57 protein-coding genes (1 of these 57 cut by a window edge) are annotated in these 55,897 nt (G+C 62.5%); 29 read left to right on the forward strand and 28 right to left on the reverse strand.

Annotation, left to right across the window (positions count from 1 at the left end; all coding sequences use genetic code 11):
- From HII33_RS02925 to HII33_RS02935, 3 genes are all read right to left on the reverse strand, one after another.
- Positions 1-617, reverse strand: the 5' portion of a protein-coding gene (locus HII33_RS02925; protein ID WP_179394299.1) for an SDR family oxidoreductase. The gene continues 1 nt to the left of window position 1, outside the view; only the first 617 of its 618 coding nucleotides appear in the window; the start codon lies at positions 615-617; only part of the stop codon is in view: it crosses the left edge, with 2 bases visible at positions 1-2.
- 19 nt (positions 618-636) lie between these two features.
- The gene (locus HII33_RS02930; RefSeq protein WP_179394300.1) at positions 637-1,488 is read right to left on the reverse strand and encodes an aldo/keto reductase; all 852 of its coding nucleotides are present in this window, start codon (positions 1,486-1,488) and stop codon (positions 637-639) included.
- Positions 1,489-1,563: 75 nt separating this feature from the next.
- On the reverse strand, positions 1,564-2,733 hold the full coding sequence (locus HII33_RS02935; protein WP_179394301.1) for an iron-containing alcohol dehydrogenase: 1,170 nt from the start codon (positions 2,731-2,733) through the stop codon (positions 1,564-1,566).
- A gap of 141 nt (positions 2,734-2,874) precedes the next feature.
- Between HII33_RS02935 and HII33_RS02940 the strand changes: the two genes are divergently transcribed.
- Together HII33_RS02940 and HII33_RS02945 are read left to right on the forward strand one after the other, a co-directional pair.
- Positions 2,875-3,579, forward strand: a complete 705-nt coding sequence (locus HII33_RS02940) for a TIGR00266 family protein (protein ID WP_179394302.1) — start codon at positions 2,875-2,877, stop codon at positions 3,577-3,579.
- Positions 3,580-3,721: 142 nt separating this feature from the next.
- Positions 3,722-4,621 (forward strand): nitronate monooxygenase, encoded by a 900-nt coding sequence (locus HII33_RS02945; protein WP_179394303.1) that lies wholly within the window; start codon positions 3,722-3,724, stop codon positions 4,619-4,621.
- 88 nt (positions 4,622-4,709) lie between these two features.
- Here the strand turns inward: HII33_RS02945 and HII33_RS02950 are convergent, their stop codons facing one another.
- From HII33_RS02950 to HII33_RS02990, 9 genes are all read right to left on the reverse strand, one after another.
- Positions 4,710-5,126, reverse strand: a complete 417-nt coding sequence (locus HII33_RS02950; RefSeq protein WP_179394304.1) for a hypothetical protein — start codon at positions 5,124-5,126, stop codon at positions 4,710-4,712.
- Between the two features lie 166 nt (positions 5,127-5,292).
- Positions 5,293-5,901, reverse strand: coding sequence for a DUF1648 domain-containing protein (locus HII33_RS02955; protein ID WP_179394305.1), 609 nt, complete (start codon positions 5,899-5,901; stop codon positions 5,293-5,295).
- Entirely contained in the window at positions 5,898-6,167 is a 270-nt protein-coding gene (locus HII33_RS02960) for an autorepressor SdpR family transcription factor (RefSeq protein ID WP_179394306.1), read from the reverse strand. Before HII33_RS02960 ends, HII33_RS02955 begins: the two co-directional genes overlap by 4 nt.
- Positions 6,168-6,180: 13 nt before the next feature.
- Positions 6,181-6,945, reverse strand: a complete 765-nt coding sequence (locus tag HII33_RS02965) for an ABC transporter permease (protein ID WP_179394307.1) — start codon at positions 6,943-6,945, stop codon at positions 6,181-6,183.
- Positions 6,942-7,841, reverse strand: a complete 900-nt coding sequence (locus HII33_RS02970; RefSeq protein WP_179394308.1) for an ABC transporter ATP-binding protein — start codon at positions 7,839-7,841, stop codon at positions 6,942-6,944. The genes HII33_RS02965 and HII33_RS02970 overlap by 4 nt, the downstream gene beginning before the upstream one ends.
- Positions 7,841-8,035 carry a PLD nuclease N-terminal domain-containing protein gene (locus HII33_RS02975; protein WP_179394309.1) on the reverse strand — a complete coding sequence of 65 codons (195 nt, stop codon included), beginning with the start codon at positions 8,033-8,035 and terminating at the stop codon, positions 7,841-7,843. Before HII33_RS02975 ends, HII33_RS02970 begins: the two co-directional genes overlap by 1 nt.
- 146 nt (positions 8,036-8,181) lie before the next feature.
- Positions 8,182-9,921: a 1-deoxy-D-xylulose-5-phosphate synthase gene (locus HII33_RS02980; protein WP_179394310.1), complete on the reverse strand. Its 1,740-nt coding sequence runs from the start codon at positions 9,919-9,921 to the stop codon at positions 8,182-8,184.
- A 1,165-nt stretch (positions 9,922-11,086) separates the two neighbouring features.
- Positions 11,087-12,076 (reverse strand): hypothetical protein, encoded by a 990-nt coding sequence (locus HII33_RS02985; RefSeq protein WP_179394311.1) that lies wholly within the window; start codon positions 12,074-12,076, stop codon positions 11,087-11,089.
- Position 12,077: 1 nt separating this feature from the next.
- Positions 12,078-12,407, reverse strand: coding sequence for a PadR family transcriptional regulator (locus HII33_RS02990; protein WP_179394312.1), 330 nt, complete (start codon positions 12,405-12,407; stop codon positions 12,078-12,080).
- A 149-nt stretch (positions 12,408-12,556) separates the two neighbouring features.
- On the opposite strand from HII33_RS02990, the gene HII33_RS02995 reads away from it, so the two are divergent.
- Positions 12,557-13,111 carry a GNAT family N-acetyltransferase gene (locus HII33_RS02995; protein ID WP_179394313.1) on the forward strand — a complete coding sequence of 185 codons (555 nt, stop codon included), beginning with the start codon at positions 12,557-12,559 and terminating at the stop codon, positions 13,109-13,111.
- Positions 13,112-13,199: 88 nt separating this feature from the next.
- On the opposite strand, the gene HII33_RS03000 is transcribed toward HII33_RS02995, so the two are convergent.
- Positions 13,200-13,589, reverse strand: a complete 390-nt coding sequence (locus HII33_RS03000) for a hypothetical protein (protein WP_179394314.1) — start codon at positions 13,587-13,589, stop codon at positions 13,200-13,202.
- 149 nt (positions 13,590-13,738) lie between these two features.
- Complete coding sequence (locus HII33_RS03005) at positions 13,739-14,281, reverse strand: NADPH-dependent FMN reductase (protein ID WP_179394315.1); 543 nt, start codon at positions 14,279-14,281, stop codon at positions 13,739-13,741.
- Positions 14,282-14,396: 115 nt separating this feature from the next.
- Here HII33_RS03005 and HII33_RS03010 point away from each other — a divergent pair, with 115 nt between their 5' ends.
- Positions 14,397-15,245: an alpha/beta hydrolase family protein gene (locus HII33_RS03010; protein WP_179394316.1), complete on the forward strand. Its 849-nt coding sequence runs from the start codon at positions 14,397-14,399 to the stop codon at positions 15,243-15,245.
- 17 nt (positions 15,246-15,262) lie between these two features.
- On the opposite strand, the gene HII33_RS03015 is transcribed toward HII33_RS03010, so the two are convergent.
- The 3 genes from HII33_RS03015 to rsgA form a co-directional block, all read right to left on the reverse strand.
- Positions 15,263-15,664 (reverse strand): hypothetical protein, encoded by a 402-nt coding sequence (locus HII33_RS03015; RefSeq protein WP_179394317.1) that lies wholly within the window; start codon positions 15,662-15,664, stop codon positions 15,263-15,265.
- Positions 15,665-15,900: 236 nt separating this feature from the next.
- Positions 15,901-17,520: an ABC transporter ATP-binding protein gene (locus HII33_RS03020; protein ID WP_179394318.1), complete on the reverse strand. Its 1,620-nt coding sequence runs from the start codon at positions 17,518-17,520 to the stop codon at positions 15,901-15,903.
- The gene (gene rsgA / locus HII33_RS03025) at positions 17,513-18,508 is read right to left on the reverse strand and encodes a ribosome small subunit-dependent GTPase A (RefSeq protein WP_179394319.1); all 996 of its coding nucleotides are present in this window, start codon (positions 18,506-18,508) and stop codon (positions 17,513-17,515) included. The genes HII33_RS03020 and rsgA overlap by 8 nt, the downstream gene beginning before the upstream one ends.
- A gap of 377 nt (positions 18,509-18,885) precedes the next feature.
- Between rsgA and HII33_RS03030 the strand changes: the two genes are divergently transcribed.
- From HII33_RS03030 to HII33_RS03040, 3 genes are all read left to right on the forward strand, one after another.
- A complete protein-coding gene (locus HII33_RS03030; RefSeq protein ID WP_179394320.1) occupies positions 18,886-19,152 on the forward strand; it encodes an ACT domain-containing protein in 267 nt (88 codons plus the stop codon).
- 9 nt (positions 19,153-19,161) lie between these two features.
- Entirely contained in the window at positions 19,162-20,505 is a 1,344-nt protein-coding gene (locus HII33_RS03035; protein WP_179394321.1) for a PFL family protein, read from the forward strand.
- 81 nt (positions 20,506-20,586) lie between these two features.
- A complete protein-coding gene (locus HII33_RS03040; protein WP_179394322.1) occupies positions 20,587-21,651 on the forward strand; it encodes a competence protein CoiA in 1,065 nt (354 codons plus the stop codon).
- Here the strand turns inward: HII33_RS03040 and ald are convergent.
- The 3 genes from ald to HII33_RS03055 all read right to left on the reverse strand — a co-directional run bounded on the left by ald (position 21,613) and on the right by HII33_RS03055 (position 24,130).
- Entirely contained in the window at positions 21,613-22,722 is a 1,110-nt protein-coding gene (gene ald, locus HII33_RS03045) for an alanine dehydrogenase (RefSeq protein WP_179394693.1), read from the reverse strand. The two genes, HII33_RS03040 and ald, sit on opposite strands and share 39 nt — an antisense overlap.
- A gap of 130 nt (positions 22,723-22,852) precedes the next feature.
- Complete coding sequence (locus HII33_RS03050; RefSeq protein ID WP_179394323.1) at positions 22,853-23,461, reverse strand: DsbA family protein; 609 nt, start codon at positions 23,459-23,461, stop codon at positions 22,853-22,855.
- Between the two features lie 93 nt (positions 23,462-23,554).
- The gene (locus tag HII33_RS03055; RefSeq protein WP_179394324.1) at positions 23,555-24,130 is read right to left on the reverse strand and encodes a CYTH domain-containing protein; all 576 of its coding nucleotides are present in this window, start codon (positions 24,128-24,130) and stop codon (positions 23,555-23,557) included.
- 167 nt (positions 24,131-24,297) lie between these two features.
- Here HII33_RS03055 and yjbM point away from each other — a divergent pair, with 167 nt between their 5' ends.
- The 4 genes from yjbM to HII33_RS03075 are packed head-to-tail and all read left to right on the forward strand — an operon-like array spanning position 24,298 to position 27,555.
- Positions 24,298-24,960: a GTP diphosphokinase gene (gene yjbM, locus HII33_RS03060; RefSeq protein WP_179394325.1), complete on the forward strand. Its 663-nt coding sequence runs from the start codon at positions 24,298-24,300 to the stop codon at positions 24,958-24,960.
- Position 24,961: 1 nt separating this feature from the next.
- Entirely contained in the window at positions 24,962-25,762 is an 801-nt protein-coding gene (locus HII33_RS03065) for an NAD kinase (protein ID WP_179394326.1), read from the forward strand.
- Positions 25,759-26,685 (forward strand): RluA family pseudouridine synthase, encoded by a 927-nt coding sequence (locus HII33_RS03070; RefSeq protein WP_179394327.1) that lies wholly within the window; start codon positions 25,759-25,761, stop codon positions 26,683-26,685. The genes HII33_RS03065 and HII33_RS03070 overlap by 4 nt, the downstream gene beginning before the upstream one ends.
- The gene (locus tag HII33_RS03075) at positions 26,686-27,555 is read left to right on the forward strand and encodes a DegV family protein (RefSeq protein ID WP_179394328.1); all 870 of its coding nucleotides are present in this window, start codon (positions 26,686-26,688) and stop codon (positions 27,553-27,555) included.
- 287 nt (positions 27,556-27,842) lie between these two features.
- Here HII33_RS03075 and HII33_RS03080 read toward each other — a convergent pair whose 3' ends face one another.
- Entirely contained in the window at positions 27,843-28,721 is an 879-nt protein-coding gene (locus tag HII33_RS03080; RefSeq protein ID WP_343036822.1) for an IS3 family transposase, read from the reverse strand.
- The gene (locus tag HII33_RS03085; protein WP_179393824.1) at positions 28,718-29,446 is read right to left on the reverse strand and encodes a helix-turn-helix domain-containing protein; all 729 of its coding nucleotides are present in this window, start codon (positions 29,444-29,446) and stop codon (positions 28,718-28,720) included. The genes HII33_RS03080 and HII33_RS03085 overlap by 4 nt, the downstream gene beginning before the upstream one ends.
- A 242-nt stretch (positions 29,447-29,688) precedes the next feature.
- Between HII33_RS03085 and HII33_RS03090 the strand changes: the two genes are divergently transcribed.
- Positions 29,689-30,558 (forward strand): DegV family protein, encoded by an 870-nt coding sequence (locus tag HII33_RS03090; protein WP_179394329.1) that lies wholly within the window; start codon positions 29,689-29,691, stop codon positions 30,556-30,558.
- A gap of 48 nt (positions 30,559-30,606) precedes the next feature.
- On the opposite strand, the gene HII33_RS03095 is transcribed toward HII33_RS03090, so the two are convergent.
- The 3 genes from HII33_RS03095 to HII33_RS03105 form a co-directional block, all read right to left on the reverse strand.
- The gene (locus HII33_RS03095) at positions 30,607-31,242 is read right to left on the reverse strand and encodes a copper homeostasis protein CutC (RefSeq protein WP_179394330.1); all 636 of its coding nucleotides are present in this window, start codon (positions 31,240-31,242) and stop codon (positions 30,607-30,609) included.
- Positions 31,243-31,251: 9 nt separating this feature from the next.
- A complete protein-coding gene (locus HII33_RS03100; protein ID WP_179394331.1) occupies positions 31,252-32,073 on the reverse strand; it encodes an undecaprenyl-diphosphate phosphatase in 822 nt (273 codons plus the stop codon).
- Positions 32,074-32,361: 288 nt separating this feature from the next.
- A complete protein-coding gene (locus HII33_RS03105) occupies positions 32,362-33,399 on the reverse strand; it encodes a beta-propeller fold lactonase family protein (protein WP_179394332.1) in 1,038 nt (345 codons plus the stop codon).
- Positions 33,400-33,528: 129 nt separating this feature from the next.
- Between HII33_RS03105 and HII33_RS03110 the strand changes: the two genes are divergently transcribed.
- Positions 33,529-33,900 carry a PTS glucitol/sorbitol transporter subunit IIA gene (locus HII33_RS03110; RefSeq protein WP_179394333.1) on the forward strand — a complete coding sequence of 124 codons (372 nt, stop codon included), beginning with the start codon at positions 33,529-33,531 and terminating at the stop codon, positions 33,898-33,900.
- Positions 33,901-33,980: 80 nt separating this feature from the next.
- On the opposite strand, the gene guaC is transcribed toward HII33_RS03110, so the two are convergent.
- Both guaC and HII33_RS03120 read right to left on the reverse strand, forming a co-directional pair.
- Entirely contained in the window at positions 33,981-34,958 is a 978-nt protein-coding gene (guaC, locus tag HII33_RS03115; RefSeq protein WP_179394334.1) for a GMP reductase, read from the reverse strand.
- A gap of 183 nt (positions 34,959-35,141) precedes the next feature.
- Positions 35,142-36,089 carry a magnesium transporter CorA family protein gene (locus tag HII33_RS03120; RefSeq protein WP_179394335.1) on the reverse strand — a complete coding sequence of 316 codons (948 nt, stop codon included), beginning with the start codon at positions 36,087-36,089 and terminating at the stop codon, positions 35,142-35,144.
- A 70-nt stretch (positions 36,090-36,159) separates the two neighbouring features.
- Here HII33_RS03120 and HII33_RS03125 point away from each other — a divergent pair, with 70 nt between their 5' ends.
- The 13 genes from HII33_RS03125 to HII33_RS03185 all read left to right on the forward strand — a co-directional run bounded on the left by HII33_RS03125 (position 36,160) and on the right by HII33_RS03185 (position 52,368).
- Positions 36,160-36,999: a methyltransferase domain-containing protein gene (locus tag HII33_RS03125; protein WP_179394336.1), complete on the forward strand. Its 840-nt coding sequence runs from the start codon at positions 36,160-36,162 to the stop codon at positions 36,997-36,999.
- Positions 37,000-37,348: 349 nt separating this feature from the next.
- On the forward strand, positions 37,349-37,858 hold the full coding sequence (gene trmL / locus HII33_RS03130) for a tRNA (uridine(34)/cytosine(34)/5-carboxymethylaminomethyluridine(34)-2'-O)-methyltransferase TrmL (protein WP_179394337.1): 510 nt from the start codon (positions 37,349-37,351) through the stop codon (positions 37,856-37,858).
- Between the two features lie 117 nt (positions 37,859-37,975).
- Complete coding sequence (locus tag HII33_RS03135; protein ID WP_179394338.1) at positions 37,976-38,371, forward strand: DUF1149 family protein; 396 nt, start codon at positions 37,976-37,978, stop codon at positions 38,369-38,371.
- Positions 38,372-38,517: 146 nt separating this feature from the next.
- Complete coding sequence (locus tag HII33_RS03140; protein WP_179394339.1) at positions 38,518-40,830, forward strand: DNA translocase FtsK; 2,313 nt, start codon at positions 38,518-38,520, stop codon at positions 40,828-40,830.
- Positions 40,831-40,862: 32 nt separating this feature from the next.
- Positions 40,863-42,125, forward strand: a complete 1,263-nt coding sequence (gene yfmF / locus HII33_RS03145; RefSeq protein WP_179394340.1) for an EF-P 5-aminopentanol modification-associated protein YfmF — start codon at positions 40,863-40,865, stop codon at positions 42,123-42,125.
- Positions 42,122-43,420: an EF-P 5-aminopentanol modification-associated protein YfmH gene (gene yfmH / locus HII33_RS03150; RefSeq protein ID WP_179394694.1), complete on the forward strand. Its 1,299-nt coding sequence runs from the start codon at positions 42,122-42,124 to the stop codon at positions 43,418-43,420. Before yfmF ends, yfmH begins: the two co-directional genes overlap by 4 nt.
- Positions 43,417-44,145 carry an elongation factor P 5-aminopentanone reductase gene (ymfI, locus tag HII33_RS03155; RefSeq protein WP_179394341.1) on the forward strand — a complete coding sequence of 243 codons (729 nt, stop codon included), beginning with the start codon at positions 43,417-43,419 and terminating at the stop codon, positions 44,143-44,145. Before yfmH ends, ymfI begins: the two co-directional genes overlap by 4 nt.
- A gap of 117 nt (positions 44,146-44,262) precedes the next feature.
- Positions 44,263-45,162 (forward strand): helix-turn-helix domain-containing protein, encoded by a 900-nt coding sequence (locus HII33_RS03160; RefSeq protein WP_179394342.1) that lies wholly within the window; start codon positions 44,263-44,265, stop codon positions 45,160-45,162.
- Positions 45,159-45,734 (forward strand): CDP-diacylglycerol--glycerol-3-phosphate 3-phosphatidyltransferase, encoded by a 576-nt coding sequence (gene pgsA / locus HII33_RS03165; RefSeq protein WP_179394343.1) that lies wholly within the window; start codon positions 45,159-45,161, stop codon positions 45,732-45,734. Before HII33_RS03160 ends, pgsA begins: the two co-directional genes overlap by 4 nt.
- 160 nt (positions 45,735-45,894) lie before the next feature.
- Complete coding sequence (locus tag HII33_RS03170) at positions 45,895-47,148, forward strand: competence/damage-inducible protein A (protein WP_179394344.1); 1,254 nt, start codon at positions 45,895-45,897, stop codon at positions 47,146-47,148.
- Between the two features lie 83 nt (positions 47,149-47,231).
- Complete coding sequence (gene recA, locus HII33_RS03175) at positions 47,232-48,308, forward strand: recombinase RecA (protein ID WP_179394345.1); 1,077 nt, start codon at positions 47,232-47,234, stop codon at positions 48,306-48,308.
- A gap of 161 nt (positions 48,309-48,469) precedes the next feature.
- Positions 48,470-50,038 carry a ribonuclease Y gene (rny, locus tag HII33_RS03180; RefSeq protein WP_179394346.1) on the forward strand — a complete coding sequence of 523 codons (1,569 nt, stop codon included), beginning with the start codon at positions 48,470-48,472 and terminating at the stop codon, positions 50,036-50,038.
- Positions 50,039-50,355: 317 nt separating this feature from the next.
- Entirely contained in the window at positions 50,356-52,368 is a 2,013-nt protein-coding gene (locus HII33_RS03185; RefSeq protein ID WP_179394347.1) for a KUP/HAK/KT family potassium transporter, read from the forward strand.
- A 19-nt stretch (positions 52,369-52,387) separates the two neighbouring features.
- Here the strand turns inward: HII33_RS03185 and HII33_RS03190 are convergent, their stop codons facing one another.
- Positions 52,388-53,032, reverse strand: a complete 645-nt coding sequence (locus HII33_RS03190) for a YigZ family protein (protein WP_179394348.1) — start codon at positions 53,030-53,032, stop codon at positions 52,388-52,390.
- Positions 53,033-53,061: 29 nt separating this feature from the next.
- On the opposite strand from HII33_RS03190, the gene HII33_RS03195 reads away from it, so the two are divergent.
- The 3 genes from HII33_RS03195 (at position 53,062) to hpf (ending at position 55,707) form a co-directional block, all read left to right on the forward strand.
- Entirely contained in the window at positions 53,062-54,339 is a 1,278-nt protein-coding gene (locus HII33_RS03195) for a helicase-related protein (RefSeq protein WP_179394349.1), read from the forward strand.
- Positions 54,336-54,998 carry a ComF family protein gene (locus HII33_RS03200; protein ID WP_246287257.1) on the forward strand — a complete coding sequence of 221 codons (663 nt, stop codon included), beginning with the start codon at positions 54,336-54,338 and terminating at the stop codon, positions 54,996-54,998. The genes HII33_RS03195 and HII33_RS03200 overlap by 4 nt, the downstream gene beginning before the upstream one ends.
- A gap of 154 nt (positions 54,999-55,152) precedes the next feature.
- Entirely contained in the window at positions 55,153-55,707 is a 555-nt protein-coding gene (hpf, locus tag HII33_RS03205) for a ribosome hibernation-promoting factor, HPF/YfiA family (protein WP_179394350.1), read from the forward strand.
- Positions 55,708-55,897 lie beyond the last annotated feature (190 nt).

Raw genomic sequence — 55,897 nt, forward strand, 5'->3', positions numbered from 1 at the left:
CACAAGACCTGCGCGATCGGGATACTGCCGCCGGTGATCTTCAGCGTGGTCCGATGCAAGTCGGCATCCAGCGCCTCGACCAGGACCGTGGCGACGTCCGCCCGGCTGATCGCAGTCAGCCGAGCCGGGGCTAAGTTGATTGTACCTGCGGCCGGGGCGTTGGTCAACGCGGTCGGCTGGACGATCACGTAGTCCAAGTCGGTGCGGGTGCGCAGCCACTCGTCGGCGTAGAACTTGGCAATGTAGTAGTTAGTCAACTCGGCGGGCCACTTGGCGCGGTCGGCCGCATCGATGGTGCTGAGCATGATGAAGCGGGTGATGCCCAAGCGCTCAGCGGCCTGCATCACCTTGACCGCCCCGTCGAGGTCGACGGCCAAGAGGTCGCGCCCGGCAGACCCGGCGGCGAAGATCACTGCCTCACTACCGCGCATCGCGGCCTCGAGCGTTGCGATCGGCGCGGTCAGGTCGAAGGCGACCGGCAAGAACTCGGCCGTGGCCGGGCCGGCCTGGGCGATCGGGTCGCGGTAGCCGGCGATCACCGTGTGATCGTTGGCGCGCAGGGTGGTGACAACTTGTTGCCCGACTTGGCCGTGGGCACCGGCGACAAAAACCTTCATTGGGAGACCTCCTTGTGGGTCAGATCATCTGCAACGGGACTTTGTGTGACGGGCGCGGGAACGCGGCCTCGATCTGGGCCAGCTCCGGGGCCGTCCAGGTGACGGCCTGGGCCGCAAGGTCGGCCTGCATGTGTGCGGGGCTGGCCGCCTTGGGGATCGACAGGACCTGATCGCGCAGGGTCCAAGCGAGCATCAGCTGGTGGTCGCTCAGGCCCTTGGCGCGAGCGAGGGCGTGTACGGCACGGGGGAGGTGGATGCTCGTCCCGCGGCCGGAGTTGAAGGGCGAGTAGCCGATCGTGGTCAGCCCATGGGCGGCGTGGGTCGCGCACAGGTCGACCTCGATCCCGCGCGCCGTGAGGTTGTACAGCACCTCGTTGGCCGCAAGCTGCGCACCGCCGGGTAGGGCCAGCGCGTCTTGCAAGTCGGCGACGTCGAAGTTCGAGACGCCATAGGCGCGGATCAACCCAGCCTGCTGCAGGGCCTGCAACCCGGTCAGCGTTTCGCGCAGGGGAGTGTTACCGCGCCAGTGAAGCAGGTACAGGTCGAGGTAATCAGTCCCGAGGCGGCGCAGACTGGCTTCGAGGGCCACACGCATCTTACGCGCCGTTGCGTGCCACGGGTAGAACTTCGAGATCAGGACCAACTGGTCGCGCGCCCGCCCTTGAATGGCCTGGCCGACCAGCGTTTCGGCAGCGCCGTCACCGTACATCTCGGCGGTGTCGATCACCTGTAAGCCGTGGTCCAACCCCAAGCGCAGGCTGGCCAGCTCGGCTTCAGACTGCGCCGTGCTGCCTTCGCCGAGCCCCCAAGTCCCGATGCCAAGCGCCGGCACCGTGCGGCCGGCGAGTGTGATCGTTCGTGTCACGGCCATCCTTCCTTTCTTTCTGTAAGGCCAGTATAGCACAATACGCCAAAAAGGCCGCGATGCGGCCTTCGAGGGTGGTCATCAGTCGGCGTCGTAAGCGGCCTGGAACAGCGCGATCAGCTCAGCCTTGGTGCCTTTGCGTGGGTTAGAGAAGGCGTTGCCGTCCTTCAAGGCGTTCTCCGCCATCAGCGGGAAGTCCGCCGGCTTGGCCCCGATCGCCTTGATGCTGTGCGGGATGCCGACGTCTTCGGCCATCTGGCGCATGTGGCGGATCGCCAGTTCTGCCGCTTCGCGTGTGGACAGGCCAGCGGTGTTTTCCCCCATTGCGACGGCTAGCTCGGCGAAGCGCTCGGGGCAGGCGATCAGGTTGTAGGCTTCGACGATCGGCAGCAGCAAGGCGCAGCAGACGCCATGGGGGGCGTCGTACTGCCCGCCGAGCTGGTGGGCCATCGCGTGCACATAGCCGAGGTCAGCGTTATTGAACGCCATGCCGGCGAGCATCTCGGCTTCGACCATACCGGTGCGGGCCGCCAGGTCGTGGCCGTTTGCGACCGCTGGCCGCAGGTGGCGCTCGATCAAGCGGATCGCCTGCAGGCACTGGGCGTCGGTGATCGCGTTGCGGTTAGTCGAGACATACGGTTCGATCGCCTGGACATAGGCGTCCATACCAGTCGCGGCGGTCAGCTTAGCGGGGACATCCAGCTGCAAGGCGGGATCGTTGAAGGAGACCAGTGGGATGTTGCGCCACGAGACGACGACGAACTTCAGGTGTGTCGCCTCGTTCGTGATCACGCAGTGACGCGTCAGCTCGGAGCCGGTGCCGGCGGTCGTGTTCACCGCCATCAGCGGCGGCAAGGCGTGGGCGAGCGTCTCGATCCCAGCCAGCTGGGTGATGTCGTCGCCGTTGGTCAAAATGATCCCGGTCCCCTTGCCGGTATCGTGCGCGGACCCACCGCCGACGGTGATCAAGCTGTCACAGTGGCCGCTGAGGTACAGGGCCTTGGCCGCCTGAATGTTGCGGACCTTCGGGTTGGGTTCGACGTCGTTGTAGATGGTGTAAGTGATCCCTGCGGCGTCGAGCGATGCCAACGTCTGGGCGACTGGGCCGTTCGGGACCCCTTGCAAGAACTTATCGGTGACGATCAGCGGGTGCGTCATGTTCAGCATCTTAGCCCGGGCGCCGATCTTGTCGATCACGCCGGGGCCGAAGAAGTTGACGCTGGGCATGAGAAAATCAAAGTTTGTCTTCATCATTGCGACCTCCGAGTTGTGGGTTTACCCCATCATGATACGCACCGGCCGCTGGTGGCGGTACGGACAATTCACGCCATCTGTCCGTTGACTAGGCAAGCGTTGCCAACTCGGGTAAACTGGGGGCAGGAGGTGGTTCACATGAACTACGAACTGAAAGGGGAGAGTCCCTTCCCGATGGCCGTCTTGCACCTTGATCGCGGCGCCAGCGTGCAGATCGAATCCGGCGCGATGATCTACCACAACGGGCGCGTGGCGCTGGAAGGCAAGATGAACAGTAACGGTAAGCGGGGCCTCGGGGGGTTGATGAGCGCGATCGGGCGCAGCATGACCTCGGGTGAGTCCTTCTTCATCACCACGGCGACCGGCACCGCTGATGCGGGGGAGATCGCTATCGCGCCGGGCAACCCCGGGCCGATCTCGGCGCTCCCAGTTGACGCCGGCCACCAGTGGCGCCTGAACACCGGGGCGTTCTTGGCCGCCGACAGTACCGCCAGCTACAAGATGATCAGCCAAAGCGTCAGCCGCGCGCTGTTCGGCGGCACCGGCGGGTTCTTCATCATGGAGACACAGGGCGAAGGCACGATGCTGGTCAGCGCGTACGGTGACATGCTGGCGCTGGACCTGAGCGACGCCGACGACTATGTGATCGACAACAGTCACGTGGTCGCCTGGACCACCACGCTGGACTACAACATCGAGGCCGCCAGCGGGACCTTTGGCTTCACCACCGGCGAAGGGTTGGTCAACCACTTCAGCGGGACTGGGCGCGTCTACATCCAGACGCGCAACGTTGAGGCCCTGGCTGGGATGATCCAACCGTTCATTCCGACGAAGAGCGACTGAGCCGCGATCGCACGCTCCGGCCGGCGATTATGCCGGCTTTTTTGGGGTGGCCGGCGGGCCGCGCCCCGAGTCGTGAAGAAAATCACGATTGGTGGTGGCGCTTCCAGTCGAAATCCGGTACCCTTGAGGCAGACGAAAGGACGTGACTGGATTGACAACGATTCTTGGCACGCGCCTGCCCCTGATCCAAGGGGCCTTGGCGCAGATCTCGACGCCGGCGCTGGTGAGCGCCGTCAGCGAAGCGGGCGGGTTGGGGGTCTTGACGACTGTCGGGATGACCCCGACGGACTTGGCGGCCGCGATCGCGGCGGTGCGTGCGGCGACAGACGCCCCGTTTGGCGTGAACCTGATGTTGCAACAAGACAACATCGCGGACTTGGTGCCGGCGCTGATCGCCGCCCCGGTGCCGGTGGTAACGACCTCGGCGGGGACGCCGAAGCGCTTCTGTGCGGCGTTGCATGCGGTCGGGACGAAGGTGGTCGCCGTGATCCCGAGCGTCAAGGTGGCCCAGAAGATGGCCGCCTTGGGCGTTGATGCGCTGGTCGCCGAGGGCATGGAGTCAGGGGGCCACATTGGCACCGAGACCACCTTCAGCCTGGTGCAGCAAGTCGCCGCCGCCGTCGACTGTCCGGTGTTTGCCGCCGGCGGGATCGCGGATGCGGCCGGTGTAGCGGCCGCTACGGCGCTTGGTGCGTATGGCGTGCAGGTCGGGACGGCCTTCCTGCTGGCGACCGAGACGCCGATCGCCCCGGCGTACAAGCAGGCCGTGATCGCCGCGCCGGATACCGGCACGGTGGTCACCGGCCGGGCCCTGGGCGACGCCGTGCGCAGCCTGCGCAACCCGCTGACCACCGCTTACCTCGAGGCCGAGGCCGCCGGTGCGACACCGGCGGCGCTGCACGCGCTAGTCGACGGTAGCCTGGCACGTGCGATCCAAGGCGATGTCGATCACGGCACGCTGATGGCCGGTCAGATCGCCGGCAAGCTGACGGTCGAACTGCCGGCGGCCGCGATCGTGGCACGGCTCTACCCCAACGCTTAATGGGGGCTTAAAAACGCCTCACCCTGTTGCAAGCGGGTGAGGCGTTTTTAGCGTTAGGCGGCGGGATGCTGGCACCGCGGGCTGGGCATTAGTGGGTTGAAGCGGGGCGTGGGAAAAGCAACGACTGCGCGTAATGTTTGAGGTGGCGCGCATTGATGACCGTCCAGAGGCAGATGAACACGTATGGCGCCGTGAGCACGAGGCGCGGCAACAGGCGCTGATCGAACCCGAAAAACCAGATCAACGCCGCGATCATGAGCAGGTCGCCACACGCTGACCAGCGCATGCTGAAGGAGGTGAGGTAGCCGGCGGGGTCTTGGGTCAACTGGTCGAGGGGGCGGAGCCAGAAGCGGTCCGAGCAGCCGAGGAAGGCGAGCCCGTACATCAGCCAGTTGAGCCATGCGGTCGCGTCTGCGTGCATGGCCGGGAAGTAAGTGGTGACCGATAAAGCGACCATCTGGGCGACGAATAGGGCCTTTTGAAGTGTCTGGACTTGTTGGCGCATGGCGATTCCTCCGGTCGGGCCGAATTGGCAGATAACCACTAATTGTATTATAAATTATTTACAGCCAAAGTGCACGAATCGTTGGCTGCGGATGATCGATGGTGATTGCCCTGGCCCCCGGTCTGACGCGACCGCCCTAAAGTCCGGCCGAGGCGAGCCGATCCGTTCACTTCGCGATCAGCGGTGCGACCAACAGCCCAACACAGGCGATCACGAGGATCACGATCGAGACGGCTGGGGCCAGCGCCAGGCTGATCAAAAGCCCCAGCCCGGCGAGCACCATCCACCGCCCCAGCCGGCGGGCAACGCGTGGCCACTGGGCGCGGCGGCTCAGCCAGCGCATCGTGTTGAGCCCATAGCTGTAGCCGGCCGGGATGGTGGGGATGTAGTTGCCCATCGCGATGAACATTACCCCGATCAGCCCAGTCGCGAGGCGCCAGACGTCAATGTGGGCGCCGAGGGCGATCTGCGCGGTCGCCAGGTACAGGATCACGGTCATCAGCGGCATCAGCCAGATGACGATGCGCTCGAAGCGCGGCGCTGACTGCTTTCCGCGCGGCACCAGCAGAACGAGCAGCTGAAAGGCGCACATCATCAGCGGCAAACCGAAGACGAACATGGGCCGGCTCGCCCAGCCGTTGGGCGTGTTGTTCACTCCCCAGTGGATCGCGATGCGTGCAGGGAGCCGCCTGTAGATGGTCAGGCCGTACAGGATCGGCGCGAGGATCACAGGCAGGGTAAGGGCGAGTTGACGCCCGACATGACGCTCTTTCATGGGTTTTGGCCTCCTAAGTCGTAGATCCAGCCCAGCAACTCCTCGAACACGGAGAGGTTGAGTCGGTAGTAGATGAAGTTCTTCTCCTTGGTCACCTCGATCAGTCCCGCCTCGCGCAGCAGGCGCAGGTGATAGGAGACCGTGGCCTGTGATAGGTCGAACTGCTGGGCGATATCGCCCGCCGAGCGGTCCCCCGCCTTGAGCAGCTCGAGGATCTGGCGGCGGATCGGGTCGTTGATCGCCTTGAGTGTGTTGTTCAGTCCCATGTTGCCCTCCGTTTCAGAGTTTGGTCCGGTTCAGGCGCCAGATCGCGAGCCCCAAGCAGATCACGATCAGTGCGACGCTCAGCCCCATCGCGGGCACAAATGTGTGCAGTGCCTTGCTGCCGGTGACTAAGGCGAGGTTGTCTTGCGCCAAGCTGAGCGGATCGAAGCGGTGCGCCGCGGGGATCAGCCCGATCAACGATAGGGTGACGAAGCCTGCGGCGGCCGCCAAAAAGCCGGTGAAGCTACTGCGGGTGAGCGCCGAACCGAGCACGGTCAGCGCGAGCAGTAGCAAGCCGAACAGTGCAAGTGGCAGAAGCCCCCGCCAGACGTGCGGGGTCAGGTCGTCCGGGAAGTAGTAGCGCGTGTACGCCCAGGTCACGCCGAAGCTCATCAGCAGCGCACTCAGCCACAGCCCGGCGGCCACGAGGTACTTGGCGAGGATCACGGCGTAGCGCGGCAGCCCCTTGGTCACCAGGTTGACCAGCGTGCCGCGGCTGACCGCCTGGCTGACGGTGTTGCTGAAGACCAATGCGACGAGGAACAGGCCGAGTTGGGTCAGGTTCTTATAGAACTGCGTCCAGCTGTCGACACTAGTCGGCGTGGGCAGCTTGAGGGGGAGGTCACTGCCGAGCACGCTGCGCATCAGATCTGGCGTGAGTTTGGCGATCAGCGGGCTTTGAAGCCCGAAGAGGAGAAACAGTGCGCCGACCAGCAGCACCCGGTGACGCCGCCACGCCACGACCAGTTCCTTGCGGGCGAACAACCAAGTCGTCATCATTGCGTCACCTCCATGAAAATCTCCTCCAGTGTCGTCTCAGCGTGGGTGACTGCTTGCGGTGTCAGGTCCTGCGCGACCAGTGTCCGCAGCGTCTGGCGCATCACCGTCTGCGGTGCCTCGGTGGCGGTGAGCGTCACCGTTGTCCCTTGGACCGCGCCGTTCAACGCTCGGCCCGCGGCCTGTGCGCCTTCAGGGGTGGAGAACTGAAGCTCTAGGCGGTCGTGGGCGTACTGCTGGCGTAAGTCGGTGAGCGTTCCTTCGACGGCAAGGTGGCCGTCATGCAGGATCCCGACGCGGTCGCAGATGCGCTCGACGTCGCTCAAGATGTGGGTGGAAAAGAGCACGGTGGTCTGGCCGCGCAGGCTCGCGAGCAAGTCGAGTAGCTCACGCCGGCCCGCGGGGTCCAGCGCCGACGTCGGCTCGTCGCACAGTAGCAGGCGCGGCCGCGTCAGCAAGGCCTGCGCGATGCCCAACCGCTGGCGCATGCCGCGCGAGAACCCGTGGATGCGCCGGCGCGACGTCGGCAGGTCGACCTGCTTCAACATTGCAGTCACTCGGGGCATGAGGTCAGCGCGTGGGACGCCGGCGATCCGGCCACACAGCGTCAGGTACTCGCTGGGGGAGAGGTCCTCGTCGTACGCTGGGACGTCCGGCAGGTAAGCGATCCCTTGGTTGGCAGTGGTGCGGCCGTAGTGGACCGGCGTATCGGCGACCGTGATTGTCCCGGCGTCGCAGGTGTCTAGCCCCAAGATCAGCTTCATGGTGGTGGTCTTGCCCGCCCCGTTCGCCCCGACGAAGCCGTACAGGGCGCCTTCCGGGACATTGAGCGTCAGGTCGCGCAGCACCGACGTGGCCCCGAAGCGTTTGGACACATTGGTCAGACTCAAGATGGGCATCAGTCTGCCTCCCGTCCGAACAGGAAGTAGGCCAGCGCACCGAAAGGCTGGATCACGATGGCAACGATCAGCCACAGTGTGCGGTTGCCATGGGCGTAGTGCGTGTGCCGCAGGATACTGACGACGGCGGTGACGGTCAAGATCAGCTCGATGCCGATGATCGGCAGGAGCAGGGGCAGATAGGTTTGGACCATGACGGGACCTCCTATTTCGAATTTTGTCTAAATTATAGCGACACGGGCCGGCGAAAGGCAAGCACTATTTCGAAATATTTCTAAATGATCGAGGCTCGGCGTTGCGCGACCAAAAAAACCACCGCGCTCAGCGGTGGTTCGATGGATCACTGCAACGCCGCGAGGATATCCGCGGTGATCTGGGCCGGTGTCAAGTGGTCGCGCGCCATCAGCTCAGCGGTCGACTCGCGGTCGTTGAACTGGCGCTTGGCGCCCACGGTCAGCACCTTCGTCGCCGTTGGGCCGAAGTGGCCGGCGACTTTTTGGCCAAATCCACCGTCCAGGCTGCCTTCTTTCAGCGTGACGACGAGCTCGTGGTCAGCTTGCAAGGCGTCTAGCTCGGCGGGGTCAACGGCGTTGGCACTCCGCGGATCAATCAGGGTCGCGTCCACGCCATGCGAGGTTAACTGGGTCGCGACCGCCTGGGCGGTCGCCAACATCGAGCCCAGCCCGAGCAAGGCGACGCGGTGCCCTTGATGCAGAACGTGCAGGCCTAACGGGGTGAAGGTCGGCGTCAGCGGGGCGTGTTGCACCCCGTGGGCCGGTACGCGGATCGCGATCGGACCGGCCGTCTGAGTCAGCGCCCAATCGAGCTGGGCCGCCAGTTCCTCGGCGGTAGTCGGCGCAAGGTAGGTGAGGTTCGGGATGTTGGCGAGCATCGCGATATCGAAGGTCCCTTGGTGCGTCGGGTCACCGCCGGAGACAGCGCCGCCGGTGAGGATCAGGACTGCTGGCAGCCGGTTGATCCCGAGGTCGTGGCTCAGCTGGTCATAGGCACGCTGCAAGAAAGTCCCGGAGTGGAAAACGACCGGGCGCAGGCCTTGCTGCGCCATGCCAGCGGCCAGCGTGATCGAGACCTGTTCGGCGATTCCGACGTCGAGGTAGCGGTGCGGGTAGTCCGCCGCGAAGCGTTTGAGGCCGAACGATCCCGGGATCGCGGCGTTCAAGGCGTAGATCGGGGCCCCTTGGGCGATCTTCGCTTCCAGCTGGTCGAGGATCAGACTCGGGTAGCTTTCGCCAGTGCGCGGGCGTAGTGGGTCGCCGCTGGCCAGGTCGAACGGCACGTGCCAGTGCCAGCGTTCCTTATCGGTGACCGCCGGCGCGTAGCCCAGGCCCTTGGTCGTGTGGACGTGCAATACGACCGGGTGAGCGGTGTCTCGAACGGCTTCGAAGGCGCGGATCATTGCCGCCACGTCGTTGCCTTGCGGTTCGTAGCGGTAGTCGAGACCCATCGCTTTGAAAAAGTTCCGCTCGGCGTGGCCATTCGTCTCGCGCAACAGCGCCAGGTTCGCGTAAAGCCCGCCGTGATTCTCGGCGATACTCATCTCGTTGTCATTGACCACGATGATCAAGTTGCCCGCCAGGACCGCTGCGTTGTTCAGCGCCTCGAAGGCCAACCCGCCGGACAGGGAGCCATCGCCGATCACCGCCACGATATTGCCTGGGGCGTGAGCGTGGTCACGCGCAAGCGCCATTCCGGTCGCCAGACCGATCGACGTGGAGGTGTGGCCGATGGTGAAGAAGTCGTGCGGGCTTTCCTCCGGGGCGGTGAAGCCGCTGACATCGTCGTAGTGCGCTGGGTCGAGCCAGGCCTGCTTGCGCCCAGTCAGAATCTTGTGGGTGTAGCTCTGGTGTGAGACGTCCCAGACCACCTTGTCCGTGGGGGAGTCGAACACATAGTGAAAGGCGAGCGTCAGCTCCACGTCGCCAAGGTTCGGCCCGACGTGCCCGCCTGTCTGGCTGACCTTCGTCAGCAAAACGTGGCGGATCTCCGCGGCCAGCTGCGGTAGCTGATCAACGGTCAACCGCTTGAGGTCTTGAGGTGAATCGATATGATCGAGTAACATGTGAACTCCTTTGCATACTAGTATGCTTATATTTTGGAAGTGTCACATGGCGATGTCAATCCCAATTTGAGCGGGTGTCGGCAGGGTGAGACCCGAAGTGACGTTGGCGCGGTCGGGTGATCGCTTGCTGGTCGACGGTGAGCTCGTAAGGCGCATGCCTGAGGCTTCACCTGGGGATTTGTTTACTGCTTTCTGATCGTTGTCGAGCTCCGGACACGCCGTGCGCGTTACGGCCTGACATGCGGTAGAAAGGCAACCTGTCGCCCTAAGTTCGACTCCGCTGCGCTCTGGTTCGTCGAGCTGCGAAGCGCATGCGGGTTGGGCTAAGTCGGCCCAACGCAAGGCCACGCCTGGGGCCTTATCATTTTGGGGTGCTTGCTTACTGCTTCCCGATCGTCGTCGAGCTCTGCAAGGCCAACGCGGGCGCGTCTAGCTACGCCCACGAGTCCTCCGCTCTGGTTCGTCGAGCTGCGAAGCGCATGTGGGTGCGGTCCAAGACGTCCAAACGCAAGGCCACGCCCGGGGCCTTATCATTTTGGGGTGCTTGCTTACTGCTTCCCGACCGTCGTCGAGCTCTGCAAGGCCAACGCGGGCGCGTCTAGCTACGCCGGACACCTTGGACCCAGGAGCGGTCCAAGGCGCCCGGCTAGGCTAGCCGTCCCGCTAAGGGCGGCCTTGCGCCGCTCTGGTTCCAGACACACCAAAGCCGCCCTCAGGGCACCTGAGGACGCCTTTGGCTGACTTACCGCGGCGGTCCCGCGGGGCCTCACCGGGGCCTTGAGTCTCTCGGCTTACCGGTGGGGTGGTGGCACCGTGCAGTCTGTGCCACCGCCTGATTGTCCCGCCAAGTTCAGACGACTTGGCGTGGCCGCTTGCGACGCTGCGATCACCACCGTCTTGCCTTGTGCCCGGTGGTGTCATCCGACTTCGACCATCTAACGTGAGCATACTCATCACGCCTCACTGTATCGATACTCTGGGTCGAGCCTACTGAGGACGCGATGCCCCTGGATGATTTCGGCTACCCGTTGGTGAACGATCGCGTTGCGCTGACGCGATCACCAGGCGAGCTCCCCATGAAGTACCTGCAGTCTACTGCGGACCAACTTTTTTGGCAAACAAAACGACTCGCGCGTCCGATCGGCGGCGCGAGTCGTTGGGGTGGTCAGCGTTTGGTGCGGCCGAACAGTGGCTTTTCGAACAGCCCGCCGACGATCAGAAGGAACCAGGCGAAGGTCCACTCGCCGCCGAGGAAGCCGAAGAGCAAGAAGCCGGTGATCAAACAGGGCCAGTAGAAGGCGCGCCAACCGTCGTACCGCACTTTGTCGCGGCGCGGCTTGGCCGTCACCGTGGTGGGTTTGGTGTAGGGCGGGGCTGCCTGCGGACGTGGGGCCGGCGGGTCGAACAGGGTGTCGACGAATACCGATGGCTGCCGGGTCAGGCGCTGGAAACCGCCGGCGACGATGCTCGTGTAGACGATGTAGTAGACGCCGATCGCGACGAATAGGAATAGGCCACCGGCGCCGATTGCGCCCTCGAACGCGCCGGTGTTCGCCGCGATTGGCGGCACGACGCTGAGGATGCACATCATGATCCCGCCGACGAGCCCGATGGTGCGCGGTCGGCTGTAGGCGTCGGCTTGCCCGGCTGCGCGCGCCCGGATGGCCGGGGTGGACGCGAGGGCGCGCATGGCGCGGCTGACGGTGCGGTAGCCCATCGATGTGGCGATGATCAGACCGATCCCCAGTGCCACCGGCGCGATGAAGCCGAGTGCCGCCAGTGCCCCGCTGTCGATGGATAATGTGGCGGCCACACCAGGTGCAGCGATCACTAAGGCGATCCCGAGCCCGAGCAGGCGAGCAAAGCGCTCGGTGCCGGCCCAGTAGCCGTCAACGTCGTCGTCGGTCATCTCGGGGCGATCGTTCGGTTCGGTGTCTGGGATCGGATCGACGTCCAGCGCGGCGAGCAGCTCATCGATGTCGCCGAACTCGCCGATCACTAACCCCAGCGCGGTGGCCTCGCTGTGCCCCTTGGCCAGTTCTTCATGGTAGTGGTCGGTCATCAGGTCCAAGAGGTCCTGTTTGGCCTTGGCGGTGCTCGGCGTTTGCGGCACCGCCGCGAACAACCCGTTGAGATAGGTCTCCAAAGTTTCCATACTACGCTTCCTCCGTCAAAAAGCGGTCTACGACTTGCTGCACCTGGCGCCACTCCGCCGTTTTGGTGGCCAAAAAGGCGCGGCCTGCAGTCGTCAGGTGATAATAGGTGCGTGGGCGCCCGTACGTGATCTCACCGGGGTAGGCGGTGATGTAGCCGGCCTTGGTCAGCCGAGTGAAGGCCGAATACAGGGTCGTCTCGCGGATCACATACAGGTCATCCGTCCGCGCCCGGATCGCCCGGCCGATCTGGTAGCCGTAAGAGTCACCGTCTTGCAGCACCGCCAGGATGATCGCATCGTTGTAGCCGCGGATCCCGTCGCTTGAGATCATGTTATCACCTCCGGCTGTCTCGTTAAGGCTATCATAGCATGATTACTCCGACAGATGAAGTAGTCCCTGAGACCGATTTTTGAGCCGGTCACTGCTTGCACCAAGGCACGGACTAGCGTACACTAACGCCAATATCTGGAGGTGGTTGGATGTTCATGTATCCGGTGGATGACGAGATCGCGCTGGCCCTGCCGCGCCCAGCAGTCGATGGCCCGGCGCTGTTTGCCTTGGTGGCAGCGGACCGTGAGGGGATCGGGCGCTTCTTGCCGTGGGCGCGCGCGCTGACGGACGCCGCGGCGGAACAGGCCTTTTTGACGCTGATGCTCGAGCAGTTCGGGGCCGGACGCTCGGCGAACTTGTTGGTGTACGCGGCGGGGGCGCCGGTGGGCATGATCAGCTTCAACGGCTACGATGAAGACGGTTTGAGCGCGGACATCGGCTACTGGCTCGGGGCGGCCTACCGCGGGCGCGGGATCATGACGCGCGCGGTGGCAGCGATGTGCACGCTCGGCTTCACAGACTACGGGCGCAATAAGCTCGTGATCCGTGCGGCGGTGGATAATGCGGCCAGCAATGGCGTCGCGGCGCGCGCCGGCTTCCACCTCGACGGGACACTGCGTGACGGGGTCCGGCTGGCCGACGGGTTCCACGACGAGAATGAGTGGTCGCTGTTGCGACGTGAGTGGGCGGCAGCGCGAGGCTGAGCCCCCCAAGCGTGCGGTGTCTGCTTTGGGACAACTAAAAAACCGGGGGCCGCTGGCACCCGGTTTTTGGTGTCGATTCAGTGATGCGCTAGTCGCGCCCAAAGCAGCCGGCGATGCAAAGCTGTAGGTCGATCACTGCCGCACTTATCCACGGACTGACGGATTGTGCCAGGATCAGGACAAGGACACCGAGGGCCAAGGCGGCGAGGCGCGCGACGATAGTCGGTCGCCCCGCCTTGGGATCAAGTCGGCGCGTTGGCTCGGCGGGTGATCGCGGGCTGGCGCCGAATGCGAACAGTGTACTGACGAGACCGATCACGGCCGCGATCACCAATAGAACTGAGCCCCACATGAGGCCGGCACCACTGGTGAAGGTCCAATCACTGTTCAAGCACACCGTGACGAGAAGGGTCGCCGCGAGTAGGAATCTCCGGGCGCGATAGAACGAAGGGTTAAACACTGCTGTCAGTCGAACCATGCTGTCATCTCTTTGTTGCGATCAGGACCAGTCCTGTCCGCTCGAACGCGCTGCACCTGGCGGTAAGACTCGGTGTCAGTCTAACCCCGCGCTTGACGCGCGTCATCCGGCTTGAGCCCGATGCGCACGATTGGATCGGCCGGTGAGCGTCAGGCGCGCTCGAGGAACTCGAGGTAATTGGCGATGCAGGTGTCGAGGAAGGCGGCGGTGCCGAGGTCAACGAGCTGCCCGTGAACGTCGAACTTCTGGCCCGCCCGGCCCATCAAAAATTCGTTGCCGGGCAGGACCTGTGCACCGATCCCGGGGGCATCGAGGATCTGGCGCAGATGAGTTTGCGCCCGTACGGTCCCCATCGGCCCCAGCGAGGCCCCGATGACCATCACGCGCTTGTCTTCCAGGGGGTGCTCGATGCGTGAACACCAGTCCAGCGCGTTCTTGAGCACGGCTGGGACGCTGTGATTGTGCTCGGGCGTGGCGACGATCACGCCGTCCGCAGCCGTGATCGCGGTGCGAAAGGCGGTGACCACGGCGGGTGGGTGCGCCTCCGCGTCTTGTGAAAACAGCGGGAGCGTGCCGGTTTCCAGCAGCGTGAGCGCGAAGCGATCGCGGTAGCGCCGCTGGATGTACTGCAGCAGCTTGCGGTTCATGGAGCCGGAATAGTTGTTTCCGATAATACCGACCAGGTGTCGCATACTGGGGCCTCTTTTCCGGGTAAGATAGTCCCCATTGTGCCGGGCAAACGGCGTTTTGGCAAGCTGGACGCTCGAGCAGGTATACTAGGATCAGACCCGTTCAGGAGGCGAGCAGATGGACACCCGTTTATACTACGATACCACGCGCCGCGACCGACCATTGGCGACCGCACTGTGGTGGCCGGACCCGCGGGTCTGGCCGGCGCCACACCCGCTGATCTTGCTGTCGCACGGGACCGGTGGCGACCGCTTCGGTCAAGCGTGGCTGGCGACCGCGCTGTGCGCGGCGGGCTACGCCGTCGCGGCGCCAGATCACGATGGGAACAGCACGACCACGGCGCGGCCTGCGGGCTTCGTGCGCTACTGGGACCGACCGCTCGACCTGTCTGTTTTGCTGGATCACCTGCTGGCCGAGTTCGGCCCGCGCCTGGATGCCCAGCGGATCGGGGCCGCCGGGTTTTCATTCGGCGGTTACACGGTGCTTGCGCTGGCCGGGGCCGCCGCGGACTGGGGGCAACTGCTCGCGGCCGCGCGTACGCCGGTGGGGGCGCGGGAGTTCACGATCCCCGAGCTGGGCGACCTGCGCCCGTTGCTGACTGAGATCGACCCGGCGACGATCCCGGCTGACCTACAGGACCCCCGGATCAAGGCGGTCGCCGCGCTGGCCCCGGCGATGGGACTGGCCTTCACCGCCCCGCGGCAACTGGCGGCGGTGACAGTCCCGACGCTGATCATCGGTGCCACCCACGACGCGGTCGCGCCGGTGGCGACCAATGCGCGGCATTACCACGCACTGCTGCCGCGCGCGACTTATGTCGAGCTGGCGGCGGGGCATTACACTTTTTTGCCGGTGCGGTCGGGGCCGGTACCGTATTTCGTCGATCCCGCCGGCGTCTCGCGCGAGGCGGTGCACCAGGCGGTCGCGGTGCGAGTGGTGGCGTTTTTTGACCAGTCGTTGCGGTAGGAAGTCGTCACGGCGCGTTACTTGCGCCCCATGAATTTGCTCTGAGCGCTGGATAGGGTATCGCCCAGAATGTGATCGCTCGCGCCACGGGCACTGTAATCAGCGGGGGTCGCGCCGTGGGGGTGCTTGTAATAACCCGTTGTCAGCTCGGACAAGATCACCGTGACCCCCGCGAGCAAGACCAGCCCCAAGCCGATGAACATAAAAAGTATGTTCAGGATGGTGAGCGCAAAACAGACAATCGTGAAAACCAGCTCGACCCAGAGCATGACCAAGTCGACGCGCCGTCTTTTGAGCCACTTCCGATCAGATGCCGATAGGGCCGCCGGCGACGTGAGCGTGCGGGTGAGCAGACGGGTGGTCTCGTCAACAGACCGTCCGGGTGCGGGTTTTAGGGCGTTGGTCGACGTCCGTTTCATGGATGCTCACCTCGTTCTTTCAATATTGATCTGCGTTCCGCGCGTTAAGTTAGGGTCATTATCGCGCAGATGCGAGGACTTGTCATGCGTTGTGTGTCGTTGAGTCAAGTGAAGCGGTGGTTGGATAAAAAACAGCCTCCATTTGAAGTGGAGGCTACTTTTTGGCGTGAACCGGTTCAGTTAGCGGGTGTCCGGCAAGCCGACCGGAATGGCGGCCGCGAGTGCGACCCGGCCCCTCACGTCAGTTGCACCACGCCGTCGAGCTGCGCTTCGAGCGCCGGCGTCAGGTGGTGGGTGACCATGATCACGGTGGTGTCGGGTAACGCCAGCAGGACCGCGTTGATCGCGGCGGCGCTGGCGCGGTCGAGGTTGGCCGTCGCCTCATCCAGCAGCAAGACGCTCGGGTCGCGGAGCAGCGCCCGGGCCAACACGATGCGCTGTTTTTGCCCGCCGGAGAGGTTGGTCGCACCGAAGCTCAGTTGCGTCGCCAGCCCGTCCGGCCAAGTGGCGACCAGTGTGTCGAGGCCGACTTGGCGCAACACGGCGGCGAGTCGCGCCGGCGGCACGGAGCGGCCAAGGGTCAGGTTATCCTCGAGGCTCGTGTTGAACAGTAGCGGTGTCTGGTCGACGACGGCCAGCTGCGTGTGCAGAGACGTCGGCGCCAGCGCTGCCAGTGGCACCCCATCGTAAGTGAGCGTGCCGTGATCGGGCTGACGCATGCCGGCCAGGAAGCTGAGCAGCGTCGATTTGCCGCTGCCACTTGATCCGACGATCGCATAGTGGCCACCGGCCTTGAAGGTCGCGGCGAAGTGCTGCATCACGGGTTCCGTCGCGCCGGGGTAGGTGAAGCCGAGGTCGCTGACGGTTAGGGCGATGCGCAGCGGGGCGGCGGGCTGGCCCGTCTCAGGGGCACCCACCGGCACGGCCTGGAACTTGGCGAACAGAGGGGCCGTGGTCTTGATCTCCGCCACGTTGGCGGCGAGCCCCGTCAGGCTGGAGAACATCGTGCCGGCCAGCTGTTGGGCGGTGACAAAAACGCCCAGCGGCACCTGATGATGGAGGAACAGCCACCCGCTGAGGGCCAGCACGCTCAGCGAGCAGAGGAAGCTGGCCCCGTTGGTCACGGCGAACATGCGCCCGGTGGCCTGGGCGTACTCGACCCGCCGGTGGCGCAGGTGGGCCGAGGCGCTGGCCGCCGCGTCGTGCATTCGCGTGGTCCGGTTCAGGAGAAAGAGCTGGTCGAACCCGTTGAGCACGTCGGCGAGCAGGGTGGTCAGGGCTTCGCTCGCCCGTGATGCAGCGAGGTTAGTGGCGTTCATCGGCGGGGTCAGTGGTCGCGGCACCAGTAGCATCACCCCGGTCAGCGCCAAGCCGGCCAGCGCCAAGAGGTAGTGGTAATGCCACAGCGTCAAGGTCGCGAGCCCGACGTCAAGCACCTGCGACAAGGCCATCCAGAAGTTGCCGAAGCCCAGCTCGCCGATCGTGTTCAAGTCGTTGGTCAGCCACGAGAGGTAGGTCGGGACGGGTTGTTGGTGAAAATCCCGCGGGGTGGTCTGCCCTAACCGCTGGGTGATGGCGGTGCGCAGGTCCTGGGCCATCTGCTCATTAGCCCGGGTTTGGCTGACCTGGCGGCCGTAGATCATCATCGCAAACCCGACCAAGACGAGCAGGGTGATCCCGATCCAGGTCCAGAAGCCAGTGGCCTGCCGGCGACCGAGCGCCGTCAGCACATTGCCGGTGGTGACGGTGTACAAGACGTTCATGGCGCTGCCCAGCGTGACCCAAAAAGACGCGATGAGCGACAGACGCCAATGACGGCGCAGGAGTTGTGTCAGGGACCAAGGCTGCTCACCCATTGCGCCGCCTCCCTTCAGATCGCACTGCTCGTCGGCCAGCGGCCTGGCGGGCTTGTCGTTGGGCGCGCGCCTCACGCTGGCTGGCGGTCGCGAGCGTGGCGGCGAAGCGCTGATAGGCGGTCCAGGTCGAGGTATCCAGAGTCCCGGCCTCTAAGGCCGCTGCGACCGCACAGCCGGGTTCGCCGGCGTGCTGGCAGTTGCGGAACTTGCACTGTGCAGCCAGCGCGAGGATCGGCGCGAACTGGTCCGTCAAACCGGTTGCGGCGGTGTCGAGGCCGACCGCGCGCAGGCCCGGGGTATCGATCACCAGCGCCCCGTTCGGCAACGCGAACGCTTGGCGGCTGGCAGTCGCGTGGCGCCCATGGCTGTCGTCTTCGCGGATCGTAGCGGTTTGGAGCGAGCGGCCGACCAGTGCCGCCAGCAGGGTGGACTTGCCGACCCCGGACGAGCCGATGAAGGCCAGCACCGCCGTTGGGGTCAAAAGCGGGGCCAGGCGCGTCGCCGGCGCCTGCGATCGATCGGTGGTGACAATAGGCGCGTCGGCGAACACTGCGTGCACTTGGGCCTGCAGATCAGCACGCACGTCGGCGCTGACGAGGTCGGTCTTGCTGATCAAGAATACGGGTTGCGCCCCGCTGGCGACTGCCAGGGTGTGGAAGCGGCGCAGGCGGTTGAGGTTGAAGTCGTGATTGGCACTGGTGACGATCACGATGTGGGTGAGGTTGGCGGCGATTCCTTGCTGCTGGGTGGTGTAGCGGCCTGAATCGCGCGCCAGGAAGGTGGTGCGCGGCAGCAGGGTGTCGATGAGATAGGTCCCATCAGGCGTTAGTTGGCCGCCAACGCGGTCGCCGACGACCAGCGTGGCGTGGGTCTGGTGCAGGTGGTGGCGCAGTTTGCCCCGCAGAGTGGCGGGGTACAGCCGGTGGTCATGCTGCACTTGGTACTGATCTTGCCCTTGAAACATCAGGCGATCTTCGGATTCTGTCAAATTGGAGTCCTCCTCTGGCCGCAAAGCGACCTTTGCGCGTCGTGACAATAGCGAAGCGCCGTCCCTCATGCGGCGACGCCTCGGTTTTGGGCACAAAAAAACAAGCCAGGGGCGGCTTGTTAGTGTCGGATCACGAACGATCGCTTTGGGTCAGAGCACACCCAGAGGGGTCTGTGATGCACGCAGCAAGCCGCACAGATCAGTTGCCGTACGCCGTGGTTGCTTTAAGTATGCAAGCATAAGAACCCCTCCTTTCGATAGACCGAGTGGACGATCACGTTGGTTGAAGCATACAGGGGATCGGCACAAAAGGCAAGAACAATCCGGACATTTTTTGATATAATGACGCTAATCAAACGCGAAAGCAGGAAATCCACATGCAAGTGATCATTACCGTTATCGGCACCGACAAGGTCGGCATCATCGCGGCCGTTACCACGCGCCTCGCCGAGCTCGAGGTCAACATCCTCGACGTGTCTCAGACCATCATGCAAGGCGCCTTCACCATGATGCTCCTCGCCCAGCTGCCGGCAGGCGGAGATTTCACCGCAACTAAGGCCGACTTGACCCAGCTGGGGGAGACGATCGGCGTGGACATCAAGATCGCGCGTCAAGAGATCTTCGACGCCATGCACAAGCTGTAAGGAGGCCCCATGGAAACTCAACAGATCAAAGAGACCATCGAGATGATCAGCACCGAGAACCTCGACATCCGCACGATCACGATGGGGATCTCGCTGCTCGATTGCATCACCGGTGACATGAAGACGACCGCGGAGAAGGTCTACGCCAAGATCACAACGAAAGCGCGCGACCTCGTGCCGGTGGCAACGGCGATCAGCAACGAGTACGGCTTGCCGATCGTGAACAAGCGCATCTCAGTCACGCCGGTCGCGATGCTCGCAGGAGCCGACCCGCACCCCGATTTTCTCTTGCTGGCCCAAGCGCTGGATGATGCGGCCAAGGCCGTGGGCGTCGACCTGATCGGCGGCTACTCCGCCACGGTCCAAAACGGGAGCACCCCGGCGGACCTGGCGCTGATGACCAGTATCCCGGCGGCCTTGGCCCAGACGGACCGCGTCTGCGCCTCGGTCAACGTTGGGAGCACGCGCAGCGGCCTGAACATGGACGCGATCAAGCTGATGGGGCAGGTGGTCAAAGACGTCGCAGCGATCAAGGCGGCCAACGCGATGAAGCTGGTCGTGTTCGCCAACGCAGTGGAGGACAACCCGTTCATGGCCGGTGCGTTTTGGGGTGTGTCTGAAGGCGATGTCGCGATCAACACCGGCGTCTCGGGGCCTGGCGTGGTCCAACGCGCGATCGCCGCGCAGCCGCACGCATCCTTCGAGACGATCTGCGAGACAATCAAGCAGACGGCGTTCAAGGTCTCGCGCATGGGCCAGTTCGTCGGCAAGGTCGCCGCGGACCGCCTGAACGTGCCGTTCAATATTGTCGACCTCTCCCTGGCCCCGACCCCGGCACCCGGCGATTCCGTCGCTGAGATCCTCGAGACCCTTGGCTTGAGCCACGTCGGCACCCCGGGTACCACCGCCGCGTTGGCGCTGCTTAATGACGCGGTCAAAAAAGGGGGCATCATGGCGGTCGAGCGGGTCGGCGGCCTGTCCGGGGCCTTCATCCCGGTCTCCGAAGACGCGCAGATGATCGCGGCGGCGGCTGCCGGCCACATCACGCTGGAGAAGCTGGAGGCGATGACTGCGGTCTGCTCCGTCGGGCTGGACATGGTCGCCGTGCCTGGTGACACCTCTGCGAGCACGATCAGCGGTATGATCGCCGATGAGGCCGCGATCGGGATGATCAACAACAAGACCACCGCCGTTCGCGTGATCCCGGTGCCGGGCAAAGGCGTCGGCGACGAGATCGAGTTCGGTGGGCTGTTCGGCACCGCGCCGATCATGCCGGTCAACCAAGGCGATGCGTCGGTCTTCATCGACCGCGGTGGCCGCATCCCAGCGCCGATCCACAGTTTCAAGAACTGACGCTCGGCATGCCGAAGACCGCCATCCCGCGAAGGGGTCGGCGGTCTTTTTGGCGTAATCTCCGACAAAGGGGATGGTGAGATGTTTGTGGCGCAAACGGCAACAGGCCAGCTGGTGACCTTGCGCAACCACGCGCAGGCCCGGCAACTGACTGGTGCGTTCGTCTGTCCGGCGTGTGGTGCACCGGTCGGGGTGCGCAACGGCCCGGTGATGCCGGCGCATTTTTACCACCGCGGGCCGGCGTGTGCAGCCAGCGAACCGGAGAGTGCCGAGCACCTCAACGGCAAGCTGTGGCTGCTCGACTATGGGGTGCGCCGCGGGTGGGCCGGCACACTGGAGCAGGTCTACCCAACGATCAAGCAGCGCGCGGATGTCGTGTGGTGGCCCGCGGGGCGGCCGCTGGTGGTCGAGTTTCAGTGCAGCCCAATCAGCGTGACGCGGCTGGCCACGCGGACAGCGGGGTACCACCGCCTCGGGCTCCCGGTGGTCTGGGTGCTCGGTCGGCGCTACTTTGCGGCATTGCCTCAGGCCAAACAAGCGAAGTTCCTGCAGCACAGCCGCGCCCACGGCTGGCACCTGTGGTTCCTTGACGTCGCGGTGGGGCGGCTGGTGCTTTGGCAGCTCGATACGCTCGGTCTAGCGATCCACTGGTACTGGGCGAGCGGGTCGCGGGCGCTGCATCGCCCGTTCCCGGACGCCCCCCGCCGGCAGGCTCAGGCGGTCCAGCGGGCGCTCATGCACCGTGACCGCCGGGCGATGCTGCTACAGCAGGCGTGTGCGGCAGCCGGCCGGAACCTGGCCGGCTGTCCCTGGATCGTGCACACCCAATTAACGCACTTGCCGGGGGTGGCGGTTCCAGAGTGGCAGCTGCGCACGCGGTGGCTGCTCGCCTTTCAGGCGCACCCCACGCTAACGACCGCGGCCGAGTCCGCGTTTTGGCGTCAGTTCGAGGGGCAACTGACGCCGCTGGTGGACTCGGCCGCGGTGTTGGCGGTGGTGCAAGCGCGTTGGCTTGCGGTGCTGGCAGCGGCCGGGCTGCTCAGCCGGACGACCACGGGGTGGCGGTGGCGGCAGGCACCACAGTGGTACCCGACGCTTGACGCGAAACTAGAGGCGGGTGCTGAGGGCGTGGTACGGCAGCTCTAGGCTGTCGGCCACGGCCTGTTCCGTCAGGAGCCCAGCGTAGGTGTTGACCCCGGTGAACAGGGTGCGGTCGACTTTCACCGCTTCCGTGAACCCGAGCCGCCCGAGCGTGGCCGCATACGGAATGGTCACCGCTGTCAGCGCGTCTGTCGCGGTGCGCGGGACGGCGCCTGGGATGTTGGCGACCGCGTAGTGGATCACGCCATCGACGGTGTAGGTCGGATCGGCGAAGGTCGTCGCGTGGGTGGTGGTCTCGAAGATCCCGCCTTGGTCGATCGGGATGTCGACGACCACGGACCCCGGCGCCATGCTGGCGATCATCGTGCGGGTCACCAGCTTCGGCGCCACGGCGCCTGGGATCAGGACGGCGCCGATCACGAGGTCGGCTCGTGCGACCGAAAGCGTCAGGTTCTGGTGGTCGGAGAACAGCGTCTGCACCTTGCCTTCGAACTCATCATCGATCTTTGCCAGCGTCTTTGGGTCGATGTCCAGCACGGTCACCTGGGCGCCCATGCCAAGCGCGATCTTGGCCGCGTTGAGGCCGACCACGCCGCCACCGATGATGACGACCTGACACTTGGCGACGCCAGGGACGCTGCCGAGCAGGACGACTTTGCCCCCGAATTGGGTCTGGAGGAACTGGCTGCCCAGGGTGACCGCCATGCGCCCGGCGACCTGGCTCATCGGGGTCAGTGCCGGCAAGCTACCGTCTGCGCCGACCATCGTTTCGTAGCCGATCGCCGTCACCTGGTGGGCCAACAGGGCCTCGGTCAGCGGCTTGTTCGCCGCTAAGTGCAAGTAGGTGTAGAGGATCAGGCCGGGGCGGAAGTACTGGTATTCACTGGCCAGTGGTTCTTTGACCTTGATCACCATGTCTTTGGCCCAGGCCGTCGGGGCGTCGACCATCGTTGCCCCGGCATCGATGAAGTCTTGGTCCGGGTAGCCGGCGGCGATGCCGGCCCCGTGCTCGACGAACACGGCCTGACCGGCGTGCACTAAGTTGATCACGCCAGCTGGGGTGATCGCCACGCGGTTCTCATTGTTCTTGATCTCTTTGGGGATCCCAATTTCCATCATCAATCAACTCCTTTAAAGACATCATACGGGGAATGCAGGGGTCAGGACAACTGATACGCCTCGGACACTATCTGTGGGCAACCCAAAAAACGGGCCTAAGCTTGGCTTAGGCCCGTTTGCCTGCTCGTCACCGCACGCGTAGGCGCTGCTTATTCCCGTAGGCGGGGTTGGTCAGCAGGCGAACGCAGACGGTCTTGAACATCTGGTAGCTGGACAGGTGCTCGATGCGCACTGCCGGGTTCTCGGGGTGATCGACGTTGATCAAAACGGCGCTGGGCACCTCGGTGACCCCCATCTCGTAGGCGATCCCTTGATCGGAGGAGAGGCAGTGTGCCATCGCCTCGCGGGCGCGATCATCCTGGAAGGCTTCGCGGTCGAGTCCGGAGGCCGCCAGACACTGGGCGGCAAACGAGGCGTCGTAACGGTGGGGATCGGCGTCGAGCATGGCCTGCTCCGCCATCAGCAAGGCGCGCGCTTTTTTGTTGCCCTGAAACTGGGCGGCCTTGTAGTCAAGCGACAGCTGGTAGGCGGTCTCGAATAGGCGGTTACGCATCGCAAGGTCCTTGCAGTCCATGGCGGTTTCTTGCATGTATTGATCGATCACCTGAAAGTTCACGACCGGAATGAAGTGAAGGGTGATCTTCGCTTTGAGCTCACTGACGAGCCGGTATACCGCCGTTTCGGCTTGACGACATCGTCGACTGATCGGGTTGACGAATAAAAAGAGTTCTAGCATGGACGGCTCCTCCTGTGGGTTTTGACGCCATATACGGTTTCGATACCTTAACTTTACCAGAATTTTACAAAGCCGCAATCGAAACGCTTGTGATTATTTCACGTTTTGAGCGGCTCGCGCGACCTTATTGCGCGGCGGGGTAGGGTCTAGCTGGAATCGCGCGATCAACTGCGCAAAGAATGGTTTCGCCCGTGCCGCATCGGTGAACTCGAGTTCGAGCTCTCGGTCTCTGGTTCGATTAGCGTAGCATGTTTCGTCCAGCGTGAGCAAACCTTCTGCCTGCTGACACAGCCGGCGGGTGGTGGTCGCCTGAGCAAACGGGGCGAGCTGGGCCCAATCGACCCCGCGTGCGGTCAGGGCGCGCGCGACGAGCCCATCGGCTTGCAGGCGTCCGGCGGCCGTCAGTGCTCGGGCGGTGGCGACCGAGAGCGGGTCAGTGAGCTCGGTCAGCACGCGGTCACCGGCGGCCGGGACCTTGAGCGTCTGCTCGGCATGGGTGGCGAACTGACGGATACGCAGCCCGAGGCCCTGCTGGCGTAGCGCCTGGTCGGGCGTATCATAGTAGGTGTTCGTCTGGGTGAAAGGGGCCGAAAAGGGGTAGGCGGCCGCGATGGCATCGGCCTGGCTTTGCGTCAGCATTACTTTGACCTCTTGTTCTTGACTGATCATGAACGTTCCTCCTCAGCTTGAGTACGAGCGATGCGACCGCAACAAGGCGGGTCTGGTGCTTCCAGTATAACCCGAGGCCCTTGTTTTGGCTGAATATATGGTAAACTAATAGCGGAAACGAGTTTCGCGCCCGGCGATCACCGCGGGCGCCATTGGGAGGCCATCGCATGCAACGAGACTGGGACACTTTTTTAATGCCGTATCAGCAGGCGGTCAAGGAGCTGAAGATCAAGTTCCGCGGAATGCGGATGCAGTTCCTGCAAGCCAGCACACACTCGCCGATCGAGATCGTCACCGGCCGGGTCAAACCGGTGGATTCGATCATCGAAAAGCAGTCTCGTCGCTACATCACCGATGACCTGCTCGAACAAGATATGCAAGACATCGCGGGTCTGCGGGTCCAGTGCCAGTTCGTGGAGGATATCTACGAGGTCGTCCGCCTGATCCACCAGCGCAAGGACATGAAGGTGGTCGAGGAGCGCGACTATGTCACCAACGTCAAGCCCAGCGGCTACCGGAGCTACCACATGGTGATCGAGTACCCCGTGCAGATGGTGCACGGGGAGAAGCGGCTCTTGGCGGAGATCCAGGTGCGCACGATGTCGATGAACTTCTGGGCGACGATCGAGCACAGCCTGAACTACAAGTATCAAGGCGAATTCCCGACGGCGCTCAAGGAGCGGTTGAAGCGGGCGGCCGAGGCGTCGTTCATGCTCGACGAAGAGATGTCGGAGATCCGCGAAGAGATCCAAGAGGCGCAGCAGCTGTTTTCGTATGGCAAAGGCCAAAACGTCCCCAGCCTGAACGCCCCGGACAAGAAGGATGACTAGTATGCGTATCGCAATCGTGGCCAACAGCGGCGTCAAGTCGCGCGCGGCCGAAACCAAACTGAAGCAGGCACTGGTAGCGGCTAAGTTCCCGCTGGATGAAGCGCGCCCGGACGTCGTGATCACCATCGGTGGGGACGGGACGCTTCTATCGGCGTTTCACCGCTACGCCAGCCAGCTCAACCGGGTGCGCTTCATCGGGGTGCACACCGGCCACCTCGGGTTCTACACCGACTGGCGCGACTACGAGATCGACGCGCTGGTCGAAGCGTTGCGCAACGACTCGGGCGAGAGTGTCTCGTATCCGCTGCTGGACATCTTGGCGGACTACGAGGACGGGACCACGTCGCATTACCTGGCCCTGAACGAGGCGACGCTCAAGCGGACCAGCGGCACGATGCGCACGGATGTGTACATCAAGGAGAACTTCTTCGAGAGCTTCCGCGGCGACGGCCTGTGTGTCGCGACGCCGACGGGTTCGACCGCGTATTCCAAGAGTAACGGCGGGGCGGTGATCCATCCGCGGCTGGACGCGATGCAGGTGACCGAGATCGCGTCGATCAATAACCGCGTCTTCCGCACACTGGCCGCGCCGATGATCCTGGCGCCGGATGAGTGGGTCATTTTACGCCCGGAGCCGTTCCAAGACTACGTGATGTCGATCGATCAGTTCACGATCACGCCGCAACTGGTCACGGCGATCCGGTTTCGTATCGCCGATGAGCGGATCCACTTTGCCCGCTACCGGCACATGCACTTCTGGGACCGGGTGGAGGACGCCTTCATCGGCGCGAAGCAGGAATGAGATTCGAGTGGACATATGAAGGCCCGCCGCTGAAGTTGCAGAACTTCCTGCAGCGCCAGGGCCTGTCGCGGGCGCAACTCAAAAAGCTCAAGTTTCACGGCGGTTTTGTGTTTGTGAATCGACGCCAACGCAACACCGCCTTTCGTTTGCAGTCCGGGGATCAGGTGCTGTTGCAGCTGGCGCCGGAAGTGCCTGTGGATACCGTGGTGCCGTACCGCGCGCCGCTGGCGGTCGTCTACGAAGACGATTACCTGCTGGTGGTGAACAAGCCCGCTGGGGTCGCCTCGATCCCTGACGCGGCCAAAGGCAACGATAGCATGGCCAACATCGTCAAAGCCTACCTGCAGGACACGCACGCCGAAAGCGCGGCGATCCACGTGGTGACCCGGCTGGACCGCGACACCAGTGGGTTGATGCTCTTCGCCAAGCACGGCTTCGTGCACAGCCTGCTGGACCGCCAGCTCCACTCTGACGACCTGGCCAAGCAGTACCTGGCGATTTTGACCAACTCGCAGCCACTGCCGCCGCACGGTTGGGTGGTGCTGCGGATCGGCCGCACCGCCGAGTTTTACATGAAGCGCGGCGTCACGCCGACGGGTAAGCGCTCGGTGACCGAATACCAACTGGTGGCGCAATCACCGCAAGCGGCGCTGGCGCGCGTGACGCTACACACCGGGCGCACCCACCAGATCCGGGTGCACTTGGCTGCGCTGGGCCACCCGCTGTATGGGGATGACCTCTATGGTGGACCAATGGTCGGTATCGCGCGTCAGGCGCTACACTGCGCGAGCCTGCGCTTCTGGCACCCGCTGTTGCACCGTGACATTCACCTGCGCGCACCGCTCCCTGAAGATATGGTATCCTTAGGGCGCAAGGTCGGCCTCGACCGTGCCGTCAATGAAGAAGAGAAAGAAGTGGGATAGATGTATCAACTGTTAACCGATTCCGCCTGCGATCTGCCGCTCGCCACACTCACCGAAAAGGACGTCGGCATCGTGTCGTTCCACTTCGAAGTCGAAGGGCAGGCACTGATCGATGACCTCGGGGCCACCTACGACATCGAGACGTTCTACGCGCGGATCAAGGCCGGCGTGATGCCGAACACGGCACAGATCAATGTCGGGGAGTACGTCGAGTTTTTCCGCCCCTATGTGGCGGCCGGCACACCGATCGCCTACGTCGGCTTCTCCAGTGGTCTCAGCGGGTCCTTCTCCAGCGCGACGCAGGCCAAGGCGATGCTCTTGGAGGAGTATCCAGACGCCGAGATCCGCGTGATCGACACCCTGGCGGCCAGCGCTGGGGAAGGGCGCCTGGTGCTGGAGGCGATCCGCTTGCGCGACGCCGGGGCGAGCCTGGATGAGCTGGAGCAGTGGCTAGTCGCCAACCGCTTGCGCCTGCAGCAGTGGTTCACCGTCGACAGCCTAGACTACCTGTACCACGGCGGCCGGGTCTCCCGCACTGCCGCAACGCTGGGGACGCTGCTGAACATCAAGCCGCTGTTGGACGTCGACCCTGCCGGTAAGCTGCGCATGGTCGGCAAAGTCCGGGCGCGCAAGAAGGCGCTGCTGGCCCTGGCTGACAAGCTCTTGGCCGCGCTGGCCAGTGACCCGCAGCAGCCGCTGTTGATCGCGACCAGCGGCGACTGGGACGCCGCCAACATCGTCCGTGATCACATCCTGGCCCAAGCCCCGGACGCCCAGATCCAGGTCGGCCCGATCGGCTTGACCATCGCCAGTCACACCGGATTCGGCTGTGTCGCTGCCTTTGTGATGGGCGCCGCGGACCGACAATGAGCCATTCGGGGGTGTACCATCACCTCTCGTGGCACGACGATTCCGGACCGTGACGTGCGATCACGCAACGCCCGTGCTTCCGTCCGGCGATGCCGGACTCCGCAGTAAGTGCTGGTGCTTCCGTCCGGCGATGCCGAAGGCCGCAGTTCGACATTCTAATGCAGGTCTGCCCGTCACTCGCTACGTTCGAGCGGGCAGAGCAAGCGTATCAGTATGGCCCCGTGTCAACCCTAAGTTCGGGTTGGCGCTGGTCCGCGTCAAGTAGACAGGTCAAATAATTAAAGTGCCTATGCAGTTTTCCTTACGGCATGATTCCGATATTCCATCGGGGTCATGCCGTTTAGTGTTTCTTGGCGGCGTTCGTAGTTATACCAGTTGATTGCCGCTTCGATACTCTTCATCATCTCAAGCTCGGACAAGCAGTGCTCAAAGGCGAACCACTCAACCTTAAGATGGCTCCACAGGCTCTCCATTGGGCTATTATCGCCAGGAGTGCCCGGCCGCGACATGCTGTGGATAATTCCTTCACCTGCTAAGCACGTGTTGTAGGTGCGCCCGGTGTACGCGGATCCTTGGTCACTATGCGTAATTTCTGGCCTGATGCCATTGTTGCTCTTGATGGCCAGCTTAATCGTCTTGGTGGTAAGCGCCGCGGTTTCGCTCGGTGCCACACACCAGGCGATCACGCTGTGATCATAGAGATCCTTCACGGCACTAAGCCGCAGTTTCTGTCTACCATCTTGACCGTAAGTGAGCTCGGAACAGTCGGTCACCCAGACTTTGTTGGCCGCGCTAGGGTGGAAGGCATGCCCCGCATCGACGGTGTACAGCTTGTTGGCTAGGAGGAACTCCTTCCTCTCGGCTCTGCGATCGTGCTTCGCTACACGGATAGAGGCTCGAATCCGTCCCTGACGCATGAGCCTGCGGACACGACCGTGACTCACGTGATAGGGTGTTTCCTTATTGATATACGTCACGAGCCGTTTGACCCCGAAGACATAGTGATGCTTTTCCTCAAGGGTCACGATGTAGGCCAGAATAGCCTGGTTCTCCCGTTCATGGGCCGTCACCTTACGATGCGTCCACTTGTAGTACGCTGCACGCGAGATACCCAGAAACCGGCATGTCTCACTGATGCCATAAAGCTGACCGGAGTCGGGATTCACTTCTTGCGCGAGTTGCTGAATGGCCTGATATTGCCTGTCTGATCGACATTCCCTCTTTCCAGTTCTTGGAGTTTTTTTAACACTGCGACCTCCGTTGACACACGGGTTAATCGTGCCTGTAGTCGCTTGTTCTCGAGCTTCAAACGCTCTACTTCAGTGAGCTGACCATTATCTTCCTTCGCCTTACCGCGGCGGTCTGCGAGGGCGGACTCACCACCTTGCTTGAACTTTTTGACCCATGCATAGACCTGTCCATACGAAACGTTGAACTGCTGGGTTGCGGCGACGTAGTCGTGTTCGTTGGCGATGGTCCATTGTGCGATCTCGACACGTTCGAGCTGCGTAGTCTTGCGTCCATCTTTCATTGGCTTGGCCCTCCCAGTGGCTTGTAGTGATTTACCACTAGTATACAGGGATACCCATTGACCGATGACGGTTTTACCCGGAATGCCGTAGGCAACAGCCAGCTGCCGAAAAGATGTGTTACCGGCTAGGTACTTCTGCACGACTTCTAGCTTGAACTCCCGAGAATACTGTTGGTTAGTATGCCTGGACTTAAGACCATCCATCCCATCAGCTGCGTAACGGTTTAACCACTGGTTGACCTGGTGGTGATCGATACCGTGTATCCTTTCCACTGCCTGTGAACTCCAGCCGCCCTCATTAACCAGACCAATGTAGAACAGTTTCTCTGCGGGCGTGTATCTTGAACCTATCCGGCCCATAAAAAAACTCCTTCCCAGGAAGGCAAGCTTTAATTATTTGCTTGTCTACCTAAGTAGGAGTATAGCCGTTTTCACGGGGCCATACTGATACGCTGGGCTAAAGTCGCGTTGGTGGGTAAAGGTTAAAAATGGTTAATGGCACAAAATGATAATGCCATTGACAGTGTTTTCTGGTATGCTGGACTCACGCCGAATTGGCGAATTCACCGCACCCGCTTGATGGGTGCAGGAGGGATGACCACATGTACCAGATCCTGACCGATACCGGCTGCGACTTGCCGCAGCAACTCCTGAACGACTATTCACTGCAGACCGTGCCGTTTCACTACACCGTCAACGGCGCGCTACACACGGACCAACTCGGCGATCGTCACAGCAACGACGCGGTGTATGCCGATCTTCACGCCGCTGCGCAAGTCTCGACCACGCAGATCAACGTCGGGGAGTATGTCGACTTCTTCGGCCCATTCGTCGAGGCGGGCACCCCGATCCTTTATATTGGCTTTTGCGGGGCGCTGAGCGGGTCGCTCGACAGCGCGCGCCAGGCGCGCACGCTCCTCAAAGACGCACACCCCGACGCCCAGATCGCGATCGTCGATTCCGTCGCGGCCAGCGGCGGGGAGGGGCTACTAGTGCTTGCAGCGGCAGCGCAGCAGCAAGCTGGGGCTAGTCTCGAGCAGGTCGTGAACTGGCTGGAGGCCAACAAGCTGCGCATGAATCATTGGGTGACTGTCTCGGATCTCGATCACCTCGTGCGTGGCGGTCGACTGCCGCGCGCCGTTGCCGCTTTGGGGGCGGTGCTCAACATCAAGCCGATGCTGGCGATCGACGCGCAAGGTAAGGTCGCCTTGGCCGGCAAGGTCCGCTCGCGCAAAAAGGCGCTGGCAACGCTGGCCGCCAAGGTGAATGCGGCCCTGGATGCGGTGCCGGACCAGCAAGTGATGGTCGCCAGCGCGGGGGATTGGCCCGCCGCCGATGAGGTCGTCGCCTTGATCCAAGCGGCGCACCCGGCCACTCAGGTGCTGGTGCGCCCAGTCAGCCTGACGATCGCCTGCCACACAGGCTACGGGTGCGTGGCCGTCTTCGCGATGACCCCAGCTGCCCGTGACTGAGACGCACAAGGCCCACACCCCTCAACAGGGGCGTGGGCCTTGTGCGTCTCAGTACTGGATCACCTTGGTGCCGTGGAACTCCTGCACGCCGAGTTGCGTCGCGAGCGCCTCAACGTTGGCGGCGGTGATACCGCCGCCGGGGAGGATCGCAAGTTTGCCGGCGGCCTGCTGGATCAAGGTCTGCAAGTGCGGCACGGTCGCATCGATCGGCGCCGTGAGTGGTCCGCCGTGCGTCAGGATGCGGGCGACGCCGTGGTCGGCGAGCCAGTCGATCGCAGCGGCTTGCTGCGCGGCGGGAATCGCGTCGAAGGCCATGTGCATGACCACGGTCATCCCGCCAGCTGCGGCGATCAGGTTTTCCATCGCCTCTTCATCCAGCCAGCCGGCGGGGGTCAAGGCGCCGAAGGTCACGGCGTCCACGCCGAGCGCTTGGGCTTCGAACAGGTCGGCCTCCATGATCTTGAGTTCGGTGTCGGTGTAGACAAAATCCCCGCCGCGCGGGCGGATCATGGCGACGACACTCGCGTCATGCTCGTGCGCGTACTGGGTGGTCTCTGCGAGGACACCGCGCGAGACGGTGGTGCCGCCGACGGCTAGGTTGTCGTTCAGTTCGATGCGGTGCGCACCGGCCGCGATGGCGGCGGGCACGTTGGTGAAGTTTTCAACACAGACTTCTTTGAGCATAAGCCCCTCCTAGATGAACAAGACGGCTAAGACGATCAGTCCCAACGCGATGCGATACCAGCCGAACGGCTTGAAGTCGTGCGTCTGGACGAACTTCAGCAGCCACTTGATCGCGATCACGGCGACGATGAAAGACACCAGCGTCCCGGTCAGCAGGATCGCCCACTGCTGACCGGTGAAGGTGTTCCCGTTCAGTAGGAACTTGCCGATCTTCAGGATCGAGACGCCGACCATGGTCGGGATCGCGAGGAAAAAGGAAAACTCGGTGGCCACGAACCGGCTGGTTCCCAGTAAGATCGCGCCGAGGATGGTCGCGCCGGAGCGGCTGGTGCCGGGGATGATCGACAAGGCTTGGAACAGGCCGATGAACAGGGCGGTCGACCACCCGAGATCCGCGAGGGTGGTGATCTTCGCGTTTTTACCCTTGAAGTGGTTCTCGATCACGATGAACAAGACCCCGTACAGGATCAGCGTGGTCGCGACGACGACGGGCGTGTGCAGGTGTTCATCCATCCAGTCATTGAGCGGCAGGCCGATGACGACCGATGGCAGCACCGCCAGGATCACCTTGGCCCACAGCAGCCAGATCGAGTCGCGTTCGGCGCGGGTCTTGCGCCAGTCCAGTGGGTTGAGTTTGTTGAAATACAGCAGGATCACGGCGAGGATCGCCCCGAACTGGATGACGTATTCGAACATCGCCATGAAGTCTTTCCCCTGGTCGATCGTGACGATCTGGCTGACCAAGTCGATGTGGCCAGTCGAGCTGATCGGAAGGAACTCGGTCAGCCCCTCGACGATCCCGATGACGATGGCTTTCAGTATGTCTAGCATGTTGTCCTCCTCAAAAAATCTCCAATGCTTTTAGTATACAAGGAAAGTCGGCGCGCGCCACCGGTCTCAAGTAAAATTTAGTGCTTCGTGGTCAAAGGCGCGACCAAAAAGTGGCCGAGAGATCATCAACGGCTCACGATAGATGCCCGACGATTCCAGAACAGGACGCGCCATCAAGCGACGCCCAGCGTATAAGTATGACCCCAGCAAAACCTAAGTTCAGGTTTTACTGGGGTCATGGTTATACGCTGGGCTAAAACCGCGTATGGCTGGCTCAGCCTCGTCGGGTCAGTCAGCCGGTAAGAAGACGACGTTGACCGCCTCTGGCGTGACGATGTCCTTTTGGCTCTCGGTCAAAAGACCGGTCTGCGGGTCGCGCCGGTACAGCGTGCCGTTGTCCGTGTTCTGGTTGACGGCTAGCAGATAGGTTTCGGTGAGATCGAGGTTGAAGTCGCGGGGGAATTCGCCTTCCGTCGACAGCTGCTGGATCTGGGTCAGACTCAAACCGTCTTCGGCGATCGCGTAGGCAGTCAGACTGTTGTGCCCGCGGTTAGACAGGTAGAGGAAGCGCCCGTCTTGGGTGATGCGCACGGCGGCCGCGCCGTTGTGCGCCGTCCAGTCTGCCGGGATCGTTTTTTGCGTCTGGCCTTGGGTGAAGGTGCCCGTGGCCTGGTCGTAGGTCAAGACCGCCACTTGGCTGGAAAGCTCGCCCAGCAGGTAAGCGATCGGGCGGGTCGGGTGGAAGACGAGGTGACGGGGACCGAAGCCCGGTGCCAGGGTCAGGACCGTCGGCGTGCCCAGGTGGCCGTCTTCGGCGACCGGGTAGGTGTAGACCTCATCGGTGCCTAGGTCGATGACCGCCAAACGTCCGTCTGGGGTCAGATCGGCGAAGTGCACATGGCTGGCGTCTTGTTCCGGCAGCGGGCCGTGGCCGTGGTGCTGCGCGACATCGACGTCTTTCAGGGTGTGGTCCGCGTTGATCTTGTAGACGTTGACGCGCCCTTCGTGGTAGTTGCTGGCAAACACGAGCTGACGGGATTCGTCGATCGAGATGTGGGCCGGACTGGACCCAGGGGCCAGCACTGTGTTTAGTACGGTCGGTTGGGCCCCGTTGAGGTCGACGGCGGCCACGCCACCCACGCCGTCACCTGCGTCAACGACGTATGCGACGTTGGCCTTGGAGACGGCCATGTAGGTGGGCGAGCCCAGGGTCTCGAGGTAAGGGGTCGGGGTGGTCAAGGTGCCGGTCGCGTCATCGAATGCCGCCCGGTACAGGCCTTTGCCAGTTTTGCGGGTGTACCCGCCAAGTAAGACGATTTGATTCACAATATTGCCTCCTAATCAAAGAGTGGACTGATCGTGTCCGCCCCCACAGTATACCATGGTTGGAAAGCGGATACGCGTGCAACTCAAAGCGTGGTAGAATGAAGTTAAACCACAGAAAGTAGGCACACTATGGATATTACTGCAACGATTAAGGCGATCGGCGAGTCGGCGCTGTCGCCGACCGACCCGCTCGTGATCCTGTTCGATGACTCCGCTACGCCGGCGCTGCGGGCAGTGACGTTGATCCAGCAGTTCGATGACCCCCAGGCGCAGCGCGACCTTGAGATGCAGGCCGGCGACACGCTGACGATCGATGGCGAAGACTTCGCGGTGACGGCCGTGGGCAAGCTCGCCAACGCGAACCTGCGAAGCATCGGCCACGTCGCGCTAGTCTTTGCGCCGCAGCCGGCCGTCGACCGACTCGAAAGCGCCCTGTACCTGAAGCCGACCAGCCGCCCGCACTTCACGGTCGGCACCACGCTGGTGTACCACACGCGCTGATCGCTGGACATCAAAAAGGCGAGACGCGGTGACCCAACTCTTGGGTGCGCTGCGTCTCGCCTTTTTTGGTCCGGTCACACTCAGTACTGATCGCCGTTGAAGATCGAATTCTTGACGATCACGTAGTCCACTTTGGTCAGTGCGCCGAGGTCGCGCCCGCCGGCGTAAGAGACGGCGGATTGCAGGTCTTCTTGCATCTCGATCAGTGTGTCTTTGATCGAGCCTTTGACCGGCAGGAGGATCTTCTTGCCTTCGACGTTGTGGTGCGCCCCTTTCTGGTATTCGGAGGCGGAGCCGAAGTATTCTTGGTACAGCGCGCCGTCGCGCTCGACTTGCTTGCCCGGCGTCTCTTCGTGGCCGGCAAACAGGGAGCCGATCATGCACAGGGTCGCGCCGAAGCGCAGGGACTTGGCGATGTCGCCGTTCGTGCGGATCCCGCCGTCAGTGATGATCGGCTTGCGCGCGGCCTTGGCGCACCAGCGCAAGGCCGCCAGCTGCCAGCCACCGGTACCGAAGCCCGTTTTGATCTTGGTGATGCAGACCTTCCCGGGGCCGATGCCGACTTTGGTCGCGTCGGCCCCGGCGTTTTCGAGCTCGCGCACGCCTTCGGGGGTCCCGACGTTGCCGGCGATCACGAAACTATCGGGCAGGTACTTCTTGATGTGCTGGATCATGTCGATCACCACTTGCGAGTGGCCGTGCGCGATGTCGATGGTGATGTACTCCGGGATGAGCTGGCGGCCGGCCAGCGCCTTGATGAAGCCGAACTCCTCATCTTTGACCCCGACGGAGATCGACGCGAACAGCCCCTTCGCGTGCATCGTCTCGACGAACTGCTGGCGCCGCTCCGGGTTGAAGCGGTGCATCACGTAGAAGTAGCCGTTGGCCGCGAGCCATTCGGCCAGTGGCTCGTCGATGATGGTCTGCATGTTCGCCGGGACGACCGGCAGCTTGAAGGTGCGGCCGCCGAACACCACGGTGGTGTCGACCTCTTTGCGTGAGCGTACGACGCACTTATTGGGGATCAGTTGAATGTCTTCGTAGTCAAAAATTTCCATAAGGCAAGGCGTCCTTTCGTAAAAACCGAACGATTCACTCGCTTGAGTGGGTACTTTTCGCACCAAGTCGAACTATACGGGGATTGTCGCAAAAAGTCAACTTTCAGCGCTAATATAAAAAAATCGTTCGGTTTTTCGAGTCGCTTGGGGTCAAAAAAAGCCGCTTGCCGCGGCCAGAGCAGATCAGAAGTACTTCTTGCGCCAGAACTGGAAGCCGAGCAGGATCGCGATGATCAGCGAGATCACGATCGTCACGATCCACGACACGTGCATGTTCGCCAGTGGAAGCTCGACGTTCATCCCGTAGAAGGAGAAGACCAGCGTGGGGATCGTCAGGATGATCGAGTATGACGTCAGGAACTTCATCACCCCGTTCATGTTGTTGTTGATGATGGAACTATAGGTGTCGGCGGTCTCGTTGATGATAGAGTTGGAGATCTGTGCCATTTCGGTCCCTTGCTGGTTTTCGATCAAAATGTCATCCAGCAGGTCCGCGTCGTCTTCGTTCAGGTGCAGCGGGTCGGTGCGCTGGATCTGTTGGAGCACGTTGCGGTCAGTTTTGAGGCTCATCATGAAGTAGACCAAGCCGCGTTGGATCCCCATCAAGGCGTAGAGTTCCTCGTTCTTCAGGTTGCTCTGCAGCTTGGTCTCCAGGGCTTCACGGGCCTTGTTGATGTCGCGCAGGTAGGAGAGGTAGGCGACAGTCGCCTTGTACATCATCAAGAGCGCAGCTTTGTTCTTGAGTTTCGGGTTGAAGCCCGGCACCCGGTTGTCGGCGAACAGGGCGAGCAGCGGCTGCTGCTTCATGTCGAGCGTGATGATCGCGGTGGTGGTGATGATCAAGGCCAGCGGGACCGTCTTGTAGACGATGCGCTGCTTGGCGTCTTGCTCGACGATCGGCATATCGAAGATGATCAGATGGGCATCGACGTCTTCGTCGTATTCGTAGCGCGCCCCTTCGTCAGGATCCAGGCCATAGAGCAGGAAGGATTCAGGGACACGCGCCTTTTTTTGAAGGCGCTGAAGTTCCGCAGGGGTCGGGTCGATCGCGTTGATCCAGACCCCCGCCTCGATTTTGTCTTGTGCCTTCAGCTGACCCACGGTATCATCGAATTTATAAGTCGAGAGCATGTCTTCCTCCTTCAGGCGTTTCTTATAGTCTACTTGAAAACATGCGCAGAATACAGCGAGGAGTGTGGACATGCGCAAAATCATGCAAAAATCGGCGTGGCTGAAGGCCCAAGGCCCCCTGGTCGCTTGCCCGGTCTGCCAGGCCGTGATGACCGTCAGCGAGACCAGTCTCGTCTGTGTGGCGGGCCACCGCATTGACTTGGCCAAGAAGGGCACCGCAAACTTCCTGAACAAGCCCGTGGCCACCGAGTACACCACACCGATGCTAGCCGCGCGTCGGCGCATCCTTGAGGCCGGTTTTTTTCACCCGTTCCTGACTGCGATCGCTGCGCAACTGCGCCCGAGCGACCGGTTGCTCGATGTGGGGTGTGGCGAAGGGACCCCGACGGCCACGCTGGCGGCGGGTGTCGCAGCGGCGGTCGGATTCGACATCTCGGCCCCGGCGATCCAGCTGACCGGGGGGCTGGACACCGCCGCATTCTTCTGCGTGGCCGACTTGGCGCGCTTGCCGTTTGGTGACGACACCTTCGATGTGCTCGTGGACTTGTTCTCGCCGGGCAACTACGCGGAATTCGACCGGGTGCTGCGCCCGGGGGGCCGCCTGTTCAAGGTGATCCCGGCGGCGAGTTATCTGCGCGAGCTGCGTGAAGGGCTGTACGGCGGGACCGATAAGGCGACCTACTCGAACGCACAGGTGCGCGAGCGCTTCCTTGTTCACTATCCCCGGACAACTGTTCGAGAGATAAATAACGACTTCGCCCTCACAAAGGCACAGTTCGCGGACTTGATGGCGATGACGCCGCTGTCGTGGCAGGCCCCGGCCGAACGGCGCGCGGCGATGCTTGAACACCCGCCGGCTAGCATGCACGTAGGGGTCGAATTGTTACAGGTCGATTATTGTGAAAAATAGGGTTGAATTCCTGAAACATGGGTGTTAAATTACTCTTAAGCATTTTTATTTCTGGCTTTTATCAGGGCTTGCTTTTGGGAAATTGATAAAAGTTAGCGATGGAAAGCTTCACTAACGTATCGTCTCGCCGTGCTTGACACCGAGGTGATGCGTTTTTTTGTGCCCGCGCGACGGCTGAGACGGCTTGCATGGCAGGCGTGACGGGTAGACACGCGTCAGACTGGGCGCGTTAGTGGGGCAGGCACCCAGTCGGATAGTGATCGTTGGGGGCCGACACCACGTTCTGGGGGCCGGGACAAACGCCCGCGGCCGTGCTACACTGGACCTTGAGTTTTTAGAGGAGGCCAACATGTCAAACCACATCGTATTATTCGAGCCGCTGATCCCGGCGAATACCGGGAACATCGCGCGGACCGCGGCGGCGACTGACAGCTACTTGCACTTGATTGAGCCGCTGGGGTTTGAGCTCGACGACAAGCACCTACGCCGGGCGGGACTGGATTACTGGCAGAGTGTCAAGGTTGTGATGCACCGATCACTAGCGGCGTTTATGGCGACCGTCCCGGACCAGCGGTACTTGTACCTAGTCTCCAAGTTTGCGGCGCAGACCTATTCGGATGTGGACTACAGTGATCCGACGGTCGAGCACTACTTCATGTTCGGTAAGGAAACGACCGGGCTACCGGAGCCGTTCATGCGCGCGAACCCCGAGAAGGCCGTCCGGATCCCGATGACGGACAATGTGCGGGCGCTCAACTTATCGAATTGCGCGGCGCTCGTGGTCTACGAGGCCTTGCGGCAACAAGCCTTCGCCGGCTTGGAGCGGGTGCACGCGTACCCGCACGATAAACTGAAGTGACCCTGCTTGGATGAGGGCGGCGGGGACCTCTCTATAGAAGCCCGTGCATGCCCAGTCGGCGGTTGTTTTTGCCGGCCAAGATTGAGATACTGGACGCAGACCCACAGGAGGTGCGACATGGCATTCAAACAACTGAGCCTGACGGTCAAGTCGTTTCACTTCGACTTGACCCCGCAGGGCGGCGACGCGACGCAGGACATTCAAGTCGCGATGCGGCAGGTCGAACCCAACGACTCGACGCGCAAAGCGGCACTGGCACAAGGGCATATGTTCGAGGTCCTCGTGCCCTTCACGATCCGGCCTGCCGGCTACGGGTTCCAGGTCGCCGGCGAGATCTCGCTGTTCGTTCAGACGCTGGATTATTTCGGCGCGGCGCAAGACTTGCCGCAAGCGGAACTGGCGCAGATCTCACAGCCGGCGATCGCCAAGATCCAGTCGCTGACTTACGACGTGACCCGGTCGATCACCGGAGAGGGTGTGCAACTGAACTTCCAGCCGGCAACCAGCCGGTGACCACTGAGGGGCGGGGCTTGTGCCGACGGGGATGACCGACGGCCAGGCCCCGCTGTGCGTGATGCGTTGGCCCAGAGTTCGTGTATAATAGGAGCGTTGAGCCCGGAGAGCAAGGGCCCGCACGCTTGACGCAAGGAGGAGAAACGATGGCAGCGCGACGCAAGACCACGACAAAGAGGCGGCCGAGTCGGCCGGGAAACAAAAAAACTGACCACACCATCAACTGGATCGGGTGCGGTTTCTTAGTCGTGGCGCTTCTGGCCTTTTTCCGGCTGGGGCTGATCGGGACCCTGCTGGCCAACTGTCTGCGGCTTGTGGTCGGCAACGCCTACTTGGTCGCGGCAGTTGGGCTGGCCGGCTTAGGCCTGTGGCTTTTGGCCACCGGCAAACTGCCGGTGATCGGCAAGCGTTACTGGGGCGGTACGGCGTTGATCAGCGCCGGGGCCGTCGGGTTACTGACCGGCGCGACGATGAAGGTGCTCGCCGTTCACAGCCACTACCTGCTGACGACCTGGCGCCTACTCAAAAACGACTTTGCGCGCGGCACTTCGGCGTCTGACGTCGGCGGTGGCCTGCTGGGTGGCGGCCTGTTCAACCTGCTTGCGCCGCTTCTCAGTGAGATCGGCGCGAAGCTCCTCTTGGGCGTGGTGGTCTTGATCGGGCTCGCCATCGTGGTCGGGATCACCCCGGCGCAGTTCTTTGCGGCCTGTCAGTGGGGCGCCAAGAAGGTCGGCGCGCTCGGTACGTGGATCCAGGCCAAGGTGCACGACTGGCAAGCGCGACCGCGGACGGTGCGGCCTGCACCGACGCCGGCAGCGGGGACCCCAGCGCCGAGTGACGCGCAGCCTGCGCCATCTGCGGACCCGGCGGATAAGGGGCTACCTGACCCGTTGCCCCAAGATGACTTTCAGATCAACACACCACCGGTGGCCAGCAGTCAGGCGCCAGTGTCAAGTCAGTCTGAGCCACGAGCCGAGGCGCGCCCGGCCCCAGAACAGCAGGACCTTGAGTTGGACCTCGACCTCGACGACCCTGAGCCGGACGCGGCGGCGGATTACCAACTGCCCTCGATGGACCTGTTGAGTGCGGTGCCTCCAGCGGATCAGTCGGTAGAAGTTGAGCAGATCAAGCAAAACCGCGTCAAACTGAAGCAGACGCTAGAGAGTTTTGGGGTCAACGTGACGGTCAAGTCCGCCACGTTAGGGCCGAGCATCACGCAGTACGAGATCCAGCCGGCGGTCGGGGTCAAAGTCGCCAAGATCGTCAACCTCGCCGATGACCTCGCGTTAGCTTTAGCCGCCAAGGATATCCGCATCGAGGCCCCGATCCCGGGCAAGCCGCTGATCGGTATCGAGGTGCCGAACTCGACGATCGCCACGGTCGGCTACCGGGAGGTGTTGGCCAACACGCCGCCGCACCCGGGCAAGCCACTGGTGATCCCGCTGGGGAAGGACGTCTCGGGGCACGTGCTGACTTTCGATCTGACGAAGATGCCGCACTTGCTGATCGCCGGGGCGACCGGGAGCGGGAAGTCAGTGATGATCAACGTGATCATCACCAGTATCCTGATGACGACCAAGCCGACCGAGGTTCGGCTGATGCTGATCGATCCGAAGCGTGTGGAGCTGTCGGTGTACAACGGGGTCCCGCACTTGCTGACCCCGGTGGTGACGGAAGCCAAAAAGGCCCCGTCTGCGCTCAATAAGGTGCTGGCCGAGATGGACAAGCGCTACCAGGCGTTCTCCGACAACGGGGTGCGCAACATGACCGAGTTCAACCACAAGGCCGCCGAAACGGCGACACTGACGCGCATGCCGTATATCGTCGTGATCGTCGACGAGCTGTCTGACTTGATGATGGTCGCCGGCAATGAGGTCGAAACGGCGATCGTCCGCCTGGCCCAGATGGCCCGGGCGGCGGGGATCCACATCATCATCGCAACGCAACGGCCATCTGTGGATGTCATCACCGGGCTGATCAAGGCCAACGTCCCGAGCCGCATCGCCTTTGCGGTGTCCAGCGGGGTCGACTCCCGCACGATCCTCGACAGCAACGGTGCGGAGACCTTACTGGGTCGCGGCGACATGCTGTATGACCCGATCGACGCCAGCAAGCCGGTCCGGATCCAAGGCGCGTTCATCCCGTCTGAAGACGTGGAGGCGGTGGTCAGTGCGATCACGGCCCAGGTCGCGCCGGCTTACGACGAAGACATGGCCCCAAGCGAAGTTGAGGTGGATGGGGCGGCCGGCGAGTCGGAAGACGAGCTGTACGACGACGCCAAGCAGTTTGTGCTGCAACAAGGCAGCGCATCGACGTCGATGCTACAGCGGCGCTTCCGGATCGGCTACAACCGCGCTGCCCGGCTGATCGATGATCTGGAAGCCAATCAGATCGTCGGGCCGGCGGACGGTTCGCGGCCCCGCAAGGTTTATGGGGCCGAGTCTGACCCCACCCAATGACGCGGATGCGAGACAATAAAGGAGTAGATCGTTTGCGAATCGAACTGACCTCGGGTGTTCACCTGAATGTGCTGCCCACGACCAAGTTCAAGACGACCCGTCTGGCGGTGCACTTTATCGCCCCGGCAGACCCGACCACATACGCCGCGCGCACGCTGTTGACCAGCGTGTTGGAGACCAGCAGCGCTACTTACCCGACCCAAGCTGACTTGTCGGCGGCCTTGGAGACCCTGTACGGGGCCAACTTCGGCATCGGCGTCGCCAAAGACGGCGCCACGCACCGGGTGACGGCCACGCTTGACGTGGTCGATTCGGCGCTGGTCGAGCAACCGCTGTTGGCCGCTGCCTGCCAGTTTCTCGGTGAGGTGCTGATGCGGCCGCTGCTGGTGGCCGGCGGCTTCGATCCGGCAGTCGTCGCGCGCGAGCGGCACAACCTTGTCGAGTACCTGAACAGCTTGGATGAAGACCGCCAGTTGCAGGCCAGCCTGGCCGCCCAAGCGCTGTACTTCACCGGGGACGCCGCACAAGCGACGCCCAGCTTTGGGCTTGCCGCAGACGTTGCCGCGTTAGACGGGGCGGCGCTGATGGCCGCCTATCGCCAGTTGATGACAGTCGATCAAGTTGAGATCGTCGTCTTGGGCGACGTGCAACCGGCGGCCGTGACTGACCTGATCGCAGGGCTCGGCTTGACGCCGCGCAACCCCCAGCCACTGACGCTGACGGTCGATCGGCCGCAGACGGCGCGCGTGCAGACCCGCGTCGAGACCGCCGCCGTCAACCAGGCGAAGCTTGATCAGTGCTACCACGCGGCCGTTGACCTCTATGGCCCGCAGTACTATCCAGCGCTGGTCGCAGTGGAGCTGTTCGGTGGCTCGCCGCTGTCGTTCTTGTTCACCGACGTGCGCGAGAAGGCCAGCCTGGCGTATTATGCCAGCGCCACGCTCGATCCCTTCCGCCACCTGATGATGGTGCAGACCGGCATCGACGGCGCCGATGCGGACCGCGTGCGGGCACTGATCGCGGCGCAACTGACGAAGGTGCAGTCTGGGGACTTCAGCGATGACCGCTTGCAAGCGATCAAGGACGGGCTGCTCAATGGCCGCCAGATCGCGTACGATTCACCGCGGTTCCTGGCGCGACAGGGCCTGCTGCATGGCTTGATCGCCGCGCACCAGATGGCGTATGAAGACTATGCCGCCCGCGTGCAGGCGGTCACCAAGGCCGATGTGCAGGCGGCGGCCGCCAGCCTGGTGCTGCAGGCGGATTACCTGTTGACAGATAAGGAGGCGAACTGATGCGCCAAGCATACCCGGAAGTATCCGAGACGCTGATCACCCACACACTGGCGAACGGCCTGCGGGTGTTGATCGTGCCCAAGCCTGATTTTCACGAGACCTACGCGCAGTTCGCCGTCGATTACGGTGGGATCGACACCCGCTATGTGCCGCTGGGCGGCACTGAGATGGTGCAAGACCCTGAGGGCATCGCCCATTTTTTGGAGCACAAGTTGTTCGAAAAAGCCGACCACGATGCCTTCGACCTGTTCGGGGCCACTGGAGCATCCGCGAATGCTTTCACTGGGGCGACGACCACGGCCTACCTGTTTTCGACTAGTCAGGCCGTGGCGCAGAACCTGACGACCCTGCTTGATTTTGTCCAGGATCCGTACTTCACGGCCCAGACCGTGGCGAAGGAGAAGGGGATCATCGGTCAGGAGATCCAGATGTACCAGGACGCCCCTGGGTGGCGGCTCTACTACGGGATCCTGGGTAACCTGTACCCGGAGCACCCGGTCGCCCACGACGTCACCGGGACCTTGGCATCCATCGACCAGATCACCCCTGAGGCGCTGCACACCGCGTACCGGACCTTCTATCAGCCGAGCAACATGACCCTGACGCTGGTCGGGCCCGTCGAGCCCGACGCGATCATCGCCTTGATCGAGGCGAATCAGGCGGCCAAGACCTTCGCACCAGCGACGCCGATCACGCGCGGGGTCGCCTTCGACGGCGCCATCGACGCGATCTTGCCGTACCGCGCCTTGACCCTGCCTGTCGTGCGGCCGAAGAGCGCCGTGGGCCTGAAAGGGCAACGGGACCTCGCCGGCGATGTCGCGGGGACGCGCTACCAGGTGGCCGTGCGCTTGCTACTGGAGATGCTGTTCGGGGATTCGTCGCCGCTGTATCAGCAGTGGTACGATGCCGGTCTGATCGACGACTCGTTTGATTACGACTTTCAAGTCGCGCGCACGTTCAATTACGTCACCTTCGCCGGGGATACGGCGGACCCACAAGCACTGTCCGACGCGATCGTCACCGTGCTGGCGCGCGGGGGCGATCAGCCTAGCCTGACCGAGGACCGCTTTGCACGCCTGAAGCGCGCCGGGCTCGGCAAGTATTACCAGTCACTGAACTCGCTGGAGCGGATGGCTGGGCAGCTCAGCGCGCAGAGCTTCACAGCAGTCAACGCGTTCGAACTCGCCGACTTGATGCGGGCGGTGACCTTAGACGAGCTGCGGGCGATCGCCACTGAGTTGTTCGATCTGCAAGCAGTCTCAGTCTGCCACGTCCTGCCAGAGGTGACCGCATGAGGCGCTGGGCGCTGATCATCGGCGCCAGCGGTGACATCGGGCGCACGGTGGCCCAGCAGCTGGCGGCTTCGGGGTGGTCGCTCGTGTTGCACTACCACGCGCACGGCGAGCGGGTGGCTGCTTTGATCGAGACCTGTCAAGCCGAGTACCCCGCCCAGGACTTTATGTCACTACAGTACGACCTGACCGATCCGGATCACCTCGATCAGGTCGTCTCGCAGCTGTTCGCGCTAGATGCAGTGGTCTTCGCCGCCGGCCAGACCGTGTATCACCTGTTCAAGGAGACGACGGTCACCGAGCTGACCGCACTGATGCGCGTGCACCTGTTGACCCCGATGGCGCTTCTGACACGCCTGCAGGATAAGTTGGCCCGCAACGGCAGTGGGCGCGTCGTCTTCATCGGTTCGGTGTACGGCGGGAGTGGGAGCGCAATGGAGGTCGCCTACAGTACGGTCAAAGGTGGGCAGTCCGCCTTCGTGCACGCCTATGCCAAGGAGGTCGCGAGCCTCGGGATCACGGTCAACGTGATCGCCCCCGGGGCGGTGGCCACCAAGATGAACGCGATGTTCGATCCGGCGACACTGGCGGCGGTGCAGGCGGATATCCCCGCGGGTCGGTTTGCCGAACCGGCCGATATCGGGTATTATGTCCGCATGCTCCTCGACCCAGCGGCCGCTTATCTGACCGGTCAGACGTTATATGTCACCGGCGGATGGTTGCAGTGACTAGCTTGCGGTGTGCGACACGTGTTTTTTCGGCCTAACAATTTCTTAATTCATCAGTACTAGGATTCATGCTATACTGAAAATGAACACAAAAAGACTAGCGGGTGAAGAAAACAAATGGACGAAATTGGGCAAAAATTGCGGGCGGCCCGGCTTGAAAAAGGGTACACCCTAGACGACCTTCAGCAGATCACTAAGATCCAGAAGCGTTATTTGATCGCGATCGAAGAAGGCCGCTTCGATGCGCTTCCTGGCGATTTTTACGTGCGCGCTTTCATCAAGCAGTACGCAGAGACCGTGGGGCTCGATAGCGACTCGTTATTGATGCAATTCCAACAAGACATTCCGGACACTCAACCGCAAGAGTACGTCGAACAGTCGGTGGAGAACAAGACCCGCGCGACTCGGGCCGTGACCAACAGCCCGGCTAACAAATTGCGCAAGCACGGGTTCCAGATCGCCATCGTCGGGCTAGCCATCGTTCTGCTCGCTGGGGCCTACTTCCTGACGTGGAAGTACAACCAATCCCCGAAGCAGACCGTGCCGACAGACAACGCGACGGTCTCGATCTCCTCGACGAAGGATGACAGTCGTAGCAGTTCGAAAAAGAGCGAATCCAGCAAACAGTCCAGTAAGCAGTCGTCGAGCTCGAGCAAAAAGGCGACGCTGAGCGTTGACGTCGCTGCGTCGAGCACCAGTGTGCAGACCGCAACGCTGAAGGATCTGCCGGCCACCGGCAACAAGGTCACGCTGACGGCGACCGATAGCGCGGCGTGGGTCGCGGTGCTCGTCAACGACGCGACGGTCTGGCAAGGGACACTGCAGCCCGGCGGGTCCCACACTTACGACCTGCCAGATGGCACGACGGCCTTCTCGGTCCGCTCCGGGAACATGCCGGTGACGACGATCAAGATCAATGATACGTTGGTGGACGCGACGAATGGAACGCGCATCGTGCGCACGATCCAGTTCACCGCAGACGCGACGCAGACAGAAAGTACAGGTGACAACGAGTGAATTTGCCCAACAAGCTGACGATGGTGCGGATGATCCTGATCCCCGTCTTCACGCTTTTGCTTGTGTTGGATTGGCCAACCGGTGCCGTGACTCTCGGGAGCACGGCGATCCCATGGAGCTGGGTGGTCGGCACGATCATCTTCGTCGGGGCCTCTTTGACAGACTTTGCGGACGGTCAGATCGCACGGCGCAACCACTTGGTGACCAACTTCGGCAAATTCGCGGACCCGCTGGCGGATAAACTGCTGGTGATGACGGCCTTCATCTTCCTGACCGCGCGCGGGACCGTACCGGCGTGGGGCACAGCCATCATCCTGTGGCGGGAGCTCGCTGTGACTGGCCTGCGCCTGTTGCTCGCCAACGGGGGTGAGGTGATGGCCGCCGCGTGGCCGGGCAAGATCAAGACGGCGACGCAGATGTTTGCCATCATCTTTTTGATGATGAGTGACTTTGGCCTCACGGTGCCGATCGGCCTGACCCTGTTTTATATCGCGGTGTTCTTCACCCTGTATTCGGGGATCGAGTATTTCTACAAGAACCGCGGCGTTTTCGCCGATTCGTTCGGCAACTGAATCAAGACAATCGGGGTGCACGACTGGGCACCCTTTTTTGATGCGCCGGGGCTCATCGCGCCCGTCCGGGGGCTGCTCGGCGGAGGGGGCCACCGTTTTCACCGGTGCGGGCAGGTGGTAAACTGGGGCGGTAACGTAATCTAATGATGGGGTGACCAAAATGCAAGCAGAACTGATCGCGGTAGGCACAGAGCTCCTGTTAGGCCAGATCGTCAACACGAACGCCAGCTTCCTTGCGCGCCAGCTGGCCGACCTGGGCATCGACAGCTTGAATCAGCAGGTCGTTGGCGATAACGCGGCGCGATTGGACGCTGCGATCGCACAAGCGGCATCGCGTGCGGACCTGATCGTCTTGATCGGCGGGCTCGGCCCGACGGCAGACGATCTGTCCAAGCAAGTGCTCGCCGCCCACCTTGGGGTACCGTTGGCGACGGATGATGCTGCTTTGGCGAAGTTGGCTGCTTACGCCGACCAGTGGCAGCGGCCGTTGACGCCGAACAACCGGGTCCAGGCGATGTATCCGGCCGGCGCAACGGTGCTGCCGAACGCGGTCGGTCTGGCGGTCGGCGCGGTGAGTCGCGTCGGCGCACGCCGTTACGTGTTGCTCCCGGGGCCGCCGAAGGAGTTCGAGCCGATGGTGCTGACCCAGTTGGTCCCGCTGCTGATGCAGGCGTTGGGTCAACATGACGTGTTGCAGAGCCGGGTCTTGCGCTTCTTCGGGATCGGTGAGTCGCAGCTGGTCACCGAGCTTGCGGATCTGATCGCGGCGCAGACCAACCCGACGCTGGCGACGTACATCAAAGACCAGGAAGTCACGCTGCGCCTGACTGCGCGGGCGGCGAGCGCCGCGGCCGCAGACGCGTTGATCGATCCGGTCGAGGCGCGCGTTCAAGCACGGGTCGGTCAATACTTCTACGGCTACGGGGACGAGAATAGCCTGGCCCAGGAAGTGGTCGCCGCGCTGGCGGCGCAAGGCTTGCAGCTGACGGCGGCGGAAAGCTTGACTGCCGGCGCCTTACAGGCCAGTCTGGGCACCGTCCCGGGCGTTTCGGCGTGGTTTCAAGGCGGGTTCGTCACCTACGCGAATGCGACCAAGGCGAGCATGCTGGGGTTGGATCAGGCGGTGATCGATGCCGATGGGGCGGTCAGCGAAGCGACGGCTAAGGCGATGGCAGCCGGCGCGTTGCGCCAAGTCGACGCCGATATCGCCGTTAGTTTGACCGGCGTGGCCGGACCGGGTCCCAACGAGGGCCAGCCGGCCGGGACGACTTGGGTGGGGCTGGCACAGCGCGGTCAGGCCCCGACGGCGACGCTGTACCACTTCCCCGGGGACCGGCAGGCCGTCCGCAACCGGGCGGTGAAGACCGGTTTGTTCACGGTGTTGCGGGCCTTGCAGGCAGCTGCTGTCCAATGAGAACGTTTGTTCGATTTTTGCTTGCACTTCCCGCCGCGCTCTTGTACACTAGTCGTTAGACAAACCTGATTGGAGGGTTCTTTGTGGCAAAAGATGAACGACAAGCAGCGCTCGACGCTGCCTTAAAGAAGATCGAAAAGAACTTTGGGAAAGGGTCCATCATGCGCATGGGCGACAAGGTCGACACGCGCATCTCGACGATCTCCAGCGGTTCCCTGGCGCTTGATAACGCCTTAGGGGTCGGCGGCTTCCCGCGGGGGCGGATCGTCGAGATCTACGGCCCAGAAAGTTCTGGTAAGACGACGATCGCCCTGCATGCCGTTGCCGAAGTGCAAAAGGCCGGCGGGACTGCGGCCTACATCGATGCCGAAAACGCGATGGACCCGAAGTATGCGTCATCTCTGGGGGTCAACATCGATGAGCTCTTGTTGTCTCAACCGGACACCGGTGAGCAAGGCCTGGAGATCGCCGATGCACTGGTCACCTCTGGGGCTGTGGATATCGTCGTGGTCGACTCCGTGGCCGCCCTGGTCCCACGCGCCGAGATCGAAGGCGAGATGGGGGACGCGCACGTTGGCTTGCAAGCCCGCTTGATGAGTCAGGCGCTGCGTAAGCTGAGCGGTTCGATCAACAAGACGAAGACGATCGCGCTGTTCATCAACCAGATCCGTGAAAAAGTCGGCATCATGTTCGGAAACCCGGAGACGACGCCTGGTGGGCGCGCGCTGAAGTTCTACGCGACGATCCGCCTGGAGGTGCGGCGCGCCGAGCAGATCAAAGACGGCACCAACGTGATCGGGAACCGCACCAAGATCAAAGTGGTCAAGAACAAGGTCGCCCCGCCGTTCAAGGTCGCCGAAGTCGACATCATGTACGGTAAGGGGATCTCGCAGACCGGTGAGATCATCGACATGGGGGTCGAACAAGACATCGTCGACAAGTCCGGCTCCTGGTACGGCTACGGTGAAGAGCGGATCGGGCAGGGGCGTGAGAACGCGAAGACCTACCTGGATGAGCACCCAGACATGAAGGCGGAGATCCGCCAGAAGGTCCGCGTTGCGTACGGGATGGATGAGGCGAACGAAGAAGCGGCAGAAGGCCCAGACGGGGCCGCGAAGGCCGCGGACGAGACAGATATTTTTGGTGGCGACGACAAATAACGCCACACGAAGAGGCGCTGCCCTAGGGCAGCGCCTCTTTGCGTCTGGTTGACACGTGTTCAGTCAACCGCTACAATCAATTAGTGTACGTTTAACCAAAAAAATACGGCATCAATGCATGTGATTGATTAACATCGCTTAGATGATGCGGAGGTGATAAGATGAGCGCAGAAATGCTGGTCTCGATAATCCTCGCAGTCATCGCTTTAGCCGTCGGATTGTTGTTCGGGCGCGCGATCCAAAAACGGATCCACCGCAACGCACTGGATCAGGCACGCAACAGTGCCGAGGGGATCATTGAGACCGCGAAAAAAGAAGCCGCTGCCCTGAAAAAGGAAAAGCTGGTCGAAGCACGCGATGAGGCACATCGCTATCGCAGTCAGATCGAACAAGAGCTGAAAGACAGCCGCGCTTCGGTCACCCAATCGGAGCATCGCCTGCTTCAGCGGGAAGAGACCCTGGATCGTCGGGACGACACGCTTGACCGTAAGGAACAGAGCTTGTCGGATCGAGAAGAGCACCTGAACCAACGGCAGCAAGGCCTCGAACGGCGTGAACAGTCGGTCGAGACCATGATCACGGACCAACGTGCGACCTTAGAGCGCATCGCGGAACTGACCAAAGCCCAAGCCCGCGAACAGATCATAACTGAAACCAAGACTGAACTTGCGCATGAACGCGCAATGCTGATCAAAGAAAGCGAAGACGAAGCCAAGGAGACGGCCGACCGGGAAGCCAAGAAGCTGATCGCCGACGCCATCCAGCGCAGCGCCTCCGATATCGTGGCCGAAACGACGGTCACGGTGGTGAACTTACCGAACGACGACATGAAAGGCCGGATCATCGGCCGCGAAGGGCGCAACATCCGTACGTTGGAAACGCTCACAGGGATCGACCTGATCATCGACGACACGCCAGAGGCGGTCGTCCTGTCCGGTTTCGACCCGATTCGGCGTGAGATCGCGCGCATGGCACTGGAGAAACTGATCCAAGATGGCCGCATCCACCCGGCGCGCATCGAAGAGATGGTCGATAAGGCCCGCAAAGAGATGGACGAGCGCATCCGGGAGATCGGTGAGCAGGCCATTTTCGATGTCGGCATCCACAATATGCATCCGGATTTGATCAAGAAGTTAGGTCGGCTCCACTTTAGGACCAGTTACGGGCAAAATGTATTGGATCATTCGATCCAAGTGGCGAAGCTGGCAGGCGTTATGGCTGCCGAGCTGGGCGAAGACGTGACCTTAGCGAGACGCGCAGGCTTATTACACGATATCGGCAAGGCGATCGACCGTGAAGTCGATGGCTCTCACGTCGAAATCGGGGTCGAACTCGCGACCAAGTACAAGGAACCCAAAGTGGTGATCAACACGATCGCCTCACACCACGGCGACGTGGCGCCGACCAGTGTGATCGCCGTGTTGGTGGCTGCCGCCGACGCGATCTCCGCCGCCCGTCCAGGCGCGCGGTCGGAGTCGCTGGAGAACTACCTGCACCGACTGGAGAAGCTGGAATCGATCGCAAACAGCTACAAAGGCGTCGATCACAGCTTTGCCATCCAGGCCGGCCGCGAGGTGCGCGTGATCGTCAAGCCGGAGGCCCTCACAGACGAGGCGTCCGTGGTCTTGGCGCGCGATATCCGCAACCGGATCGAAAAAGAACTGGAGTACCCGGGTCACATCAAGGTGACCGTGATCCGCGAGAAGCGGACTGTCGAGTACGCGAAGTGAGCGGTTGAGCCAGACTGAGGTTTGGCCAGCGCCCACACGGCCCCCAGCCACCCCGCACTTAGGGTGGCTGGGGGCCGTTTTGATGCGGTGGACGGTGTCTGGCCGAACGTCGTGTGGATGGGTAGGCAGGCGCTGCACAGGCGGCGCTTGGTGGCGCCTTGTTCCGGGCTCGTGGGGTCACCCCGATGAGCCGTTGAGGGGGTCTGGACGCTTGGGGGCCCGGCGGACGCGCGACCATGAACGGGTTGACGCGCCAGTCTGAAGCGGCTATCATGACGTCACGTGAGGCGCATGAGCGCTCGGAGAGGGGAATTGAGATGACGCCGAAGAAAAAGGTGACCTTGGCGGGCTTATTGATCACGCTGGGGATCGTTTATGGTGATATCGGGACCTCACCGCTGTACGTGATGAACGCGGTGATCGCTGATGCAGGATCGGTCCACGCATTATCACCGGAATACATTATCGGGTCGATCTCACTGATCTTTTGGACCCTGATGCTCCTGACCACGATCAAGTACGTGATCCTAGCGATGCGCGCCGATAACAACGGCGAGGGCGGGATTTTCGCGCTGTACGCCTTGGTGCGCAAGCGCGGGGCGTGGCTGGCCACGCCGGCCTTGATCGGCGGCGCGGCGCTTTTGGCCGACGGGACGCTGACGCCAGCCGTCACGGTCACGAGCGCCGTTGAAGGGCTGAAGAACCAGACTTTTGGCCCGTTTCAGTTCAGCGGCTCGCAGATGGTGGTACTGGTGATCACCACCGTGGTGCTGTTAGCGCTGTTTTTGATCCAGCGCTTCGGGACGGCGAAGATCGGCAATGCGTTTGGCCCGATCATGCTGGTCTGGTTTGGCTTCCTCGGGGTCGTCGGCCTGATGCACCTGGGGAGCCACCTCGAGATCCTCAAAGCGCTGTCGCCGGCCTACGCGGTCAAGATCCTGTTCAGTCCAGCGAACAAGGTCGGGATTTTCCTGCTCGGGAGCATCTTCTTGGCGACGACCGGGGCGGAGGCCCTGTATTCGGATATGGGCCATGTTGGCAAGTTCAACATCTACCTGACCTGGCCATTCGTGTACGCGATGCTGATGCTGAACTACTTCGGGCAAGGGGCGTGGTTACTCAACCACTACCAGGACGCGGCGTACGCCGGCGTCGAGACCCTCAACCCGTTTTACGAAATGCTGGGGAGCGGCTTGCGGCCGGTGGCGATCCTTCTGGCGACAATGGCGGCGATCATCGCCTCACAGGCGCTGATCACCGGATCGTACACGCTGGTGCATGAGGCGATCAGCCTGAAGTTCCTGCCGCGCATGGCGATCACGCACCCGTCGTCGCACCGCAGCCAGATCTACATCGCTGGGATCAACTGGTTCTTGTGTCTGGTCACCCTGAGCGTGGTCTGGTTCTTCCGCACCTCTAAGGCGATGGAAGCCGCTTACGGACTTGCGATCACGGTCACGATGCTGATGACGACGCTACTCCTCTTCGAGTTCCTGTCGTTGCACGGGTCGCGCCTGCGGGCGGGCCTAGTCGCTGGGTTCTTCGGCGTGATCGAGAGCATTTTTCTCCTGGCCAGTCTGACGAAGTTCCTGCACGGCGGCTACATCACGTTGGTCATCATGCTGTTGATCCTTGCGCTGATGGTGGTCTGGTACTTCGGCAATAAGATCCGCGAGCGTTACCAGGACCAAAGCGAGTATGTCACGCTGACAGATTATATCGGTCAGCTCGGGCACTTAGCGCAAGACGAGCGGATCCCGCTGTACACGACGAACCTGGTCTACCTGACCAAGGTCAAGCCTGGCTACCGGGTCAAGCGCACGACGCTGTACTCGATCCTCGACAAACAGCCGAAACGAGCGAACGTGTACTGGTTCGTCACGATGAATGAGACGGATCAGCCCTATGAGATGCGCTACACGGTCGATATGATGAAGACCCGCAATGTGATCAGCGTGCAGATCTACCTAGGCTTCCGGTGCTCGCAGCACGTCAATGTCTACATCCGCAAGATCATCAACGACTTGATGGTGGCCAAGGCGATCGACCCGCAGACCCCGCAGTACACGACGGTCCATGATCGGACGGTCGGTGATTTTAAGTTCGTCATCATCCGCGAGCGGTCGCAGGGGATGCCGACCGAGACGATCCCCGCGTTGCAGCGGCATCTGATCGGCGGGCGCCTGTGGCTCCAAAACGTGACGACCAGCCCCGCCAACTGGTATGGGTTGGCTTTCAGCGACGTGGTCGAGGAGACGGTCCCGCTGTTCATTCACCAGCCGCGGCCAGTCTTTTTCACGGCCCACGAGATCTTGAACCAGAAGAAGTGAGGGCGCCTGTTTGGCGTGCTTAGTCGGCGGTGATCGGCACCTCGACATCGCGCAGGGCCCCGCGGACCGGGACCGCCTGGCCGTGCGTCAGGTCGACCAAGGCTGCAGTCGTGGTGGCGACGGTCGCCTCGGGGACGTACAGGGTCAGCGTGACGGCTTCGGCGTAGACCGTGTCGGCAACCGGCAGGTCCGCCTGGGTCAGCCAGTGCTGAACGGGGCCAAGCAGCGGGTAAGCTAACGTCAGCTGCAGCTCACGTTGGCGCTCACGCTGCACGATCCCGACGGCGTGCACGGCGGCCTGCACGCTGTTGGCGTAGGCGCGGATCAGGCCACCGGCGCCCAGTTTGATGCCGCCGAAGTACCGGGTCGTCACGGCGATGACGTCGTGCAGGCCCATTTGCTGAAGGGTCTGGAGCATCGGCACCCCCGCGGTCCCGCTAGGTTCGCCGTCGTCACTGGCGCGCTGGATCTCATCGTGGTCGCCCAGCAGGTAGGCGGGGACGTTGTGCGACGCTTTGTAGTGGTGCTTTTTGACCTGGTCGATCACCGCTTGTGCGTCTTCGGGGCTGGCGATGCGCGCCAAGTGGCAGATGAAGCGGGATTTCTTGATCACCAGCTCGTGATCGCCGGCTTGTTGAATGGTGCGGTATGGGGTGGCAGGCATTGCGTAATCTCCTTGTGAGGTGAGCAAAAATGATGATCAGCGGGATGCAACTGACGGCGCGTGAATGCGCCAAGGTCGCGGCTACCACTAGTTTAGCACAGGCGACCGCCGTTCCGGCGGTCCAGCGCGTCGCCGGGCGCTGGCAGTGTCAGCGCTGCGGCCAGCGGCGCTTTGGCCCCTTGGCAGACGGCCGCGCGTACTGCGTCAGCTGCGTGGGCATGAGTCGGGTGGAGACCGGCAGTCAGCTCTGGCGCTTTCCCCACACGCCTGCGCCACTGGGCGGCCCGCTGACTTGGCGGGGGACGTTGACTCCGGCGCAGGCCCGCGCAGCACAAGCCGCTTTGGCGTCCGTGGCGGCCGGTCGCGACCACCTGTTCTGGGCGGTGACCGGTGCCGGTAAGACCGAGATGCTGTTCCCTTTGATCGCCCAGTGTCTGGGGCAGCACCAGCGCGTGGCCTGGGTCACGCCGCGCATCGATGTGGTCTTGGAGCTGGCGCCGCGGCTACAGGCAGCGTTCATCGGTACGCCGGTCGCGATCGGTTACGGTGGGCGCCCCTGGCCGATGCGCGATGCACCGCTGACGGTCGCAACGACACACCAGATGCTGCGCTACTACCGGCACTTCGACCTGATGATCATCGATGAGGTCGATGCCTTCCCGTTCTCGCAGACACCGATGTTGGCCTACGCCTGCACGCAGGCCGCGCGCGGCGTGACCGTGTTTCTCAGTGCGACGCCGCCGGATGCGCTACGGCGCGCAGCCCGAGCTGGGCGGATCGGCAGTTCGATGCTCTCGCGCCGGTTTCACGGCCAGCCACTGCCGGTGCCGGTGATGCGCCTGATGAAGCTGACCCGGGTCCCGGACCAATTGCCGCTTGTCGCCGCGCGCTGGCTTGCGGCGCAGCACCGGGCGGGGCGCGTCAGCCTCTTGTTCGTCCCGGATACGCGCTGGGTCGTGCCGCTGAGTCAAGCTGTGCAGCGCCTTGGGCTGCGCGCCAGTGGGGTGCACGCCCGCGATCCAGCCCGGCTGGGGAAGGTGCAGGCCTTTCGCCAGGGCCAGTTGGACTGTCTGGTCACGACGACGATCCTCGAGCGTGGGGTGACGATCCCGCACTGTGCAGTGCTCGTGTTGGCCGCCGACGACCGGCAGTTCGACCGCGCCGCGCTGGTGCAGATGGCGGGGCGGGCAGGGCGCGCCAGTGACAGCCCAGACGACCCGGTGTGGTTCGTCGCCGCGCATTTCTCCTTGGCGATCGCGCAGGCGCTGACGGAGATCCGGGGCATGAATCGGCGGGGGTGGCGATGATCTGCGTGATGTGCGCGCGGCCGCTGACGACCGACTTTACGCTCGCCGCGCTGATCAGTCGGGCCCCGTTACGTCTGCCGACGCTCTGTGTGCGGTGCGAGGCTCAGTTCGAGCGGATCGATCCGGCGAGTGCTTGCCCCGGGTGTGGGCGCCAAGCGCACCCGGCGTTGTGCGGAGACTGCCAGCGGTGGGCGGCGCAGGGCCAGTCGCTGTTGCAGCACCGGGCGCTGTTCACCTATAACGAGCCGATGCGTCAGTTCATCCAGCTCTACAAGGGTCAAGGGGATCGTCGCCGCCACACCGCCTTTCAGCACCTGATGCCGCTGGCGCGCCGCGGGTGGGCGTTGGTGCCGGTCACCAGCGAGCCGCATCACTTCGCGGCCCGTGGCTTCGACCCGGTGCTGGACTTGTTCAGTCACCTGCAGCTGTCACGCTGGCTGCGCAAGGCAGACACCCCGCTGCCGCAGGCCCAAAAGGACCGCGCCGCCCGCCTGGCGACCCCGCAGAGCTTCATCGCCACGTTACCCGCTCGGCCGGCGCCGCACGTGCTCCTGTTGGACGACCTGTACACAACCGGGCGCACGCTGTACCATGCCCAAGCGGCGCTGCGGGCGGCGGGGTACGGCGGGACGATCACGAGTTTTTCGCTGATCCGCTGAAGGCGGTCACTATGAGGGCACAGAACCTGCACGGAATATTATTTGTTTCGGTCCCGACACTTCGTTATAATAGAGATGAAGGATGAAAGGGCTTAATCGCCCGACCATCCGGCGTCTGCGAGCCATCGCGGGCGGATGAAAGGGGAGAAGTTTTATGCTAACATACAACGTTCGTGGCGAAAACATCGAGGTCACCGATGCCATTCGGAGTTACGTTGAAAAGCGCATCAGCAAGCTGAACAAGTTCTTCGAGAGCTCGGTTGAGGCGATCGCGCACGTTAACTTGAAAGTATACCCGGATAAAACTGCTAAGGTCGAGGTCACGATCCCATTGTCCTACCTGACGTTGCGGGCGGAAGAAACCAGCCCGGATCTCTACGCCAGTGTCGACTTGGTGACCGACAAGCTGGAGCGCCAGGTGCGCAAGTACAAGACGAAGATCAACCGCAAGTCCCGTGAGAAGGGCTTCGCGCCGATCAACGTCGAGACGCCTGCGACGGCGCCGGAGTCAGCGGATGAGGATGAGAGCCTGCAGGTCGTGCGCACGAAACGCGTGTCCCTCAAGCCGATGGATTCTCAAGAAGCGATCTTGCAGATGGATATGCTTGGGCATAACTTCTTTATCTTCGAAGATGCCGATACCAATGGGACCAGCATCGTCTACAAGCGGCGTGATGGGCGCTACGGTCTGATCGAGACCGATGAATAACCGATGATGTGGACCCGGGGCGTATGCCTCGGGTTTTTTCGGTTGCGCCAAGCGGACACGCTGTCACGTCACGGGGCCAGATTCTCGGACAAATATTGGGCACGTGGTTTGCAGGACCCATAATCAATGCTAAAATAAATAGGATACTGTCAGTATTATGCGCATACTAACATGACAGAGAGGACGTATT

The sequence above is a fragment of the Lacticaseibacillus absianus genome (assembly GCF_013407595.1).
GTDB lineage: Bacteria > Bacillota > Bacilli > Lactobacillales > Lactobacillaceae > Lacticaseibacillus > Lacticaseibacillus absianus.

What these genes read in the sequence shown, in the direction of transcription:
- HII33_RS02930 (WP_179394300.1), bottom strand. Translation starts at nt 1,488, where the DNA reads ATGGCCGTGACACGAACGATCACACTCGCCGGCCGCACGGTGCCGGCG.
- HII33_RS02935 (WP_179394301.1), bottom strand. Translation starts at nt 2,733, where the DNA reads ATGAAGACAAACTTTGATTTTCTCATGCCCAGCGTCAACTTCTTCGGC.
- HII33_RS02940 (WP_179394302.1), top strand. Translation starts at nt 2,875, where the DNA reads ATGAACTACGAACTGAAAGGGGAGAGTCCCTTCCCGATGGCCGTCTTG.
- HII33_RS02950 (WP_179394304.1), bottom strand. Translation starts at nt 5,126, where the DNA reads ATGCGCCAACAAGTCCAGACACTTCAAAAGGCCCTATTCGTCGCCCAG.
- HII33_RS02955 (WP_179394305.1), bottom strand. Translation starts at nt 5,901, where the DNA reads ATGAAAGAGCGTCATGTCGGGCGTCAACTCGCCCTTACCCTGCCTGTG.
- HII33_RS02960 (WP_179394306.1), bottom strand. Translation starts at nt 6,167, where the DNA reads ATGGGACTGAACAACACACTCAAGGCGATCAACGACCCGATCCGCCGC.
- HII33_RS02965 (WP_179394307.1), bottom strand. Translation starts at nt 6,945, where the DNA reads ATGATGACGACTTGGTTGTTCGCCCGCAAGGAACTGGTCGTGGCGTGG.
- HII33_RS02970 (WP_179394308.1), bottom strand. Translation starts at nt 7,841, where the DNA reads ATGCCCATCTTGAGTCTGACCAATGTGTCCAAACGCTTCGGGGCCACG.
- HII33_RS02975 (WP_179394309.1), bottom strand. Translation starts at nt 8,035, where the DNA reads ATGGTCCAAACCTATCTGCCCCTGCTCCTGCCGATCATCGGCATCGAG.
- HII33_RS02980 (WP_179394310.1), bottom strand. Translation starts at nt 9,921, where the DNA reads ATGTTACTCGATCATATCGATTCACCTCAAGACCTCAAGCGGTTGACC.
- HII33_RS02985 (WP_179394311.1), bottom strand. Translation starts at nt 12,076, where the DNA reads ATGGAAACTTTGGAGACCTATCTCAACGGGTTGTTCGCGGCGGTGCCG.
- HII33_RS02990 (WP_179394312.1), bottom strand. Translation starts at nt 12,407, where the DNA reads ATGATCTCAAGCGACGGGATCCGCGGCTACAACGATGCGATCATCCTG.
- HII33_RS02995 (WP_179394313.1), top strand. Translation starts at nt 12,557, where the DNA reads ATGTTCATGTATCCGGTGGATGACGAGATCGCGCTGGCCCTGCCGCGC.
- HII33_RS03000 (WP_179394314.1), bottom strand. Translation starts at nt 13,589, where the DNA reads ATGGTTCGACTGACAGCAGTGTTTAACCCTTCGTTCTATCGCGCCCGG.
- HII33_RS03005 (WP_179394315.1), bottom strand. Translation starts at nt 14,281, where the DNA reads ATGCGACACCTGGTCGGTATTATCGGAAACAACTATTCCGGCTCCATG.
- HII33_RS03010 (WP_179394316.1), top strand. Translation starts at nt 14,397, where the DNA reads ATGGACACCCGTTTATACTACGATACCACGCGCCGCGACCGACCATTG.
- HII33_RS03015 (WP_179394317.1), bottom strand. Translation starts at nt 15,664, where the DNA reads ATGAAACGGACGTCGACCAACGCCCTAAAACCCGCACCCGGACGGTCT.
- HII33_RS03020 (WP_179394318.1), bottom strand. Translation starts at nt 17,520, where the DNA reads ATGGGTGAGCAGCCTTGGTCCCTGACACAACTCCTGCGCCGTCATTGG.
- HII33_RS03030 (WP_179394320.1), top strand. Translation starts at nt 18,886, where the DNA reads ATGCAAGTGATCATTACCGTTATCGGCACCGACAAGGTCGGCATCATC.
- HII33_RS03035 (WP_179394321.1), top strand. Translation starts at nt 19,162, where the DNA reads ATGGAAACTCAACAGATCAAAGAGACCATCGAGATGATCAGCACCGAG.
- HII33_RS03040 (WP_179394322.1), top strand. Translation starts at nt 20,587, where the DNA reads ATGTTTGTGGCGCAAACGGCAACAGGCCAGCTGGTGACCTTGCGCAAC.
- ald (WP_179394693.1), bottom strand. Translation starts at nt 22,722, where the DNA reads ATGGAAATTGGGATCCCCAAAGAGATCAAGAACAATGAGAACCGCGTG.
- HII33_RS03050 (WP_179394323.1), bottom strand. Translation starts at nt 23,461, where the DNA reads ATGCTAGAACTCTTTTTATTCGTCAACCCGATCAGTCGACGATGTCGT.
- HII33_RS03055 (WP_179394324.1), bottom strand. Translation starts at nt 24,130, where the DNA reads ATGATCAGTCAAGAACAAGAGGTCAAAGTAATGCTGACGCAAAGCCAG.
- yjbM (WP_179394325.1), top strand. Translation starts at nt 24,298, where the DNA reads ATGCAACGAGACTGGGACACTTTTTTAATGCCGTATCAGCAGGCGGTC.
- HII33_RS03065 (WP_179394326.1), top strand. Translation starts at nt 24,962, where the DNA reads ATGCGTATCGCAATCGTGGCCAACAGCGGCGTCAAGTCGCGCGCGGCC.
- HII33_RS03070 (WP_179394327.1), top strand. Translation starts at nt 25,759, where the DNA reads ATGAGATTCGAGTGGACATATGAAGGCCCGCCGCTGAAGTTGCAGAAC.
- HII33_RS03075 (WP_179394328.1), top strand. Translation starts at nt 26,686, where the DNA reads ATGTATCAACTGTTAACCGATTCCGCCTGCGATCTGCCGCTCGCCACA.
- HII33_RS03085 (WP_179393824.1), bottom strand. Translation starts at nt 29,446, where the DNA reads ATGGGCCGGATAGGTTCAAGATACACGCCCGCAGAGAAACTGTTCTAC.
- HII33_RS03090 (WP_179394329.1), top strand. Translation starts at nt 29,689, where the DNA reads ATGTACCAGATCCTGACCGATACCGGCTGCGACTTGCCGCAGCAACTC.
- HII33_RS03095 (WP_179394330.1), bottom strand. Translation starts at nt 31,242, where the DNA reads ATGCTCAAAGAAGTCTGTGTTGAAAACTTCACCAACGTGCCCGCCGCC.
- HII33_RS03100 (WP_179394331.1), bottom strand. Translation starts at nt 32,073, where the DNA reads ATGCTAGACATACTGAAAGCCATCGTCATCGGGATCGTCGAGGGGCTG.
- HII33_RS03110 (WP_179394333.1), top strand. Translation starts at nt 33,529, where the DNA reads ATGGATATTACTGCAACGATTAAGGCGATCGGCGAGTCGGCGCTGTCG.
- guaC (WP_179394334.1), bottom strand. Translation starts at nt 34,958, where the DNA reads ATGGAAATTTTTGACTACGAAGACATTCAACTGATCCCCAATAAGTGC.
- HII33_RS03120 (WP_179394335.1), bottom strand. Translation starts at nt 36,089, where the DNA reads ATGCTCTCGACTTATAAATTCGATGATACCGTGGGTCAGCTGAAGGCA.
- HII33_RS03125 (WP_179394336.1), top strand. Translation starts at nt 36,160, where the DNA reads ATGCGCAAAATCATGCAAAAATCGGCGTGGCTGAAGGCCCAAGGCCCC.
- trmL (WP_179394337.1), top strand. Translation starts at nt 37,349, where the DNA reads ATGTCAAACCACATCGTATTATTCGAGCCGCTGATCCCGGCGAATACC.
- HII33_RS03135 (WP_179394338.1), top strand. Translation starts at nt 37,976, where the DNA reads ATGGCATTCAAACAACTGAGCCTGACGGTCAAGTCGTTTCACTTCGAC.
- HII33_RS03140 (WP_179394339.1), top strand. Translation starts at nt 38,518, where the DNA reads ATGGCAGCGCGACGCAAGACCACGACAAAGAGGCGGCCGAGTCGGCCG.
- ymfI (WP_179394341.1), top strand. Translation starts at nt 43,417, where the DNA reads ATGAGGCGCTGGGCGCTGATCATCGGCGCCAGCGGTGACATCGGGCGC.
- HII33_RS03160 (WP_179394342.1), top strand. Translation starts at nt 44,263, where the DNA reads ATGGACGAAATTGGGCAAAAATTGCGGGCGGCCCGGCTTGAAAAAGGG.
- HII33_RS03170 (WP_179394344.1), top strand. Translation starts at nt 45,895, where the DNA reads ATGCAAGCAGAACTGATCGCGGTAGGCACAGAGCTCCTGTTAGGCCAG.
- rny (WP_179394346.1), top strand. Translation starts at nt 48,470, where the DNA reads ATGAGCGCAGAAATGCTGGTCTCGATAATCCTCGCAGTCATCGCTTTA.
- HII33_RS03185 (WP_179394347.1), top strand. Translation starts at nt 50,356, where the DNA reads ATGACGCCGAAGAAAAAGGTGACCTTGGCGGGCTTATTGATCACGCTG.
- HII33_RS03190 (WP_179394348.1), bottom strand. Translation starts at nt 53,032, where the DNA reads ATGCCTGCCACCCCATACCGCACCATTCAACAAGCCGGCGATCACGAG.
- HII33_RS03195 (WP_179394349.1), top strand. Translation starts at nt 53,062, where the DNA reads ATGATGATCAGCGGGATGCAACTGACGGCGCGTGAATGCGCCAAGGTC.
- HII33_RS03200 (WP_246287257.1), top strand. Translation starts at nt 54,336, where the DNA reads ATGATCTGCGTGATGTGCGCGCGGCCGCTGACGACCGACTTTACGCTC.
- hpf (WP_179394350.1), top strand. Translation starts at nt 55,153, where the DNA reads ATGCTAACATACAACGTTCGTGGCGAAAACATCGAGGTCACCGATGCC.